Here is a 56,111-nt window from a genome sequence, read left to right as displayed (position 1 = left end):
CTGACCGCCCGCGACGTGAGCCTGCTGAAAAACGCCCAGGCGCAGATCCGCCACCTGGCCTACCACGACCCACTGACCAACCTGCCCAACCGCGCACTGCTGATGGACCGCCTGAGCCAGCAGATCGCCCTGCTCAAGCGCCATAACCTGCGCGGCGCGCTGCTGTTCCTTGACCTCGACCACTTCAAGCACATCAACGATTCCCTAGGCCACCCGGTGGGCGACACCGTGCTGAAAATCGTCACCGCGCGCCTGGAAGCCAGCGTGCGCATGGAAGACACCGTGGCGCGCCTGGGCGGCGACGAATTCGTGGTGCTGCTCAGTGGCCTGGATGGCACCCGCACGGAAGTCGGCGACCAGGTAGAGGAATTGGCCGACACCCTGCGTGAATTGCTCTCACAACCGATGTTTCTCGATGGCCATCGCCTGCAGGTCACGCCCAGCATCGGTATGGCGTTGATTCCCGACCATGGGTCGACCCCGGCGGACCTGCTCAAGCGCGCCGATATCGCCCTTTACCGCGCCAAGGATTCGGGGCGCAACGCCACGCAGATGTTCCACAACAGCATGCAGAAAACCGCCAGCGAGCGGCTGCGCATGGAAACCGACCTGCGCCTGGCCCTGTCACGGGGCGAGTTCAGCGTGCATTACCAACCCCAGGTAGACGCGCGCGGCAACAAGATCGTCGGCGCCGAGGCCCTGGTTCGCTGGCAGCATCCGCAACTGGGCGCGCAGTCACCGGCGGAATTTATCAAGGTGCTCGAAGACAGCGGCCTGATCCTCGAAGTCGGCACCTGGATTCTCGATGAGGCCTGTGCGGCGTTTCAACAATTGATCGCCGAGGGCCTGGTGGACCCACTGAATTTCAGTCTGTGCGTGAATATCAGCCCAAGGCAGTTTCGCCAGAACGACTTTGTCGAACGGGTGGAACGCAGCCTCAAGCAACATCAATTGCCCTTCAGCCTGCTGAAACTGGAAATCACCGAAGGCATCGTGATCCAGAACCTGGAGGACACCATCAGCAAGATGCGTCGCCTGAAAAAACTCGGGGTGAGCTTCGCCATGGACGATTTTGGCACCGGCTATTCGTCGCTGACGTACCTCAAGCGCCTGCCGGTGGATGCACTGAAGATCGACCAGTCCTTTGTGCGCGACGCTACCCATGACCCCAACGACGCAGAAATCATCCGCGCCATCGTCGCCATGGCCCGCAGCTTGAACCTGGAAGTGATCGCCGAAGGCGTGGAAACCCCGGAACAACTGGCGTTCCTGCAAAAGCTGGGATGCCATTTGTTCCAGGGCTATTTGCACAGTCGACCGTTGCCGATCGAAGGGTTCAGGCAGTTGCTGGAATAGCCCAGTGCTCACGCCAGCTTCAACGCGCGCAGCCCGGTGTTCATCCAGCGCGATGACGCCAGCTCGCGCTTTTGGCCATAGAAGTCGAGCGCGCCGTCGATCACCACGACCGAATGATGACTGTCCGCCAGGGTCCCCACCGCCCCCTTGGCCAGTTCGTCGACGCTGCTTTCACGGATATAACCAAACAATCCGAGACGACGAAGCGCCTCACCCGGGTACTCACCATCGTTTAGCGTCTGCAACGCCACCTCATAACTCTGCCGCGCGCGGAAGTCGTTATCCTCCCATTGCGCACGCTTGGTGCTGACGGCAAACAAGAAATTGGCGTAGCTCAGCAACTGCGGATCGTTACCGTGAAAGCCCGACGCGGCCGTCGCCTGGCGCAGTTCTTCATGAGTCAGGTGCACGCGGAAGGAATCACGCATGACGACGTCAAAACCCTCCGGGGTGACCTGGATTTGCCTGTAGATCCCTTGAGGGTCTTGCCCGAACCGAATGATGGCAGCCTTGATCGCCGACACCGTGACGCAATTGCCTTCAACCCCTTGATAAAACCCATCCCAGATCCGTTCGGGCCGCGTGTCGGCGGCCACATGGGAGACCTGCTGGCCATCGACGCGTGGCATTTGTTTGTCGTCGAACAGCACATATCCATAGCCAGAGTCGACCTTGCGCTGCTCACGGTAGTGATGCGCCATACCGTCCATGACCAACGTGGCACCGCGGCTATGGGTGCCCATGAGGCCCATCGTGCCCTTCGCCGCCATGTCACTCGACGGCACAAACTGAGAAAGACCGAACACCCCCATACCCTGCAGACACCGCTGGATCGTCTCGCCCTCGACAGTCTTTGCCAAAGCCGCCTCGAACGTCGGATAACCCCCTACCTGTTGCTTGCGCTTAACAAAAGCGGCAAACACGAAGTTAGCGTCTTTCAGCGCAGCGTGATCCTCTCCCTTGAATCGCGCGGACTGCGTCGCTTGCTCCACCTCTTGGCGAGACAGGTGAACCTTGAAGTCATCCTTCATCGTAATGTCATAGCCATCACCTGAAGGCGTCAGTGCATTGAACATCCCCGCCGGATGTTGACCGAACGTCATCATCATCAACTTGATGACGGCGGCGTGGGTGCTGCAGTCGAAGTTTTCACCAAAGTGTCGTTCCGTCGCGTTGAATGCCCGGCTGATGTCCGCAGGCTTTTCGCCGGCAGGCGTTGAAGAAAGCACTGAAGAGGCTTCGCCCTGCGTGCTCATCTGTAAACCCGAACGGCTGAACATCGAAATATTCATCTAGTGGACTCCTAGAGATTATCGAAAGAACCTGCAGCCAGGGCCGTCGCGGCCACCTGATCGAGTCGCCCCTGACTGCAAGGCTCGCTACACAAGCGCTACCGCGTTGCCTCGGGTCGGCGCGGAGCCTTGGCGGCCCCATAGCTCTTCACGCCCATCGATAACCGCCACCGAGTGCCCGGTTCGATTACACATTCCTAACTGCCCACGCGCGAGGTCACGCACAGACACCCTTTTCATGTGTTTCCTCAACCCCAGTCGTTGCAACCCCTCCCCCGGCCCCGTCTCATCCTCGCCATCGTTGAGACTGCGGATGGCGGCCTGGAAACTTCTGCCCGCCGTACGGTCGTTATTTTCCATCTGCGCGCGCTTGGCACTCACAGCAAACAGAAACTGCGCATCCTTGAGCATCCCTTTGTCAGGACCGGCGAATTGCGAACCCCGCGCGCCTTGCTGCAGTTCCTGATCCGTCAGGCTCAATTGGAAATCATCCCGCATGACCACGCGATAACCGCCGTCGGTCTTGGTCACCGTCTTGAAAATATCCGTAGGACTTTGACCAAATCGGTGCATGGCGACCTTGATGGCCGACACAGTCACGCAGTTGCCATCCGGACCTTGACGAAAGCCGCTCCAGATATTGTCCGCCTTCGCACCATTACGCTTTGCCGAAAGCCCGGGAATAGAGGGGGCGATGTCCGGTTTCGGCGCTGGCAAATCGGGAACTACCTTTGGCGACACTTCAGGTGAGGGCGGAACATCAGGAACAATCGTCGCTTTTTTATCTGAAACCAAGTTAATGAGTTGCGAAAGAAACGACGCAAACAACGTGGAAAGCAGACTAAGTGTATCTACGCTATTCCCGGTACTGTCTTTAACGCCATGATGGGGACAACTATCAGTCGTCGATTGATTTATCGCTGCCGCCGCAGTGTATTGAAGCGTCTCGTTACTGGGCTTCAGCGCGTCAACCTGAATGACCTGACGCACATCGATGACACGCGCAATATTATTAATTGAATGGCATGACATAACGTTCTCCTTGAACAAATTCTTCTCCGAACAACCTCGCTCGGAGAAAAACTTGTTTGATGAAATGATGTTTATGAGTCAGTGATTTTCAAAGTCTGAAGGCAGGTCGATCATTAAGACGCCAGTGCCGACTATCGAATCGTTTGTCGACAGGGCCCGAACTGGTTAAATCCGGCTCAGGCTTGTCTGGTAGTACTTTGGGATCGATACTCGGAGTGACATTGGGTGCCGGCAGCGGCGTCACCTTGGACTTCGGGATGGGCAATGTATCGGGCTGCGGAATGGGCTTCACCTCCGGTTTGACACCTGGTTGAGGGACGGGCTTCACCTCCGGCTTGATACCTGGTTGAGGAATGGGCTTCACCTCCGGCTTGACATCTGGTTGAGGAATGGGCTTCACCTCCGGCTTGACACCTGGTTGAGGAATGGGCTTCACCCCCGAATCCGGCGCCACCCGGTGCCGCCCTTGATCGTCAGGGCAGTGGCAATGATTCAAACTGACACTCACCTGAACATTTGCCTTGGCATCATTGGTTACGGTGACCTCGGGCTTGGGCATGCTCGGCAGCACCGGAGCCGAGTTGTTTTGTACATCCGGCGCTACCAACTTACCGACAGTGCCCGGTGTCACTGGCAACTTCCCGGCGTCCGGTTGCACCAGCAGCTTTTTAGCTTCCGGTTTTATCGCCGGGTCCGTCGTAGACGGCTTAACCGGCAACTTTTCAGTACTGGGCTTCACCTGCATATCAACCTTGTTATCGGGCTTAACATCATTCAGGTTATTGGTCCCAGGCAATACGGCAGGCGACACGTTTTTCCCCAGAAACATCTCCCGCATTGATTTGAAGAACTGCTCAAACATGTCAAATAGTTTGGTGAGCGCCCCCGCGTTGAACATCAGTTCATTTTGCGTCCCCTTGGTATGTTCATTACGTAAGGCCATGGGCTGGACATTGGAAGACGTCGTCGGAACTTCGGATCGCACGTCAGTTTTCGGCGCAACGGGCGACTGCCGCGCCAAGGGCGATGTATCTACGTTGGCAAAGGATGGATGATTGATAGATAGAGACATTCACAAGCTCCTCAATCGGTGCTAACCGACTCTGCTAAATAACCAGGCAAGTAGTAGTTTCATCGAACTGCAAATAACAGCGTTGATTCACAGTCACTACTTTCGTGGAAGTTAGCGCTATCGAGTTCCCGAAATCGCGTTTCATATAAGGAAACCAAACCAATCCTTCAGACTTTGCCCCTGGTTTTTCGGGAAACACCGTGATTTTAAGCGCCCACGCCGGTGACCAGCAGACATACATGCTAATAAACTCAACAACGGGCAACTAACCGACATAATTCCAGGCACCCAGCCGCCGCCGATTCTGATATTTCGCGCGCACGGAAATACCACCCGCTACTGCAGCGAACCCGCGACAGCGAATGAGCAGCGCGAGCAATAAACGCCACATGCAAAAATGCTCCGCCTCTTTCGAAACGGAGCATTTCTTGAAACATGAAGCACATTCAGCGGCGCTGCAATGTCCGGCAACGGACACTCAAGCGTGGTTACTCAGGCAGCGCAATGGACGATGGGTGACTCATACCCAGCAAGCGGCTGACCTGCTCCAACGCGGTTTCGCGACGCAGGGCGGTAAACAATTCCACCGCTTGCGGGTAGTTGCGCGTCAACATGGCCAGCCACTGCTTCAAACGGCCGGGCGCCTGCTTTTCGGTCAGTTGTTCCACCGACTGGCGCCAGAACTCGTGGAGCATGGGCTGCATCTGCTCCCAGGTCATCTCCACCACCTCTTCCCCCGCCCGCGCGGCGGCGATTTGCCGGGCCAGGTCAGGACGTGCGACCAGGCCGCGGCCGAGCATGATGTCTTCCACACCACTGATTTCACGGCAGCGCCGCCAGTCTTCGACGCTCCAGATATCGCCGTTGGCGAATACCGGCACCTTGACCACATCCTGCACGCGTGGAATCCACTCCCAGTGGGCCGGCGGCTTGTAGCCATCAACCTTGGTGCGCGCATGCACCACGATATGCGCCGCGCCGCCTTCGGCCAGGGCCGTGGCGCACACCAGCGCGCCGTCCGGGCTGTCGAAACCCAGGCGCATCTTGGCGGTCACCGGGATATGGGCCGGCACCGCACGGCGCACGTGCTCAACGATGCGGTTGAGCAACTCCGGCTCCTTGAGCAGCACCGCGCCGCCACGGGACTTGTTGACGGTCTTGGCCGGACAGCCGAAGTTCAGGTCGATCACCTCGGAGCCCAACTCGCAGGCCAGGGCCGCGTTCTCCGCCAGGCACACCGGATCAGAGCCGAGCAATTGCACGCGCAACGGTACGCCCGCAGCGGTGTGGGCACCGTGCAGCAGTTCTGGAGCGAGCTTGTGGAAATAGGCCGGGGTGAGCAGGCGGTCGTTGACGCGGATGAACTCGGTCACGCACCAGTCAATACCGCCCACGCGGGTCAGCACGTCCCGCAGGATGTTGTCGACCAACCCCTCCATGGGCGCCAAAGCAATTTGCATGAATCACACTCAACAAAAATCGTGGCGCAGTTTACTGGGTTTCCTACGGCAACCGTTAACCCCCTGTCAGGGCGGAGCCATAACCGTCGAGAAACTCCGCCGGCATGCGCTTGGGCTTACCGCTGGACAGTTCGATGCAGACAAACGTGGTCTGCGCCCGCAGCAGGGTCACCGCGTCGCGGGGCCGGACCAACTGGAAACGGCGGGTCATTTTCAGGCGCTGGTCCCAGTCGACGATCCAGGTGGCCAGTTGTAACTCGTCGCCCTCGTAGCCCGCCGCCAGGTAGTCGATTTCATGGCGCACCACCGCCATGGCGCGGTCCAGGCGACGATACTCGGTCAGATCCAGGCCCAGGCGTTGCGAATGACGCCAGGCGCAGCGCTCCAGCCAGGACACGTACACCGCATTATTGGCGTGCCCCAAGCCGTCGATGTCTTCAGGGGCGACCTGCAGATCGATGATAAACGGCGTTGCCATATCCCAGCCCATACCTTGCTCCCGGTCGATTGATGTCGGCGGGGCGCAGTGTATCAGGCGGTTTGCCGCGCCTGTAGACGACGACCGGCCAACAGCGCCAGCACCCCCTCGATTACCCGAGGGTCGGCCAGCACCTTCTGGTGGCCACCTTGCTCCAGGCGCAGCAGGCGGCTGTCGAACCAGGCCTCGTGGATGGCTTGAGAGGCTTGAACCGGGGCGAAGGTATCGTCTTCGGCGTGCACAACCAGGCCAGGGATATTCATCTGGTAGTGAGCCACGTCCAAGTGCTTGAGCGGCATGCCGAATGTCAGCTCGACCTCCCGGATAAACGCCGAACGGGCCCGCGCTGGCAAACCGACCATCTTGGTAAAACCGCGCAGCACATCCAGGAAGCGTGACGGCGCAGCGATACTCACCAGCGCCTCGGTACGCAATCCCAACTGCACCGCGAGCATCGCACTGGCGCCGCCCATGGAATGACCGATCACCGCGTGCAGCGGTGGCAATTCGGCTGCCGCCTCCAGCATGGCACGGGCGAAGAGCAAGACATGGGCTTCACGCCCCGGCGAACGGCCATGGGCGGGACCATCCAGGGCAATCACTGAATAACCGTTTTCCACCAGCGCAGTGATCAGGCTGGCGAACTGGGTGGGGCGACCTTCCCAGCCGTGCATCAACAACACCGCCGGGCCTTGCCCCCAACGCAGGGCCGACAAACCGAACCGCAAGGTAATGCGCTCCGATTGCGCCAGCAGTGGCAGTTCCCAGTCACGAGGCGGCAGGTCGCGCGGCGTCATGAAGGCACGCCGCATCTTATTGGCCACCGTTTGCGGTGCCAGATGCCCGAGGGTGCCATTGAAACGACGAATCCAGGTTAACGTGCCCATCATCCAAGCCCTCTTCTAGCGCACAGCCGACTTGGCGGCACGCAACACTCGATCCGACAGCTCCCCCGGCCCCAGGGCCCGCGCCAATGCCAACCCGCCGATCATCAGCGCCATGTCCGCCAGGGCCTTGTCGGTATCTTCGGGGCTGGCGGCAAGTTGGGCCGCCATCAGTTCCACATGCTCGCTCAGGGCTTCACGGAAGGCGTCCGGCAGACGAGCCATTTCGCCCAAAGTGGCCGGGATCGGGCACGCTTGCGCGGTTGAGTCGCGATGCTTGCGCGACAGGTAGAACGCCGCCACCAGCGTCCGGCGCTCCTCTCCGGTGAGCTGCGAGTCCAAATCGTCGATGGATGCACGCCGCCGAGCCAGCAACTGTGTAAAGGCCTCCAGCATCAGCGCATCCTTACTGTCGAAATGCGCGTAGAAACCACCAACGGTCAGCCCCGCTGCACCCATGACTTCGCCGACGCTCGGCTCGGCCGGGCCGCGCTGGATCAACGCCGCGCTGGCAGCTTGCAGAATGCGTTCGCGGGTTTGCGCTTTTTTATCGCTCATCGTGTACCTCCAACTCTCATGGGCTAAATATTATTACCATAATAATATTTCGCAAGCGAGTTACATGACCGCTGGTCAGAAGCCATCAAGGGTAAGAGCAAGAGAAAGGAGAATTGGCCAAACGCCAGACAAACAAAAGGGCCATTCAATAATTGAATGACCCTTAAAAATCCCGCAGAGCGGGTAATCGTGGCGTCCCCTAGGGGACTCGAACCCCTGTTACCGCCGTGAAAGGGCGGTGTCCTAGGCCACTAGACGAAGGGGACACAAACCTTCTTACAACCCGATCAAGCTAGGCCTGATCAATTCAAGGACGGTGTGGCCGGAACCTTGAACCTGTAAATTGGTGGAGCTAAACGGGATCGAACCGTTGACCTCTTGCATGCCATGCAAGCGCTCTCCCAGCTGAGCTATAGCCCCGATTTTTCGCCTGGCGGCGCAGCAGACCTTGCGACCTGCTTGTTGAAACTGGCGTCCCCTAGGGGACTCGAACCCCTGTTACCGCCGTGAAAGGGCGGTGTCCTAGGCCACTAGACGAAGGGGACAAAACCTTCTGTACAACCTGATCAAGCTGGGCCTGATCGATTCAAGGACGGTGTGGCCAGACCTTGAACCTGTAAATTGGTGGAGCTAAACGGGATCGAACCGTTGACCTCTTGCATGCCATGCAAGCGCTCTCCCAGCTGAGCTATAGCCCCTCATCGGTGAGGACGGGGCGAATCTTAATGGCGGTTTGGAAACGTGTCAAATTTATTTTCAACAATTTCCAAAATTTTTTGCCGGGATAACAATCACTTACCGGCGAAACCCCGGAAAACCGGGGTTTCGTCGCTGCAACAGCCTACTCAGGCGATAGCGCCCAGCAGTTTTTCCCACTCTTTGTTTTCTTTCTTCGACACACCACCAAGCAAATCAAGGGCTTGGCGCAGACGGAAACGGGTAAGGTCCGGGCCGAGAATTTCCATCGCGTCGAGCACCGACACCGAACTGGCCTGCCCAGTGATGGCGGCAAACATCAGCGGCATGGCATCGCGCAACTTCAGCTCCAGGGATTCGACCACCGCCTGGATCGTCGCGGTGATGGTGTCCTTCTCCCACTGGCGCAGGCTTTCGAGCTTCCACAGGATCAACTGCATCAACTGGCGAACCTGATCGCCGGAGAGTTTCTTGGATTCGAACAGCTTGGCGTCCGGGTTCACGCCACCGGCAAAAAAGAAACTGGCCAGCGGGGCAACCTGGCTGAACGTCTCCACCCTGCCCTGCACCAGCGGTGCAATCTTCATCATGTACTCGGGGTTCAACGCCCACTGCTGCACGCGGCTGGCGAACTCTTCCACCGGTAAATCACGCAGCCACTGGCCGTTGAGCCACGACAGCTTCTCGATATCGAAGATCGGCCCGCCCAGCGACACGCGGGACAGGTCGAAGTTATCGACCATTTCCTGCAGCGAGAACTTCTCGCGCTCGTCCGGCATCGACCAGCCCATGCGGCCCAGGTAGTTGAGCATCGCTTCAGGCATGAAGCCCATGCGCTCGTAGAACGTCACCGAGGTCGGGTTCTTGCGCTTGGACAGCTTGCTCTTGTCCGGATTACGCAGCAGCGGCATGTAGCACAGCTGCGGCTGCTCCCAGCCGAAGTATTCGTAGAGCAGGATCAGCTTCGGCGCCGACGGCAGCCATTCTTCGCCGCGCAGCACGTGGGTGATGCCCATCAGGTGATCGTCGACCACGTTGGCCAGGAAGTACGTCGGCAGGCCGTCGGTCTTCATCAGCACTTGCATGTCCATGCGGTCCCACGGGATCTCGACGTCACCGCGCAGCATGTCCGGCACCACGCACACACCTTCGCTCGGCACCTTCATGCGGATCACATGGGGCTCGCCGGCGGCCAGGCGCGCGGCCACTTCTTCTTTCGACAGCAGCAGCGCGCGACCGTCGTAGCGCGGGGTCTCGCCACGGGCCTGTTGCTCGGCGCGCATCTGATCCAGCTCTTCAGCGGTACAGAAACATGGGAACGCATGACCCATGTCGACCAGTTGCTGGGTGTATTGCTTATAGATGTCGCTGCGCTCGCTCTGGCGATACGGGCCGTGCGGGCCGCCGACGTCCGGGCCTTCCGACCAGGTAATGCCGAGCCAGCGCAGGGCATCGAAAATCTGCTGTTCAGACTCACGGGTCGAACGCAGTTGGTCGGTGTCTTCGATCCGCAGGATGAATTCACCACCGTGCTGCTTGGCAAAGCAGTAGTTGAACAAAGCGATGTAGGCAGTACCGACGTGGGGGTCCCCAGTAGGCGATGGCGCGATGCGCGTGCGGACGGTGGTCATGGCAGGTCTCGAATGGGCGATATAACTAGAATTGAAACAAGGGGCGAATAGTAGCAGCCCCAGGCACCTGCGCTCCAGCACAAGGGCATATAGGCCAAGGTTCGGTCTGCGGGCATACCATGGCTATTTGCTAGATGCTTGGATGGTTATATTCCATTACCTCTTGTTACAGACACCGCCCCCATGCCTGCCCCACTCAAACGCCGCCTGTTTATCTTTGTGTTTATCGTGAGCCTGATCGCCTTGGGGTTCTTCGCCCATTGGTTTTTCAAGGGCCGCTTCTATGAAAGCACCGACAATGCCTACGTGCAGGGCGAAATCACCCGCGTGTCCAGCCAGCTCGGCGCGCGCATCGTCGACGTGCGGGTGGGCGATAACGAGCACGTGCAAAAAGGCCAATTGCTGGTGACGCTCGAAAGCGATGACTTCCACCTGGCCGTGGACCGCGCCAACGCCGCCCTGGCCATGCGCGAAGCCGAACGCACCCAGGCGCAGAGCAAACTCACCCAGCAAGCCAGCCTGATCGCTGCCGGCGAAGCCAAGGTGGCCTCCAGCCAGGCCAGTCTGGGACGTTCGCAAATTGACCTGTCCCGCGCCCAAACCCTGCGCAAACCGGGCTACGTCTCGGAAGAACGGGTAACCACCCTCTCCGCCGACAACCACATCGCCCGCTCCCAAGTGAGCATGGCCCAGGCCGACCTTCAGGGCCAGCGCCAGCAGGTCAACGCCCTGAACGCCGAAATCAAACGCCTCGACGCACTGATCGCCAACGCCCGAACCGACCTGGCCCAAGCCGAGCTGAACCTGACCCGCAGCGAAATCCACGCGCCCATCAGCGGCCTGGTCGGCCAGCGCGCCGCCCGCAACGGCCAGTACGTGCAGGCCGGCGCCTACCTGCTGTCGATCGTTCCCGACCAGGACATCTGGATCCAGGCCAACTTCAAGGAAACCCAGATCGGCCATATGCAGCCTGGGCAAAAAGCCGAGCTGACCTTCGATGCCTACAGCGACACACCAATCGAAGCACGGGTCGACAGCCTGTTCGCGGCCTCCGGTGCGCAGTTCAGCCTGTTGCCGCCGGACAATGCCACCGGCAACTTCACCAAGGTCGTACAGCGTATTCCGGTAAAACTGACGTTTGCGGCGGATAACCCGCTGAAGGGCAAGATCCGCCCCGGCATGTCCGTCACCGTCAAAGTGAACATCAAAGACCAACCCGATGGCCGGTGATCAACTACTGCGCCCGGTCGGCGAACCCTCCCGGCGCGACTGGATCGCGGTGATGAGTGCGATGCTCGGCGCCTTCATGGCGGTGCTCGACATCCAGATCACCAACTCATCGCTCAAGGATATCCAGGGTGCGCTGTCGGCCACCCTGGAAGAAGGCTCGTGGATTTCCACCTCCTACCTTGTGGCCGAAATCATCATGATCCCCCTCACCGCCTGGCTGGTGCAGTTGCTCTCGGCACGGCGCCTGGCGGTGTGGGTGTCGGCGGGGTTCCTGATCGCCTCGCTGATGTGCTCCATGGCCTGGAGCCTGGAAAGCATGATCGTGTTCCGCGCCCTGCAAGGTTTTACCGGCGGCGCGCTGATTCCCCTGGCGTTCACCCTCACCCTGATCAAACTGCCCGAGCACCATCGCGCCAAAGGCATGGCGATGTTTGCCATGACCGCCACCTTCGCCCCGTCCATCGGCCCGACCATCGGTGGCTGGCTCACGGAAAACTGGGGCTGGGAATACATCTTCTATATCAACGTGCCGCCAGGCCTGCTGATGATCGCCGGGCTGCTCTACGGCCTGGAAAAAAAGGCGCCCCATTGGGAACTGCTGAAAAGCACCGACTACATCGGCATCGCCACCCTGGCCATCGGCTTGGGCTGCTTACAGGTGTTTCTGGAAGAAGGCCACCGCAAGGACTGGCTCGAATCAAACCTGATCGTCAGCCTGGGCAGCGTCGCCCTGCTGAGCCTGATCACCTTCGTGATTGTGCAAGTGTCCAAACCCAACCCGCTGATCAACCTCGGCATCCTGGCCAATCGCAATTTCGGCCTGTCGAGCATCTCCAGTCTGGGCATGGGCGTGGGCTTGTATGGCTCGATCTATCTGCTGCCGCTGTACCTGGCGCAGATCCAGAACTACAACGCGCTGCAGATCGGCGAAGTGATCATGTGGATGGGCATTCCCCAACTGTTTCTGATCCCGCTGGTGCCGAAACTGATGAAATACGTGTCACCCAAATGGCTGTGTGCCCTGGGATTCGGCCTGTTCGGCCTGGCGAGTTTTTCCTCGGGGGTGCTCAACCCGGATTTTGCCGGCAGCCAGTTCAACCAGATCCAGATCATCCGCGCCCTCGGCCAGCCGTTGATCATGGTGACCATCTCGCTGATCGCCACCGCCTACATCCTGCCCCAGGACGCGGGGTCGGCGTCGAGCCTGTTCAATATCCTGCGCAACCTCGGCGGTGCCATCGGCATTGCGCTGCTGGCGACCTTGCTGGATGCGCGGACCAAGACCTACTTCGATTATTTGCGCGAGGCGATCGTGCCGACCAACCCGCAGGTGGCGCAGCGCCTGGCGACCTTGACCGAGACGTTCGGCAACGAGACGGCCGCCCTCGGCAAGCTCAGTGAAATTGCCCACCAGCAGGCGCAGATCATGGCCTACAACGATGCGTTTCACTTTGTCGGATTGGCGTTGGGGGTAAGCATGATTGCGGTGTTGTTGACCAAGGCGTTGCCGGCGGGGCTCAAGCCGGGGGAGAGTCATTGAGACCGTGTCGCATCTATCGGGAGCAAGCCCCCTCCCACCTTTGACTGCATTTCAAAGGTGGGAGGGGGCTTAGGCCAGCACAATCACTGCCGATCACACCGCCAACAAGCGCTCACGCAACTTGCCAATCTCATCACGCGTCTGCGCCGCCGCCTCAAACTCCAGATCCCGCGCCAGTTGGTACATTTTCTCTTCCAACTGCCGAATCCGCTTGGTGATCTCACTCGGCGAGCGCAGTTCGTTTTCGTACTTGGCGCTTTCCTCGGCAGCCTTGGCCATGCCCTTGCGCTTCTTGCTGCGCGAGCCGGGCACGGTGGCGCCTTCCATGATGTCGGCGACGTCCTTGAACACACCTTTGGGCGTGATGCCATTTTCCAGGTTGAAGGCAATCTGCTTGTCGCGCCGGCGCTGGGTCTCGCCGATCGCCCGCTCCATGGACCCGGTAATGCGGTCCGCGTAGAGAATCGCCCGGCCATTGAGGTTACGCGCCGCCCGGCCGATGGTCTGGATCAACGAGCGCTCGGAGCGCAGGAAGCCCTCCTTGTCCGCATCGAGGATCGCCACCAGCGAGACTTCCGGCATGTCCAGGCCTTCGCGCAGCAGGTTGATCCCCACCAGCACGTCGAAGGTGCCCAGGCGCAGGTCGCGGATGATTTCCACGCGCTCCACCGTGTCGATGTCCGAGTGCAGGTAGCGCACGCGCACGCCGTGGTCGGCCAGGTAGTCGGTCAAGTCTTCGGACATGCGCTTGGTCAGCGTGGTGACCAGCACCCGCTCGTCCAGGGCCACGCGCTTGCTGATTTCCGAGAGCAAATCGTCGACCTGGGTCAGCGCCGGACGGATTTCGATTTCCGGGTCCACCAGGCCGGTGGGGCGCACCACCTGCTCGATCACGCGGCCGGCATGTTCGGCCTCGTAGTTGCCAGGCGTGGCCGACACGAAGATGGTCTGCGGGCTGATGCGTTCCCATTCGTCGAAGCGCATCGGCCGGTTGTCCAGCGCCGACGGCAAGCGGAAGCCATATTCCACCAGGGTCTCTTTGCGCGAGCGGTCGCCTTTATACATGGCGCCCACTTGCGGCACGCTGACGTGGGATTCGTCGATCACCAGCAGCGCGTCGTCCGGCAGGTAGTCGTAGAGCGTCGGCGGTGGCGCGCCGGATTCGCGACCCGAGAGGTAGCGCGAGTAGTTTTCGATGCCGTTGCAGTAGCCCAGTTCCAGGATCATCTCCAGGTCGAAGCGGGTGCGTTGCTCCAGGCGCTGGGCTTCCACCAGCTTGTTGTTGGCGCGCAGGTATTCGAGGCGTTCGGCCAGTTCCACCTTGATGCCTTCGATGGCGCCCATCAGGGTTTCGCGCGGGGTCACGTAGTGGCTTTTCGGGTAGAAGGTGAAGCGCGGCAGTTTGCGGATCACCTCGCCGGTCAACGGGTCGAAGGCCGACAGGCTCTCGACTTCATCGTCGAACAGTTCGATGCGGATCGCTTCCAGGTCGGACTCGGCCGGGTAGATGTCGATCACATCGCCGCGCACGCGGAAGGTGGCGCGGGCGAAGTCCATGTCGTTGCGCGTGTATTGCAGGCTCGTCAGGCGACGTAGCAGTTCGCGCTGGTCGAGTTTGTCGCCACGGTCGACGTGCAACACCATCTTCAAATAGGTTTCCGGGCTGCCCAGGCCGTAGATGCACGACACCGTGGTGACGATGATTGCATCCTTGCGCTCCAGCAGCGCCTTGGTCGCCGACAGCCGCATCTGCTCGATATGGTCGTTGATCGACGCATCCTTCTCGATAAAGGTATCGGAGGACGGCACATAGGCTTCGGGCTGGTAGTAGTCGTAATAGGAAACAAAGTACTCCACCGCGTTGTTCGGGAAGAACGCCTTGAACTCACCGTACAACTGCGCGGCCAGGGTCTTGTTCGGCGCCAGCACCAGGGTGGGACGGTTGATCTGCGCGATCACGTTGGCGATGCTGAACGTCTTGCCCGAACCGGTCACTCCGAGCAGGGTCTGGTGCGACAGGCCCGCCTCGATGCCTTCGACCATCTGGCGGATCGCTTCGGGTTGATCGCCGGCGGGTTCAAAGCGGGTGACGAGCTGGAAATCCGACATAACGTACCTCTTTCAAGTCACCCTCGGCTGACAACCGCCAAGGACGAAAAAAGCTCAGCGACCCGCGAATTTTCATCGCAGGTTGCAGGAAAAAACCATGATAGCTGTAGAAGTGGTGGTGAATGTGACGGGTTTCAAGGCAATCGTCCTACACGCCGTTTACGATCAAGGTTGCAATATGACTAACGGTCGGCAAATAAACCGAAAAACTTGGCCGAAAAGCCATTTCGGTTGTCGCCCTCCGCGGTTAGGGCCTCTATACTAGCTCCCCGTTTGTGCACCGCTCTAGTGCATTCGGCTGGAGCGCGACACGTCCCTCCTTTCCCCCAAAGAGCTGCCGCAAAAATGAGCCTGTTCTCCGCTGTCGAAATGGCACCACGCGATCCAATCCTGGGCCTCAACGAAGCATTCAACGCCGACACACGAACCACCAAGGTCAACCTTGGCGTGGGCGTTTACTGCAACGAGGAGGGGAAGATTCCACTCTTGCGTGCCGTTGCCGAAGCGGAAGCCATTCGCGTGGCGCAACACGCCGCCCGTGGCTACTTGCCGATCGACGGTATCGTCGCCTACGACCAAGCGGTGCAGAAGCTGTTGTTCGGCGCTGAATCGCCCCTGCTGAGCGCCGGCCGCGTGATCACCGCGCAAGCCGTCGGCGGCACCGGCGCGCTGAAGATCGGCGCGGACTTCCTCAAGCAACTGCTGCCCAATGCCGTCGTTGCCATCAGCGACCCAAGTTGGGAAAACCACCAGGCACTGTTTGAAAAAGCCGGCTTCCCGGTGCAGACCTACCGCTACTACGACGCCGCCACCCACGACGTCAACCGCGCCGGCCTGCTCGAAGACCTCAACGCCCTGCCGCCGCAGTCCATCGTGGTGCTGCACGCCTGCTGCCACAACCCGACCGGCGTCGACCTGAGCCCGGCCGACTGGCAACAAGTGCTCGACGTGGTCAAGGCGAAAAACCTGGTGCCGTTCCTCGACATGGCCTACCAGGGCTTTGGCGATGGCATCCACGAAGACGCCGCTGCCGTACGCCTGTTCGCGGAATCGGGCCTGACGTTCTTTGTCTCGAGCTCGTTCTCCAAGTCGTTCTCGCTGTATGGCGAACGGGTGGGCGCGTTGTCGATCGTCAGCGAATCCAAGGAAGAAAGCGCGCGCATCCTGTCCCAGGTCAAGCGCGTGATCCGCACCAACTACTCCAACCCGCCAACCCATGGCGCGGCGATCGTGGCAGCGGTCCTCAACAACCCTGAACTGCGCGCCCAATGGGAAGCCGAACTGGCTGAGATGCGCCTGCGCATCCGTGGCATGCGTGAGCAGATGGTCGCTGAACTGGCCAAGGCTGCACCGGGCCACGACTTCAGCTTTGTCGGTCGCCAACGTGGGATGTTCTCCTACTCCGGCCTGACCGTTGAGCAAGTCACCCGCTTGCGCACCGAGTTTGGCATCTACGCCCTCGACACCGGCCGCATCTGCGTGGCCGCGTTGAACCAGTCGAACATTGGTGCGGTAACCAAGGCAATCGTTCAGGTTCTATAAACCTGGCGGCGCGGTACGAAGGGAAGCCACGGCTTCCCTTTTTAATGCCTGTCGGAAAACGCCCTGCTCCCCTAGACTGAGCACCGATTGCCCTTTTGCTGTGAGAGCCTTATGAGAAACGACGACCTGAACCTGCACGCCGATCCCGACGACCAGGAGCACTTCACCCCACGCGCACCGCAAGCCAAGCGCCAGAAAAGCCTGGTGCTGCAAGTGGCGCTGGGTGTGTTTATCGGTGGGTTGGCATTGTGGCTGGTGCAATTGGGCGCGACGGCCTTGATGGCAAAACTGGCCATGGGCACCCTCCAATTCGGCGGCTAACCCTCGCTCCGACAGAGGCCGTTTTCTTCCAACAGGGTTACGAAACTGTTGAGGCTCTGCGACACGGTGCCCCGCCGCCAGATCAGCCAGGTGTGCAGGATGCGGAAACTGTCCATCAGCGGCCACACACTCACCGCCGCAAACCCCGGCATGCTTTCCAGCATGCTGCGTGGCATCAGCGCCAGGCCGGCGCCGGCGCTGACACACGCCAACATGCCGTGGTAGGACTCGATCTCGAAGATCTTGCCCGGCATCGCACCGTCCTGCGAAAACCAGCGCTCGAAGTGATGCCGGTACGAGCAATTCGAACGGAATGTATAAATGTTCTGCCCATTCACATCCTGCCCTCGCGTGATCGGTGCGTGGTGCAGTGGCGCAATCACCACCATCTCCTCCTCGAACACCGCCACGCCCTCCAGGGTCGAGTGCAACACCGGCCCATCGACAAACGCCGCCGCCAGTCGTCCCGACAACACACCCTCGATCATCGTGCCTGAAGGCCCGGTGCTCAGGTCCAGCTCGACCCTGGTGTGTTTCTGGTTGTAGGCCGCCAGCAACGCGGGGATGCGCACCGCCGCCGTACTCTCCAGCGAACCGAGGGCAAACGCGCCCTGGGGCTCTTCCCCCGCCACCGTGGCGCGGGCTTCCTGCACCAGGTCGAGGATGCGCCGCGCGTAGCCGAGGAAATTCCACCCGGCCGGCGACAGGCGCAGGCGGCTTTTCTCGCGGATAAACAGCTCCACGCCCAAGTCCTGCTCCAGTTGCTTGATGCGCGTGGTCAGGTTCGACGGCACGCGATGAATCAACTGGGCGGCGGCGCTGATGCTGCCTTGCTCGGCAACGGCCTTGAAGATTTCCAGCTGCACCAGATCCAAATCATTCTCCAATCGTGAACGTATTGCTCAATATTATTCAGTTTCCAGAAAAGATGCAGCCCCGTAGGCTGACCCCATCCCCCCATTCAGCCGGACGGTGTCATGAACGCGATCACTCACCAGACCCACGCCTTGTCGATCAACCCCGCCAATGGCGAAACGGTCGGCAGCTACCCTTACGAAACCGCCGCCCAACTGAACGCCGCTCTCGACCGCGCCACCGCCGCCTTCCGCACCTGGCGCCGCCAGCCGGTGAGCCAGCGTGCCGAGTTGCTGCAGGCCCTGGCTGGCGCCTTACGCGATCAAGCCGAAGCGATGGCGCAGATGATCACCCTGGAAATGGGCAAACCCATCGCCCAGGCCCGTGCCGAAATCGAGAAATGCGCACAACTGAGCGAATGGTACGCCGCCCACGGACCGGCCATGCTCGCCCCGGAACCGACCCTGGTGGACAACGGCAGCGCGCAAATCGAATACCGCCCGCTGGGCCCGATCCTCGCCGTGATGCCGTGGAACTTCCCGGTGTGGCAAGTGCTGCGCGGCGCCGTGCCGACCCTGCTCGCCGGCAACACCTACGTGCTCAAACATGCGCCGAACGTGATGGGCAGCGCCTACCTGATGAAAGCCGCGTTCCAAAAAGCCGGTTTCCCTGAAGGCCTGTTCGAAGTGATCAACGTGACCACCGACGGCGTGTCCAGCGCCATCGCCGACTCTCGCATCGCCGCCGTCACCCTCACCGGCAGCGTGCGCGCCGGCATGGCCATCGGCTCCCAGGCCGGTGCCGCGCTGAAAAAATGCGTGCTGGAACTGGGCGGCTCCGACCCGTTCATCGTGCTCAACGACGCCAACCTCGACGCCGCCGTGCAAGCTGCCGTCATTGGGCGCTTCCAGAACAGCGGCCAAGTCTGCGCCGCCGCCAAGCGCCTGATCATCGAGGAAGGCGTGGTGCAAGCCTTCACCGCCAAATTCGTCGAAGCCAGCCGCGCCCTGGTGATGGGTGACCCGACCTCGACCGGTACTTACGTCGGCCCGATGGCGCGCTTCGACCTGCGCGACGAACTGCACGGCCAGGTCCAGGCCACCCTGGCAGAAGGCGCGACCCTGCTGCTGGGCGGCGACAAAGTGCCCGGTGCCGGCAACTACTACGCGCCGACCGTTCTGGCAGACGTCACCGACCAGATGACCTCGTTCAAACAGGAACTGTTCGGCCCTGTGGCCTCGATCATCACCGCCCGCGACGCCGACCACGCCGTGGCCCTGGCCAACGACAGCGAATTCGGCCTCACCGCGAGCATCTTCACCACCGACCCGGCCAAGGCACGCGAGATTGCCGACCAGTTGGAAACCGGCGGGATCTTCGTCAACGCCTTCAGCGTGTCCGACCCTCGGGTCGCGTTCGGTGGCGTGAAGAAAAGCGGGTTCGGCCGCGAGTTGTCACACTTTGGCGTGCGCGAATTCTGCAATGCACAAACGGTGTGGCTCGACCGTCAGTAAATAAGGTGCAGGCGCGAGCACGCTCGCGCCCTGCAACCGCATCGACTACCATACCGCGCCGGTTCCCAAACGGGACTAATAGGGAATCCGAAGCGCGGTACCCCCGCGTCAATCGGAACTGCCCCCGCAACTGTAGATGCCGAGCCTGCTCCTCGATGCCACTGGACCCTGTCCGGGAAGGTTGGAGCGTGGCGACGACGCATCAGTCAGGAGACCTGCCGGCCCAGCAACATCACTGACCGGCGGGGTGTCCGGGAAGGACATCCTTGCCTGCCTGAGCGGCAGCGTTCGAGGGTGGATTTCCGAACCGTACCTCCCCTGTTTCCCAGTACGGTCCCCACGGAGATTGCCCCATGCTGCTACGCACCACCGCCCTGCTCGCCGGCCTGGGCTTCTGTGCCCTGGCCCAAGCGTCCTCCACCCAGTACCCGCTGACCCTCGAAAACTGCGGCAGCACCCTGACCTTCCAGCAGGCGCCCACACGCAGCGTGACCATCGGCCAGGCCGCCACCGAAATGCTCTATGCCTTGGGCGTGGGCAATACCGTGGTCGGCACCTCGCTGTGGTTCAACAACGTGTTGCCGTCGTTCAAGACGCAGAACGACAAGATCCCGCGCCTGGCCAACAACGAACCCAGCTTCGAAGCCGTCATCGCCAAGCGCCCGCAACTGGTGGCCGCCGAACTGGAATGGGTGGTCGGCCCGCAAGGCGTGGTCGGTACCCGCGAGCAGTTTCACGAGTTGAAAATCCCCACCTACCTGCTGCCTTCCGATTGCGAAGCCAAGGACAACCGGGTGGGCGCCGACGGCACGCGACTGGCGCCGTTTCGCGTCGAGACGATCTATAAAGGCATCAGCCAGTTAGCCGAGATTTTCGACGTGCCGGATCGCGGCCAGCAACTCAACGCCGAACTGCAGGCGCGCCTGGCCCAATCCGTGGCCACCGCGCAGGGCAAGGGCCTCAAGCACGCCAGTGCGCTGGTGTGGTTCTCCAGCGCCGAGATGGCCAGCGACCCGTACGTGGCCGGTCACAAGGGCGTCCCCGAATTCATGCTCGACACCCTGGGCCTGCACAACGTGGTGCAGTCCGATGAAGAGTGGCCCGCCGTGGGCTGGGAAACCCTCGCCAAAGCCAACCCGACCTTCCTGGTGATCGCCCGCATGGACCGCCGCCGCTACCCCGCCGACGACCACGAACAGAAACTCGCCTTCCTGCGCAGCGACCCGGTGACCCGCAACATGGACGCGGTCAAACACAACCGCATCATCATCCTCGACGCCATGGCCCTGCAGGCCAGCGTGCGCACCTTCGATGGCCTGGAACAACTGGCGCACGCCATCGACGGCTACGACCTGCCGAAATGACACGCACCCTGCTCGCCCTCGCCCTGCTGCTGATTGCCCTCCTCGCCGGCGTGGCCATCGGCGAAACCGCCATCGCGCCAAAGGTGGTGTTGCAGGTGCTCGCCAACAAACTGTGGCACGCCGGCTATGTGCTCGACCCCATCGACGAAGGCGTGGTGTGGAACTACCGCCTCACCCGTGCCCTGGTCGCCGCCGCCTGCGGTGCCGGCCTGGCCACCTGCGGGGTGGTCCTGCAGTCGTTGCTGCGTAACCCGCTGGCCGACCCCTACCTGCTGGGCATCAGCGCCGGCGCCTCGACCGGCGCGGTGCTGGTGGTGTTGATGGGCGTGGGCGGCGGATTGGTGTCGTTGTCGGCGGGCGCCTTCGTCGGCGCGATGGCGGCGTTTGCGCTGGTGATTCTGCTCGCGCGGGCCAGCGGCGCGTCCAGCGGCACCGGGCAGATCATCCTCGCGGGCATCGCCGGTTCGCAGTTGTTCAATGCGCTGACCGCGTTCCTGATCACCCAGTCGGCCAGTTCCGAACAGGCGCGCGGCATCCTGTTCTGGCTGCTGGGCAACCTCAGCGGCGTGCGCTGGCCGTCGGTGTGGCTGGCGGTGCCGGTGGCGGTCGTGGGGCTGGCGGTGTGCCTGTGGCACCGGCGGGCGCTGGATGCGTTCACCTTTGGCAGCGACTCGGCGGCGTCCCTGGGTATTCCGGTGCGCCGCGTGCAAGTGGTGTTGGTGGCCTGCGCGGCACTGGTCACCGCGGTGATGGTGTCGATTGTCGGCGCCATCGGCTTTGTCGGCCTGGTGATTCCCCACGCCGCGCGCCTGCTGCTGGGCACCGGACACTCGCGCCTGTTGCCGGCGAGTGCGTTGGGCGGTGCATTGTTTTTGATTGCGGCGGATGTGCTGTCGCGCACCCTGGTCAAGGGCCAGGTGATTCCGGTGGGGGTGGTAACGGCATTGGTCGGCGCGCCGGTGTTTGCGCTGATCCTGATCGGCCGAAGGAATGCGCGATGACGGTGCTCAGTTGTACGGGGCTGGGATTCAAGGTGCGCGAGGCCGAGTTGCTGCGCGATATTCACCTGCAGGTTCGATCCGGTGAAACCCTGGGGATCGTCGGCCCGAACGGCTCGGGTAAATCCACCCTACTCAAGTTACTCGCCGGCTTGCGCACACCGGGCAGCGGCGAAGTGCGCCTGGGCGGCGAGCGGCTGAGCGGCCTCTCCCGACGCACCATCGCGCAACAACTGGCGGTGGTGGAACAACAGGCCGACACCGACGACGCCATCCGCGTCTTCGATGCCGTGGCGCTGGGGCGCACGCCGTGGCTGTCGGCGCTCAGCCCCTGGTCCGATGAAGACCAGCGCATCGTCCACCAGGCCCTGCACGACGTGGACGCCAGCCACCTGAGCCAACGCGCCTGGCGCAGCCTCTCCGGCGGCGAACGCCAACGCGTGCACATCGCCCGCGCCCTGGCGCAACGGCCGCAGATCCTACTGCTGGATGAGCCGACCAATCACCTGGACATCCAGCATCAACTGGCGATCCTCAAGGGCGTGCAACGCTTGCCGGTGACCACCTTGATTGCCCTGCATGATCTCAACCAGGCGCTGACCTGCGACCGCCTGGCCGTACTGGATCACGGACGCTTGGTGGCGCTGGGCAAGCCGCTGGAGGTGCTGACACCGCAACGCTTGCACGAAACGTTCGGCGTGCAGGCGCATTACCTGACCGACCCGTTCGACGGCGCGCAAATCCTGCGCCTGCGCCCGATTTAAAAATGAATGCCCCCCACCTGTGCCTGAACCTGAACCCGTAGGAGCGGCCGTGTTCTTTCAGCCGTGTCACAGCTATCAGCGGTTATTGCGCAAGATCGAAAAATTCAACGCCGCCGCCACGCACAGCCACGCCAGGTAAGGGAACAGGATCAGGCCGGTGATCAGGTCCAGGCGCACGGCCAACGCCACCATCGCCGCCACGGTGATCCACAGCAGCACGATGATCACCATTGCCGCGAGCAACCGGTGCGCGCCGAAGAACACCGGGGTCCACAGTGTGTTCAAGGCGATTTGCGCGGCCCACAGCGCCAGCACCGTTTGGCTGCCAGGGATCAGGCTCAAGCGATAACCGGCCCAGGCCAACAGCAGGTAGATGATCGTCCAGGCCAGCGGGAACACCCAGTTGGGCGGGGTGAAGCCGGGTTTGACCAGGGACGCGTACCAGGCGCCGGGTTTGAAGAGCATGCCGGTGCTGGCGGCGGCGGCGCAGGCCAGGAGGAAAATAAAGAAGGTCATCGTGCGTCCTTGGCTGAGGGTCAGCGGTGTGGGGTGGGGTGGGAAAGCGTTGTTCCGTGTCTCTTTCAATGACTCGAACCGGCACACAAAAATTCAATCGACCATGGCCATCCGCGCAAGCGGGTGCCTCTTCTTCCAGTCATCAAAATTCGCTAAGGTGCCCCACACCTTAGTCCGAGTTCATCCTCTTGGCCCACGCCTCCACTCGCCCCTGGTCGGTGTTCCTGATCTTCCTGCGCCTGGGCCTGACCTCCTTCGGCGGCCCGATCGCGCACCTGGGGTATTTTCGCGACGAGTTCGTCACCCGGCGGCGTTGGCTGAGCGAGCGCAGTTACGCCGAACTGGTCGCCTTGTGCCAATTCCTCCCCGGCCCGGCCAGCAGCCAGGTCGGCATCGCCCTGGGCCTGTCCCGCGCGGGCTATGCCGGGGCGGTCGCCGCCTGGATTGGGTTCACGTTGCCGTCGGCCATCGCCTTGATCCTGTTTGCCCTGGGCCTCGCCCACTATGGCGCCGCGATACCTGGCGGCGCGCTGCATGGGCTTAAAGTCGTCGCCGTGGCCGTGGTGGCGCAGGCCGTGTGGGGCATGGCGCGCAACCTGTGCCGGGGCGTGGCGCGGGTCACGCTGATGCTGATCGCCGCGTGCCTGGTGCTGCTGGAACCGTCCGCCTGGGCCCAGGTCGGGGTGATCGCCGCTGCGGGCCTGGCTGGCCTGCTGCTGTTCAAGCCCGCGGCGAATACCGAGCCCGACACACTGCCCATTCCCATCAGCCGCCGCACCGGCGCGCTGTGGCTGGGGCTGTTCCTGCTGTTGCTGGCGGGCCTGCCGATCCTGGCCGACGGGTGGCCCAGCCCGACCTTGACCCTGGTCGATGCGTTCTACCGCACCGGCTCCCTGGTGTTCGGCGGCGGCCATGTGGTGCTGCCGCTGCTGCAAGCCCAAGTGGTGCCGCCACAGTGGGTGAGCAATGACGTGTTCCTCGCCGGCTACGGCGCTACTCAAGCGGTCCCCGGCCCGCTATTCACCTTCGCCGCCTTCCTCGGCGCCTCGATGCACCAGGCCCCGAACGGCTGGCTCGGCGGCGTGATCGGCCTGCTGGCGATCTTCGCGCCGTCGTTTCTACTGATATTCGGCGCCTTGCCCTTCTGGGCCAGCCTGCGCCACAGCCCCCACACCCAGGCGGCGCTGGCCGGGGTGAACGCGGGGGTGGTGGGCCTGTTGTTGGCGGCGCTGTATCAGCCGGTGTGGACCAGCGCGATTCTGAGCGCGTACGACTTCGCCCTGGCGTTGCTCGCACTGGTCGCCCTGATAGCCTGGAAGCTACCGCCGTGGCTGGTGGTGATCGGCTGCGGCGTGCTGGGCGGGTTACTCGGCTGAACCCGCCCCCCCCCCAACCCCAACGATAACGCAGCGCCCCGAGGCAAAATCCGAATCCCTCAACACACCTTGCCCCATTGCCTACGCCTGCGTCAGAATCTGCCGGCTTGTGCGTTGAGGTGGCCGTCTCTAAGGTGGCTCGGTCGCCGACATCTCGGTGATCGGGTTTAGTAGCCCACGGTTTAACCTAACAAGTGCATAAGCTTCATCTGTCAGGCATTCCTGTCTGTGCTTGATGGTGGCTGTGCGCAGGGCGCCTTCGGGTGCGCCGGTTTTGTTAGGTTCCACCGGTCTACTAACCTGCGTACAGCTACCGCCTTATTGTTTAGTAGCGATCAGGTGGTGGCCTCAAGCAAGGAACTTAACAATGGTTAACGATTCAACCACCCTCTTCACCGTCGCCCCCCAACGCCAGCGATGAAACCCTCATCGCCAACAGCCACGAAACCTTCAACAGCGTCAGCACCCTGCTGCTCGACCTGTCCGAAGACCTGTCCGGCAAACACCGCGACATCGCCCTGGCCATTCATCAACTGAGCGAACTGGGCGTGCTCCTCACCGCCCGACTCCTCGACCGCGCAGCACCCTGCTGCGCTTAACGCCTAGCCCTTCAACTCACCCGCCCGATTGCTCGCCGCATCGTCATAAGCCACATACAGCGACTCGGCAATTTGGCTTTTGATGGCTTTGGTGGACTCCAGGCCCAGCACAAAACCTTCGGCCTTACCGCCCGCACGGTTGAGTTCTTCAGGAGTGGACGCGCCGGTGATGGCGTCGAGGAGCTTGGCGGCGTGAGGGCCGACGCCTTTGGGAAGGGAGATTTGGTCGATGGTCATTGCGATACCTTTGAGAAAAATGATCGGTAGCGCGTGCAACCACTGCCGGTGGCGCATGGTAGACCTGTTCGTCGATAAAAGGGCTGTTATCTATCGGCCCAGGGTGTGTAAAAACAGACCAGCCAACGGCACTGAACCAAGGATCTCCTTGCTGGATCTGCTAGAAGTTTCCCTGAGTGAAGCTGAGGTTTTTAAGTGGCACCGGCCGAAGGTTCGAATTCAGTTTTGCGCAAGTCACAGATGTCAATCTCAGGCGCATGGGGTGTATCCGTATTCTTATGAGCTACCGGCGCGGCGCTGTGGCCGCAGCCGTCACACCCTGCGCAGCGAGGACGATATCTGCTGCTCGTTCGGCGATGACCACGCACGGCGCCATCGTGTTGCCAATGGTAATTCGCGGCATGATCGAAGCATCAGCGATGCGCAGTTTATCGATGCCGTACACGCGCAGTTGATGGTCGACCACCGACATCGCATCTCGGCCCATTTTTGCGGTGCAGGACTGGTGCCAGTAAGTCACGGCTGAGTTGCGGATGAACTGCTCCATAGCGCGATGTTCTTTCGGCCCGGGTACAACTTCGCGTTTGACCAGCCCGTTGAAGGCTTCGCTGTTACCGAGCGCCCTGCACAGGTCAATCGACGCATACGCCGCGGCCATATCCTCGGGCGCGCTCAGCGAGTTCGGCTCAATGAATGGGACATCCAGTGGCCCGGCACCCGACAGGCGCAAGCGTCCTCGACTGGCAGGCCTGGCCAGCCCAGCGAACATAGTCCAGCCATGTTGTGGCGGCTCAATCGCGACCTCAGGCGGCGAGGGTACCGCAAACGCCAGTTGACACTGCAACAGGTCCGGGACATCCAGGCGACTGTCGCTTTTCCAGTACAAGGTGGTTTCGCACCCGCCGCTACCGACTGCCTGGGGGCGTAGGTACTCCCACGTACAGCCAAAGGCGAGATGGTCCTGAAGATTCTGACCCACGCCGGGAAGATGATGGGTCGGTGCGATGCCGTGGTTTCGCAGTTCATCTTCCGGGCCGATTCCCGATTGCATGAGCACCTTGGGTGTCTGCACCGCGCCCATGGACAGGATGACCTCGGCTGCGGCATAGAAGCACTGCCGTTCGCCGGCAATCATCACTTCGACACCGATAACCCGCGTACCGATAAGCAATAGGCGAGTCACCAATGCCCCTGTCAGAACCGTCAAGTTCGGATAGTGCAACCGTGGCCGGATGTAGGAGTCGTAAACAGATTCGCGCTTACCCTGGTTAATGCGCAGGTCGGTGATAGCGATCCCGCCCGGGCCTTCCATCATCTCGCCATTGGGACTGTCGAATCGGGGGATACCCAGACGGCTGGCCGCCTCCAACGTTGCCCACGCGAGGGGTTCAGGCGTGACCGGCTGTTCGACATGCACGGGGCCACCTGAACCACGCCGAGTGGCATCAGGGCTGCCTTGCCAGTTCTCGATCCTGCGGTAGTAATTGAGTACCGAATCGTAGCCCCAGGCCGGGTCGCCGGACTCGGCAGCGAAATGGTCCCAATCGGAGCGGTGCCCGCGCGACCAGACCATCACATTGATGCTGGAGCCACCGCCGAGTCCCTTACCCATGCTCAGGGATAGCCGTCGACCATTGAGGTGCCGATTGGCTTGCCCCACGAATGCCCAGTCGCGCTTTGAACCGAGGTTCATCGGCCATTGCGCCGGTTCGACAACCTCAGGGCCCCAGTACCCCTCGCCTGCTTCAATCAGCAAGACACGTGCGCTGTTCTGATCGGCGAGTCGGGCTGCGACCACGCAGCCCGACGTACCAGCGCCGCACACAATAAAGTCATAGTGTTGATCACGCAGATGATTCATGCGCACGCTCCGTACCGATGCAGCGATTGAGTTTGCGGTTATCAGTGGCGTCATTTCCCTGCGATCATTTCTCGCCAACGCTGTGCACTGCCTTGAGAATCACTGCGGCGACCTCGGCCGGCTGTGACTGCTGGGGAACATGGCTGGTGTGCACCTCTGCAAGGGTGGCACCGATACGCTTGGCGGCAGAGCGCTGGACGTCCGGGTGGATCATCCGGTCTTCTGTGGCTAGCAGATACCAGGACGGTTTGGCCTTCCAGGACGACACGGTGGTTTTATCGTCAAAGGCAGATGCCTTGATGGGACCTTGCGTGGCGGTCATGACGGCGGTCTGCGCTGCTGGGAGATCCTGGGCGAAGTCCTTGGCCATGCCTTCCGGCGTCAAATAGAGAAAGCCGTTGCCGTCTGCCTTGATCTGACTGATGCCAGGGGGCGTGGGCGCGCCTTTACCCTGTTCGCCGCTGGTTTGCCCGGCCTCCGGCGCGAAGGCGGCGACATACACCAGCGCGCGGACCTTCGGGTCGCTACCGGCCTCGGTAATCACGGTGCCGCCCCAAGAGTGCCCGACTAGAACCACCTTGCCCTGCTGGTTGCTCAACACGCGGCGCGTAGCGGCAACATCGTCGGCCAGTGAGGTGAGCGGGTTCTGCACAACCGTAACGGCCACCCCTTGGGCTTGGAGCAATGGCACCACTTTGGCCCAATCGGAGCCGTCGGCGAACGCGCCGTGTACGATCACCACGGAGGGCGTTGTATCCTGCGCATGACTGGCGCTTGCGATGAAGGCGCCGGCCAGGGCAAAGGCGGCGGTAGCGATTTTCGATTTGAATGTTTTCATTGGATGAGCTCCTGTTCGGGAGTTCAAATTCTGCTGACTGGCCTGCGGTGTGGGCATCGGTCAATTATCCGACCCTGGGACATTTTTCATGGATGGTGTGTTGCAACTGGACATCTCCCTGGGCGGGGCGCTGGCGACGATCGCCCAGATCGGTGACCTCAGCATGGGACAACCCCTCGGTCATTCCCGACGTGTTGCCGCACTGGCGCGGATGCTGGCGCAGGCCCGGCACGGCGACGGTGAGCATCTCAAGGTAGCGGAACAGGTTGCCTTGCTGCGCTGGTCCGGTTGCACCGCCAATGCCGAAGGCTTTGCGGATCTGCTGGGCGACGACGTCGACGGCCGCCGCGCGATGCTCGATTTGACGCTGGGCAATGAGCAAATGAACGCGGTGCATCAGGCAACCCCGCTTGCCGTCGTGCACTGTGAGGTGTCTGGAGCAATCGCCAAAACCCTCCAGCTCGGTGCCGCCGTCGAGGCAGGCTTGTGTCGCGTGTTCGAAACCTACGACGGCACTGGCCGGCCACTGGGCCTGACCCATGAGCACATTCCGGAGGTCGCCTATCAGGTAGTACTTGCAGGTGACCTGGATATTCTCAGTCGTGCGCACGGCCTGGACGCAGCGCTACGCTGGATCAGAGAGCAGTCGGATCGGCGCTATCCCGCGTCACTGGTATCGTTGCTTCTGGGCAACGCAAAGGACTGGCTGGCGGATTTGGAAACGCTTTCGAAAACGGTTGACCACGCGCATGAGCAGCGTTGTGTCTCACTGACGTTGGTGGGAGACATCATCGACTTGAAGCTCCCGTGGTTGGCAGGGCATTCGCGGCAGGTCGCGCAGGTCGCCGTGGAGGCTGCACGCCTGTGGGGGCTGCGGGAGTCCACTTTGATAGAAATTGGCAAGTCCGCGCTCATCTACGGCCTCGGCCGGGCCGCCGTTTCGAACCACCTTTGGAATACCGCCGGGTCGCTGCCATACGGCGCTGCGGAGCGGGTGCGCCTTGTCCCTTACTGGACGCAACAGGCGCTTAGACCTATCACTGAACTGGCCGTGCCCGCAGAGATTGCATCCCATGCCTATGAACGGCTCAACGGCAGTGGCTATTTTCGAGGCGTGGCGGGTGATGCGCTGTGTGCCGAGCATCGCCTGTTCGCCACATCGGTCGCCTGGGTCGCGCTAAGGGAAGCCAGGCCATGGCGGTCGGCCCACGGCGAAGCGGATGCCGCCAGGTTACTCAAACAGGATGCTGGCAGTGGCCTGTTCGACAACGATATTTGCGAAGCAGTAATTGCCGCCGCCGGTGGTAAGCGTCGGATGCGTCAACCGAAGGCTTCGATACTCACGACTCGCGAGTGCCGCATCCTGCTGGAGATCAGCCGTGGCGCCAGCAACAAGCAGGTGGCGCGGCTGCTGGACATCAGTCCGAGCACGGTTCGCACGCACATGGAAAGCATCTTTCGCAAACTGGAATGCTCGACCCGGGCAGCCGCTACCTTGAAGGGACTGACACTGGGATTGATCGCCTGAGCCTGGTCCGGGTCAAGCCTGGATCATGCGAGCCCGTCCTGGACGGCTTGACTGGCGCGTGCCAGGTCGATGAATGCCTTGGCTGCCGCGCAGGGGTTGCGGCGGTTCGGGTAGTACAGGCACAGCTTGTCTCTGGGCGGTGTCCAGTCTTCCAGCGTCCGCACGAACTGTCCGGCACGGATTTCATCGTGAACGTCCTGCTCCATGAAAAAGCCGAGCCCCATGCCTTCCTGCACCGCAAGCTTGACCACGCTGGATTCATCCAGCGTAAGCGGCCCGCTCACGTCGAGACGAATCACTTCTGCGTCCCGCTCGAAATGCCACGGGAAAATCGCCCCATTCGGCAGTCGAACGCGGATGCATCGATGCTGGAGCAGCTCGGAGGGCGTTCGCGGTTTGCCGTGTTTTTCGAAGTACGCCGGCGAACCGACCACAGCGTACCGTTGCGGCTGGCCGAGAGGGATCACAATCATGTCATTCGGAACGAGGCTGGCTGAGCGCACGCCGAAATCGAAGCCGTCAGCAACGATATCGACCAGACGGCCTTCGGTCACGAGGTCGATGTGTACTTTCGGATGATGCTGCAGGAACTCCATCACCAGTGGCAGGAGCGCCGATCGGGCAGCGCTGGCGAACGCATTGATACGCAGCGTGCCCGAAGGCCCGGCGTTATGTGATCGCACTGCATCGAGTGCAGCACGCAAATCCTGCAAGGCTGGCCCCACCTGCTCCAGAAAGATCCTGCCCGCTTCGGTGATGGCCACGCTACGGGTAGTGCGATTGAACAGCCGCGATTCGAGGCGGGCTTCCAGTTGGGCAATGGTGTTGCTCAACGCGGTGGCGGAGACGCCGAGATCGAGAGCGGCTTGCCGAAACGAGCCCCTGCGTGCGACCGCTATAACAGCGTCCAGCTCACTGAGGCCTAAACGATCTTGTGGCATTTATTGTCCTGAATTTCGGGATTGGTCATAAAGGTTTGTCCCAGTTGAGCAAACTATCCGTCAGGCAGCAAGATCGCTCCAGGAAATCCATCCAGGAGATCAGCAAATGAGCTTTCAGCGTGGCAGCGTTGTTGAGACGGACTTTGACATCGGCAGTGGAGGCGGCCTGGTTGCTGCCGAATGCTCGCCACCTCAAGCATGTGATGCATGGCTGAGGCTGGCCGCACGCGGCGAGCACCCGGTTCAACCGCCGGGTGGGCTATTACTCACCGGGCGAGAGTGTCGCATCCTCAGGGAGATCAGCGCTGGCGCCAACAACAAACAAGTGGCGAGGTTACTGGAAATAAGCCCGAGCACCGTTCGCACGCACGTGGAAAGCATCTTCCGGAAGCTGGAATGCTCGACTCGAGCGGCCGCCACCTTCAAGGCCGCGAAACTGGGGTTGATCTCCTGATGCTCGGCACGGATGGATGCCTCATTGCATCAGGCTCACGCACAACAGTGCACAAGATCGCTTCATACAACCCGATTCTGGAGAACGAAAACATGACACCTCAACTTCCCGACGTCGTGCAGACGTACTTCGCGGTCAGCAATGGTGGCGATGCAGCGCAACTTGCGAGCTGCTTCCACTCTGACGCCACGGTTTGCGATGAGAGAAAAACATACGAAGGAATAGCTGCCATCGAAGCCTGGCAACGGGAGGCACGCAGCGCTTTTATCTACCACGCCCAACCACTGCAAGCCCTGCAAGGGCAGGGCAAACTGACAGTCATTGCGAACCTTGTTGGGAATTTCCCCGGTAGCCCGGTTCAACTGAGTTACGTCTTCACGCTGGAGGGCGGTCGAATCCGCTCCCTGGAGATCACGCCATGCTGAATCTGGGTTTGGCTGGCAAGCGGGTCCTGGTCACCGGTGGCACCAAAGGCATCGGCAAGGCTGTCGTCGAGTTGTTACTGGCCGAAGGCTCGAAGGTCATTACCTCGGCCCGGCAGGTGGACGTTGAAATGCCGGGCGCTCTTCTGATTGCGGCAGACCTTTCGACCCGGGAAGGTTGTGACGTGCTGATCGCCGCGATCCAACAACGGCTGGGGGGCGTGGACATAATGATCCATGTCCTGGGTGGTTCGTCGGCACCCGGCGGCGGTTTTGCTGCGCTGGACGAGGAACAGTGGCAACGAGAGCTCAGCCTGAACCTGTTGCCGGCGGTGCGCCTCGATCGCGCCTTGCTCCCGGGTATGCTGGAGCGCAAGGAGGGGGTCGTCATCCACGTCACCTCCATCCAGAGTCGGCTGCCACTGCCGGAAGCTACAACCGCTTACGCGGCGGCCAAGGCTGCGCTTTCGACGTACAGCAAAAGCTTATCGAAAGAGGTTTCGCCCAGAGGCATCCGTGTGGTTCGGGTTTCGCCGGGCTGGGTTGAAACCGAAGCGTCGGTCGCATTCGCCGAGCGACTCGCGCAGGAGGCAGGTACTGATTATCAAGGTGGTAAACAGATCATCATGAAAGCACTTGGAGGTATCCCGCTCGGCCGCCCGTCGACGCCTTCCGAAGTGGCTGACCTGATCGGTTTCCTGGCTTCGCCGCGAGCGGCATCTATCACGGGCAGTGAGTTTGTGATCGACGGCGGGACAGTACCAACGGTTTAGCCGCCCGTGCGCCCAGGTTCTCCTGTGGTGAATCCACCGGTCATACGCCCGCCGCTGAACTCGCTGTAAGTGGCGCCGTAATCGACGAAAGTCCAACCAAATACACGGCCGTAAAAGGCCTTGCTTCGGGCGATGTCGACAACATTGAACTCGATGTTGTCGATCTGACGGTCTCTTCCTTGAATGCCCATTGAGGTTTCCTTGGCTGATGGGGAGAACGCGAGTCTAGGACATTCGACCCTGCCTATGTGCATGCGCTTGGCGACTACGGCGTTTGGGCGGACAACGTCCAAGACGGCCTGGCTTCGCACCACGCGCAGGCTCCGAGCAACCTCCTCCCCCTGATCGGTAACCCGCCGGTCACAAATCAGACCGAATACGAACGGCAGTCCTAAAGTTGCGGCGTACGGGGCCGATAGCGTCTTTATCGTTTACCTCCGTAACAACGTTCAAGGAACGAACCCATGACTTCGCGCCCATCCAGCCCGCTTCCCCTTACCGGTCACCCGCGTTTTCGTTGGTTCGCTTTTATCCCGGTCGTACCTGCCGTCGTGTGGATACTGCTGCAATCAACCTCCCCGGCCAATCTGGCGGTCTGCGCGGGGTTGGTGCTGATCGGCCTGGGGGCCTGCGCCTGGAGCGCGGGTTCCCAGCGTGAGGCGGTGCAGCGCGCGGCCGCACGGGCGCTGGCGGATCAGTCGGACGCCGACGTGGCGCAGCACCGCATGGCTTCGCGGGCACAGCTCGATGAGGTGCTGCTGGGCGCCATGCCGATCTGGGCCAAGCAGGTGGAAAGTTCGCGCCAGCAGACCGAAGAAGCGATTGTGAGCCTGGCCAACCGTTTCACCGGGATCTCCGCGCGCTTGCAGGAAACCGTACAAGCTTCGCAACACGCGGCCGGCGAACTGGATGGGCAGGCCGCCGACGGCGCGCTCAAGGTGCTGGCGCGCAGCGACAGTGAGCTGAGCCAGGTGATCGACTCACTCAAGGCCACTCAAACCAGCCGCGACCAGACCCTGGTGCAAGTGCGCAGCCTTACCGCCTATACCGGCGAACTGCGCACCATGGCCGCCGACGTGGCGGCGATTGCCGCGCAAACCAACCTGCTGGCGCTCAATGCGGCCATCGAAGCGGCGCGTGCCGGTGAAGCCGGTCGCGGCTTCGCCGTGGTGGCCGACGCGGTGCGCAGCCTGTCGAGCAAATCCAGCGAAACCGGCCAGCAGATGTCGGCCAAGGTCGACATCATCAACAACGCCATTACCCAACTGGTGCAGGCCGCGTCCAACAGCGCCGACCAGGACAGCAACTCGGTGGCCGCCTCCGAAAACAGTATTCAAACGGTGCTCGAACGCTTTCAGAACATCACCGGGCGCCTGGCCGAATCCGCCGACCTGCTCAAGCAGGAAAGCTACGGCATTCGCGATGAGATGACCGAGGTGCTGGTCAACCTGCAATTCCAGGATCGGGTCAGCCAGATCCTCAGCCACGTGCGCGACAACATGCACGCCCTGCATGACCACCTCCTGCAGGCCAACCAGGCGCCGGACCAGGCAGTGACCGTCGACGCGCGGCAATGGCTGGCGCAGATGGAAGCCACCTACGCCACCGAAGAGCAACGGCGCACCCACCATGGCGAGGCGGCCGTGCAGCAGAATTCTCAAGACATTACCTTTTTTTAGGAGCCCATCATGGCGAAGAACGTATTAGTGGTCGACGACTCCAGCAGCGTGCGGCAAGTGGTCGGCATTGCCTTGAAGAGCGCCGGTTATGACGTGATCGAGGCCGTCGACGGCAAAGATGCCCTGAGCAAGCTCACCGGGCAGAAAGTGCACCTGATCATCAGCGACGTGAACATGCCCAACATGGACGGCATCACCTTCGTCAAGGAGGTCAAGAAGCTGGCCAACTACAAGTTCACGCCGATCATCATGCTGACCACCGAGTCCCAGGAATCGAAGAAAGCCGAAGGCCAGGCCGCAGGCGCCAAGGCCTGGGTGGTCAAGCCGTTCCAGCCGGCGCAGATGCTGGCGGCGGTGTCCAAGCTGATTCTGCCCTGACACTCACCCCCCAGGAGCTCGCCATGCCGATCACCTTCGACACCTTCGACGGCACCACTCACGTGAGTATCGACGGCGAACTGACCATCTACACCGTGGCCGAACTGGCCGCCGCCCTGCTGCCCCAGGTGGGGGCGGCGCCGCGCCTGGCACTGGACCTGTCGCAGGTCACGGAAATCGACGGCGCCGGCGTGCAATGGCTCGCGGTCATCCGGCGTGAAGCCGCCAACAACGGTACGGCGCTGAGCCTGGCCGCGCAGAGTCCGGCGGTCACGCAAACGTTGCAATTGTGTGGCGACGCGATTTTCTAGCGCGCCCCACCTCCGTTCAACGAACAAGGAATGTCCAGGTGAGCATTAATCTCGATCAGGCACAGCAGACTTTCATCATCGAGGCGCGCGAACTGTTGCAGGCCATGGAGCAATCCTTGTTGCAACTGGAGAACGACCCGGGCGATGAGGATGCCATTGGCGCGGTGTTTCGCGCCGCGCACACCATCAAGGGCTCCGCCGGGCTGTTCGGCCTGGCGTCGATTGTCAGTTTCACGCATATCGTCGAAGACGTGCTCGACCGCCTGCGCGATGGCCACGTGGCGGTGGATGCCGCACTGATCGCGGTGCTGCTGCAGTCCGGCGATCACATGCTCGAGCTGATCGAGGTGGTCGCCAGCCGCGGCGAGGCACTGCCGTCCGCGGCGCTGGAGCGCGAAGCTGCCTTGCGCGAGGCGCTGGGGGCCTATCAAGAGACGCCGTCGCCCAGCGCCGACGTCGGCACCGTGGCGGTGGACGACGACGCACCGACCGAAGTGCTCTGGCACCTGTCCCTGCGCTTTGGCGCGGACGTGTTCCGCAACGGCATGGACCCGTTGTCGTTCCTGCGCTACCTGGAAACCCTGGGCCAGTTGCTGCACGTCACTACCCTCACCGACAGCATCCCGGCCGTGGACGGTTGGGACCCGGAAAGCTGCTACCTGGGTTTCGAGATCGACCTGCGCTCAAGCGCCAGCCATGCCGCCCTCAATGAAGTCTTCGACTTTGTGCGCGATGACTGTGAAGTCCAGATCAGCGTCGCCGATGAGCCAGGCGACAGCAGCGCCGCGGTCGACTCCGAAGGGGTCGCCGAGGCCGAGCAAGGCCCAACGGCAGCGGTGCAGCAACGCACGGCAACGAGCGGCGACACGAAACTGCGGGACGGCAACTACGTCCGGGTCAATGCCGACAAGCTTGACGAGCTGATCAACCTGGTCGGCGAGCTGGTCATCGCCAGCGCGGGCGCGAGCCTGCTGGCCCGCTCCTGCAACAACGATCCGCTGCAGGAAGCCACCTCGACGGTATCGGGGCTGGTGGAAGAGATTCTCGATGGCGCCCTGCACCTGCGCATGATCCCCATCGGCGACACCTTCAACCGCTTCCGCCGCGTGGTGCGCGATGTCAGCCAGGAACTGGGCAAGGACATCGACCTGATCATCAACGGCGCGGAAACCGAACTGGACAAAACGGTGGTCGAGAAAATCGGCGACCCACTGATGCATTTGCTGCGCAACGCCATGGATCACGGCATCGAAAGCGCCGACGCCCGACGTGCGGCAGGCAAGCCGACCAAGGGCCACCTGAGCCTGAATGCGTACCACGACTCGGGCAGCATCGTCCTCGAAATCGCCGACGACGGCGCCGGGCTCAACCGCGAACGCATCCTGGCCAAAGCCCAGGAACGCGGGCTGGTCGCCGGTGGTGCGGTGCTCACCGACCAGGAAATCTACAACCTGATCTTCGAGCCGGGGTTCTCCACCGCCGAAGCGGTCACCAACCTGTCCGGGCGTGGCGTGGGCATGGACGTGGTCAAGCGCAACATCACCCTGTTACGCGGCACCGTGGACCTGGACAGCCGTCCCGGCGAGGGCACCGTGGTGCGCATACGCCTGCCGCTGACCCTGGCGATCATCAACGGGTTCCTGGTGGGCATCGATCATTGCACCTACGTGATTCCCCTGGACATGGTCCAGGAATGCATCGAGCTGGACGAACGCCAGCGTCAGTCCAGCCGCGAACAGGGCTACCTGGACCTGCGCGGCGAGGTGCTGCCGCTGGTGGACCTGCGCGATCACTTCAGCCACGAAGGCCCGCCCGCTCGCCGCCAGAATGTGGTGGTAGTGCGTTACGCCGAGCACAAGGCCGGGCTGGTGGTGGATGACCTGCTCGGCGAGTTCCAGACCGTGATCAAACCCCTGGGCAAGTTGTTCGGCGCACTGCGCGGCATCAGCGGCTCGACCATTTTGGGCAGCGGCGCGGTCGCCCTGATCCTGGATATACCGGCACTGCTCAACCAAATCGTACACCTGGAAGCCCGCACGACCCAGGCGCCTCAGTCGCCACCGGTCGTCGCTCGCTGACGTTTTTGCAACTCCATGGAGGTTTCCCGATGAAATGGTTCTACGATCTTAAAATTTCCACCAAGTTGATCAGCTCATTCCTGGTGGTCCTGGCGCTCACCGCGGCCATGGGCGGTTTCGCCATCGTCCAGCTCGGGGCTGTCAACCAGGCGGCCCAGGACATCCGGGGCAACTGGATGCCGTCCCTGCGCGCAGCGGCCGCCATGCGGTTCTTCGCCGCCAACTATCGCTTGAAAGAAAACCGCCATGTCGGCACCGACGTTGCCGAGAAAAAGGCCCTGGCCGAGCGTGAAGCCGCCGACGCGCGCGAGCAGTTCGAAACCCGCATGGGCACCTACGAGCAGTTGCTGTCCAACGATGAAGATCGTCAGCTCCTGGCCAGCGTGAAAAGCGCCTGGGCCTCGTACCTGGCGAGCAGCAAACAGTTGCTCGACCTGTCGCGGCGCAACCAGGAAGACCAGGCGCGCAGCTTGCTGACGGGTGAGTCCAAGGAGCATTTCGATCAAGTGGCCGACCGCCTGCAAAAGATGGTCGAACTCAATGACGCCGGCGCGACCCTCGCCGGTGACAAAGGCTCGGCGCTGTACGAAAGCGCGCGCCTGTCGATCATCGTGGCGCTGATCGCGGCCCTGTTGATCGGCCTGGGCCTGGCGGTGTTCATCGCAGGGATCATTTCCCGCCCGCTGCGACAAGCCGCCAGCGCCGCCGAGCAATTGGCCGAAGGCAACCTCAATGCCCACATCGAGCCGGGTGCAAAAGATGAAACCGGCATGGTGCTCAACGCCATGCGCAACATGGTCGGCAAGCTGGCGCATATCATCGGCGAAGTACGCAACGCCGCCGATAACCTGGCCAGCGCCTCCGAGCAAGTCAGTGCCACCGCGCAATCGATGAGCCAGGCCACCAGCGAACAAGCGGCCAGCGTCGAGGAAACCAGTGCGTCGGTCGAGCAGATGAGCGCCAGCATCAACCAGAACACCGAAAACGCCAAGGTCACCGATGGCATGGCCAGCAAGGCCGCCAAGGAAGCCACCGAGGGCGGCGAATCGGTGCAACAGACCGTGGTGGCGATGAAGAAAATCGCCCAGCGCATCAGCATCATCGACGACATCGCCTACCAGACCAATCTGCTCGCCCTCAATGCCGCCATTGAGGCCGCTCGGGCCGGCGAACACGGCAAAGGGTTCGCGGTGGTGGCCGCCGAAGTGCGCAAGCTGGCCGAACGCAGCCAGGTCGCGGCCCAGGAAATCGGCGAACTGTCCTCCAGCAGCGTGGACATGGCGGAAAAAGCCGGCAAGTTGCTCGACGAAATGGTGCCGTCGATCAACAAGACCTCCGATCTGGTGCAGGAAATCAGCGCCGCGTCCGAAGAACAGGCGGCCGGTGTCGCGCAGATCAATACGGCGATGACCCAGCTCAACCAAGTGACCCAGCAGAACGCCTCGAGCAGCGAGGAACTGGCGGCCACGGCCGAAGAAATGAGCAGCCAGGCCGAACAACTGCAACAGGCCATGAGCTTCTTCGTGCTGGATTCAACCCCCAAGGCCGCGGTTCACAGCAGCAGCGTGGACGGTCCCGGCAGCAAACCCGGCCGGCCGTTGCAACGCCCCCAACAGCCGGCACCGCGCAAGGCCTTCGCCTACAGCATGGCCAGCGCCCCGGACGAATCGGAATTCACCCGTTTCTGATCGCCAGTATCGACGCGGGTTTACAGGGAGAATGACATGGGCGCAGTGACGACAACTCGGCACACCGCGGTGGCGGTGGACGAGGATGCGCAATACCTGACCTTCATGCTCGGCGGCGAAATGTTCGCCATCGGCATTCTGGGGATCAAGGAAATTATCGAATACGGCAGCCTGACCGTGGTGCCGATGATGCCCGCCTTCGTGCGCGGGGTGATCAACCTGCGCGGTGCGGTGGTGCCGGTGGTCGACTTGTCGGCGCGCTTTGGCCGCGCCAACTCGGCGATCACCCGGCGCTCCTGCGTGGTCATCATCGAGGCGAGCACTGACGATGGCCAGCCCCAGGACATCGGGCTGCTGGTCGATACGGTGTCTGCCGTGCAGGAAATCGCAGCCGCGCAGATCGAGCCGCCGCCCAACTTCGGCGCACGCATCCGTGCCGATTTCATCAGCGGCATGGCCAAGGTCGACGGCAAGTTCGTGATCGTGCTGGCGGTGAGTAAAGTGCTGTCCATCGACGAGATGTCCAGCCTCGCCGAGGCCGGCCAGGGGCCGACCCTCGACGTCGACCCGCGTTGAGCCCCGGCCATGTCTGACACCGTCTCCATCGACGATCGTGAATTCGGTCAGTTCCAAACCTGGCTATACCGCGCGGCCGGCATCAGCCTGTCGCCGGCCAAGAAAGCCCTGGTGGCCGGGCGCCTGTTCAAGCGCCTCAAGCACTATGAGCTGCAGAGCTACGGCGAGTATTTCAAGCTGATCATGAGTGACCCGCGCAAGAGCGAGTTGCAGGTCGCCCTGGATTTGCTGACCACCAACGAAACGTATTTTTTCCGCGAGCCCAAGCACTTCGACTTCCTGCGTCAGCACGTACTGCCCAAGGCCGCGCCGGGCAAGGTGTTTCGCGTATGGAGCGCGGCCAGTTCCTCGGGCGAAGAACCCTACAGCCTGGCGATGACCCTGGCCGAGTGCCTGGGCACGACGCCCTGGGAAATCGTCGGTTCGGACATCAGCACCCAAGTGCTGGCCAAGGCGCGCACCGGCCATTACGCCATGGAACGCACCGAGACTCTGCCCCAGCCGCTGCTGACCAAGTACTGCCTCAAGGGCATCGGCCGCCAGGAAGGCACGTTCCTGATCGACAAGGCCTTGCGTGACCGCGTCAATTTTGTCCAGGTCAACCTCAACGAAGCGCTGCCGGCCCTTGGCGAGTTCGAGGTGATCTTCCTGCGCAACGTGATGATCTATTTCGACCAGCCGACCAAGATCCAGGTGGTCGCGCGTCTGCTGCCGCTGCTCAAACCCGGCGGCTACTTGATCATCAGCCACTCGGAAAGCCTGCACGGCGTCAATGACAGCCTGAAGTTGGTGGTGCCCTCGATCTACCGCAAGCCATGAAAAAGCCTGTCGACGCCACCGAAGTGGTCTTGGCGCCCGGCCAGGTCTGCTTTGCGACGCAGCCCATGCGCTTGCGCACCTTGCTCGGCTCCTGCGTGGCGATCACGTTCTGGCACCCGCAACGGCTGATCGGCGGCATGTGCCACTTCATGCTGCCGGGGCGCTTGCGCAACGATCAGCCCCTGGACGGCCGGTATGCCGATGAGGCCCTGGAACTGCTGCTGCGCCATGCCCACGTCAACGGCACGCAAGCACGGGATTACCAGGTCAAGCTGTTCGGCGGCGGCAAGATGTTCCCCGAGCGCCAGCGCCGGGTGTCGACGCAGGACGTGGCCAGCCTGAATATCCGCGCCGCCCTGGCCCTGGTCGAGCGCCATCAACTGCAGTTGATGGCCCAGGACATGGGCAGTACCGGTTACCGCACAATCATGTTCGACCTATGGAACGGCGACGTCTGGGTTCGGCATCAACCAATGGGAACACCACAACAAAATGCCTACCAAAAAAATCAGCGTGCTGTTGGTCGATGACTCAGCCGTGGTGCGCCAGGTACTGCTGGCGATTCTCAGCGACACCCCGGATATCCACGTCATGGGCGCCGCCTCCGACCCGATTTTCGCCATGGACAAACTCGCCCGCGAATGGCCGGATGTGATCGTGCTGGACGTGGAAATGCCGCGCATGGACGGCATCACCTTTCTCAAGAAAATCATGAGTGAGCGGCCGACGCCGGTGGTGATCTGTTCCTCGTTGACCCAGAAAGGCGCGGAAACCTCCCTGCAAGCGCTGTCGGCCGGTGCGGTGGAAATCATCACCAAACCCACGACCGGGCTGAAGAACTTCCTGATCGAGTCGGCAGCCGAGTTGGTGGCGGCGATCCGCGCCGCCGCGAACTCCAACGTCAGGAACCTGGGAAAGCGCAGCGCCAACCCGACACCGTCCCCCGCCCCAGCCAGCAAGCTCACGGCGGACGCGATCCTGCCCGCCGCCAATGGCCATGCCATGGCGCAGACCACCGAACGCATCGTCGCCATCGGCACCTCCACCGGCGGCACCCAGGCGCTGGAGGCGGTGCTGACGGCACTGCCGAGGGTGTGCCCCGGCATGGTGATCGTGCAGCACATGCCCGAGAAATTCACCGCCTCGTTCGCCGAGCGCCTCAACAGCGTGTGCCAGATCGAAGTGCGCGAAGCGCGCAACAACGACCGCATCCTCCCCGGCCTGGCGCTGATCGCCCCTGGCGGCAAGCACCTGATGGTCACCCGCAGCGGCGCCTACTATCACGCCCAGGTGATCGACGGGCCGCTGGTCAATCGGCATCGGCCGTCGGTGGATGTGCTGTTTCGCTCGGTGGCCAAGTTCGCCGGCAAGAATGCCACCGGCATCATCATGACCGGCATGGGCGACGACGGCGCGCGCGGCCTCAAGGAGATGCTCGACGCCGGCGCCGCCACGGTGGCCCAGGACGAAGCCAGTTGCGTGGTGTTCGGCATGCCCAAGGAGGCCATCAAACTCAACGCCGCCCAGCGCATCATGGCGCTGGAGGATATTCATCAGGCGATTTTGTATAAGTGACGGGTAGGCCCGGCCAGCGGGCGCTGACGATTGTTGATCAGCGCTAGAGCCCGGGCCTCAATCTCTGGATAATGCCGGGCTCCCGCCACGATACGGAAATTCAGCTCAATGAAGTTGTCCGCTGCCGCCCTCGTCCTCTCCTCAGCCTTGCTCCTGCCTTCACTGGCCCACGCCGACGACGCGGCCCTGGTCGATACGCTCAAGGCTTTTACCCGTTGCGATGCGAGTTTCTTCAGCAGCCTGAACACCCACCGTGACGCGTGGAAGGCCTACGCGCCGCTCAAGCAGGACCAGGACTTTGCCTGGATCGCGGTGCAGGATCGCGCCAGCCGCAACGGCAACTCGGTACCGGTCAGCGCGCCGCCGATCGCCGGTTTGAAGTTGGTGTCGTACGCCGACGAGGTCACCGACCTGGGCGAGTTGGGCCTCTACTACTACTGGAGCTTTATCGTGCAAGGCGGTGTCGACGACGTCGCCCGACACCTCGCCCCGCTGCTGGAGCAACCCGCGCTGCTGCACAAAGGCGATGGCGAATACACCCGCAGCGAACTCAAGGTCGGCGACCACTGGCAGGCGATCAAACCCCAACCGGGCAAGGCGCCGGGGACGCGGCACGTGGAACGCGTGCTGATCGTGGAACCGGAAGGCAAGCAGGGCACACAATCGCGCGTCAGCTGTTCGGTACAAGGCGGCGTAAACGCGGCACTGCTGGCACAACTGCGCCCGGACATCGCGCCAGTCGATTACCCACGCACCTTGGTGGAGCCAGGCATCAACGATGTCGAGGTGCCCGCCAGCGTACTCCAGCACCTCAACGCGCCGCTGTTGCAGCCCAAGTTCAAAACCTTGACCTACACCTATCGGGCCAAGAAGGACGATGGCAGCCTGGACAGCCCGACGTCCGTGACCTTCAGCGCCGACGGTGGCCTGCTGAACAAGAACGAGGTCTACAACGACACCTTCCACGTGGAGCGCCAGACCAAGGCGGACCTGATCCAGTTGAAGTCGAAGATGAATGGCGTGGGCGATGGCCGTGTGCTGCAAACCCGTGAACTGGAACTGAATCTGCCGACGAACTGGACTCCAGGCCAGACGCTGAGCGCGCGCCTGCGCATGGCGAACATGCCGGAAAAACCGACCGACAGGCCCGTCCAGACCATCATGACCTGCAAGATCGGCGAGCGCTTCCCGGCCAAGCAGGTGTTTGCCTCGTTGAAAGGCGATGCGATCAAGCTCGAATGCGACCAGGGAGACTATCAGACCGCGCGCGCGTTTATCGAGGACCTGGGGGTCGCGCTGACGCTGGAGTCGACATCGAGCCAGACGCACTATGTGAATGAATTTACGGCGCTGGACGTGGTGCGCTAGGGAACATGCCGTCATCGCCGTCTGGTCGGGGCTACGATGACGGCGGCACTGCCGGCTGAAAGGTATTCAAGGGCACTCCACGGCAACGGTGTAGTCTGCATACAGACCCCCTCGCCCAGCGGAGCCCGACATGATCACTGTCCACCACCTCAACAACTCCCGCTCGCAGCGCATTCTGTGGCTGCTCGAAGAGCTCGGCCTGCCCTACGACATCAAGCGCTACCAGCGCGACCCGAAGACCAACCTCGCCCCGCCCGAGCTCAAGGCGATCAACGCGCTGGGCAAATCCCCGGTGATTGAAGACGATGGGAATGTGGTGATCGAGTCCGCCGCCATCATCGACTACCTGATCCGCCGCCATGGCGCCGGCCGCCTACAACCGGACCCGACCACCGCCGACTACGACCGCTACGTGCAATGGCTGCACTTCGCCGAAGGCTCGGCCATGCTGCCGCTGATGCTCAACCTGTACGTAGGGCGCCTGGGTGATGCGGGCGCTCCGTTGCATCCGCGTATCGAATCGGAAGTGGCCAATTACCTGGGTTACCTCAACGCGGCCCTGGGACAAACGCCGTACCTGCTGGGTGACGAGCTGAGCGGTGCGGATATCCAGATGAGCTTCATCGGCGAAATCGCCAAGGCCCAGGGCAAGTTGCAGGCGTACCCGCACCTGGCGGCATGGGTGCAGCGGTTCCAGGCGCGGCCGGCGTATCGCCAGGCGCTGGAACGGGGCGGGCCGTATGCGTTTGCCTGAACAGGCGGTGAAGCAATAGCCTTGTGGCGCCCCCCCCCTGTGGCAAGCGGGCTTGCCACAGAAAGTCCACTGGCCACAGGGCGGCTCAGCCCAGGCGGAATCGCGCGGTGTTATCGCTCAACGCCCGGCTGCCCTTGCTCAACGTATCGGCCGCGCGGTTCACGGCGCGCGCGCCGTCGAGCAGGCGCCCGGCGGCCTGGTCCACTTGCTGGATGTTGCCGCTCACCTCATCGGCCGTCGCCGCCTGTTCTTCCACCGCCGTGGCGATCTGCGCCAGGGTGTCGGTGACGCTCTGCACGGCTCCCGCGATTTCGCCCAGGCGTGTCCCCAACCCGGTGACGGATTCGGCATCCCTCAGCGCCTGCTCGCACGCAGCGCCCATCAGGTTGACCGCCTGGCTCACCGTCGCGCGCAGGCTGTCCACTGTGCCGGCAATCTGCGCAGTGGAGGCCTGGGTGCGCTGCGACAGGCTGCGCACTTCATCGGCCACCACGGCAAAACCACGCCCCTGATCACCGGCGCGTGCCGCTTCGATGGCGGCGTTGAGGGCCAGCAGATTGGTCTGCTCGGCGATGCCGCGGATGGTGTCGACCACCGATTGAATCTGCTGGCCCTGCTGGCTGACTTGCTCCAGGGCGTTGGCGGTGTCGGTCAGCCGCTGGTTGAGCTCTTGGATGCTGGCGGTGGTGCGCTGGCTGTCGCGGCTGCTGTCTTCGGCGATACGCCGGGTGTGCTGGGCGCTGCCGGAGGCTTGTTCACAACTTTTGGCCACGCCCATGGAGGTGGCGGCCAACTGGGTCGCCGCGGCGGCGATCTGGCTGATCTGGTGTTGCTGATCTTCGACTTCCGTGAGGGTGCTACCCGATTGCGAATTGAGGGTGAGCACCGCTGAGCCGAGCTGCTGGGTCTCGTGATTGACGCCGAGCAGGCTGGTGCGCAATTGCATCACCGCGACGTTGAGCGCGGTGCTGATGACGGCCAGTTCGTCACGTCCTTGCACCGCCACTTCCACGCACAGGTTGCCGTCGCGCAGAGACTCGGCCAAGGTGGTGATACCACTGGCGCTGCGGCGGATGGACGCTTGCAGGCACATGAACAGGTACAGCGCCGCCAGGGTCAGCAGGCTGAACGTCAGCGCCAACGGGATAAACTGCCGGTTCGCGGATTGGCGATAGTAGTCCAGGCGCGCATCCATGGACGTCAACGACTGAACGCGCAGCGCGCCGAACGATTCAAGCATCGCATCGACACTGCGCTCGAAACCGGCGGTGTCGAGCTTGATGCTGCCGCCGAACACGCCGTCGTCGAGGACCTTGAGTTCTTTATCCAACAGTTGCAGGCTGGCGTCGTACTGCGCGGTCCAGGGCTCCATCCCGGCGTATGGCTTGGCTTTGAGCGACGCCGCGGCCTTGGCCAACTGGTCTCGCGCATCACTGATGCGGCTGCGCAGATCGCGCATCTGCAAACGGCTCTGCAAGGTGAACTGCCCCGAAGCGATGGACGACTGCCCGACACTCGCCATCCGGCCAATACGCTCGATCAGGTCAGGGGTCTGCAGAGTGCCCATCTGCATGAGCATGTAAGTTTCCAGCCAGGGGTCGAGGATCAGGCCGGCGTCCAGGGCAATTTGTTCGCGCAGGGTTTGCATGGCGCTGAGGGCCGAGGTGAAGTGCTCGTAACCATCCGGCCACCAACCCACGATGCGCAGGGACTGTGCGTCCATGCCCTTGACCGTCGCTTGCAATGCATCGAAGCGGGCCAAGGTGTCGGCACTCGCGCCCTGGGTTTTCAGCGACTCGCCCAGGGTTTGCAGGCTGCGCAGGATGAGCGGGTATTGGCTATCGACCTTGTCCATCGCTGCCTTCGCCGCCGGCGTGGGCGCATGCAGGATATCCGCGGCCTTCCAGCGCGCGGCCAGGTTGCGCTGGGTCGTCAACTGGCGATCCAGCGCGTCCAGGACCAGCAACTGGCTCAGCCCGGACTGCTCGCTGGAAATCACGTTTAATTTCTCGCGATAGTCCGCCCCGATCATCCACAGGCTGCCGGCCAGGGGCAGGATAAAAAGGAAGAACAGCAGCTGGAATTTGCGGGCGAAACCAAAACGTCCGAGCAAGCGGATACCGGGTGACAAAAGGCTGTGCATATCCGACCACTCCCCAAAAAAGCCCAAGCGATACAACGTTGGGCGAAACCCTGAAATGAATAACGGCAAAGTGCCATGTCATTGATTGGAAAGGCTCAAGCAAGATACGGGCCGCGACCCGTGAGCCCCTAAATAGAAGGGGCGGCGAGCCAGGGTCGATGGCGCGTGCGCGAAAATGGGGCAAAAGCACTCAACCGCGACAATGAGACTGTCACCGCGGCAGACGCGTGCCGAGGTGTGTTTCCTGTGGCGAGCGGGCTTGCCACAGTTACAGTGTTCCTCCTTAACTGAATGGCATTAGGGCTTGGCCCCACTCACCTACCACACGGGTCTGCTCAAGCCAGCAGCGCGCTGATCCAGCCGATCTCTTGGGTGAGTGCCTGCACCTTCGCCGGCGGTGCCTGTTCGAGCCCGGCCAGGGTCTTCTGCTTCAGCCCCAACAATCGCTGCCACTTGGCCAGGAACACCGGACTGCGCGCCTGCATCTGCAGCGGGCCGAAGTACAGTTGTTCAGGGGTGTAACGCACCGGGGCAGCCCGTTCGGCGACGATGATTTCGTAGTAGAACCGGTTCTCGTGCAGCAGTTCTTCATGAAGGATGCTGTAGCCGTTATCCATCAACCACTGCCGCAAGGGCTGCTCGCCGCCGTTGGGTTGCAGGATCAGGCGTTCCTCACCGCTCAGATGGGCTTTGCCGCTGTCGAAGATGTCGCGGATCGTCTCGCCGCCCATGCCGCAGACGCTGATCGCGGTGATCCCGTCTTGCGCCGTGATCGCCGCCAGACCGTCGGCCAGGCGCACGGCGATGTGCTGCTCCAGGCCGTTGTCCCGCACGCTGCGCCGCGCCGCGTGAAACGGTGTGGTCGCCACCTCCCCCGCCACCGCCGCTGCGATCAGGCCACGGCGCATCAAGGCCACGGGCAGGTAGCCGTGGTCGGAGCCGATATCGGCCAGCCGCGCGCCGACGGGCACGTTCGCCGCCACGCGCTCCAGGCGCATGGATAAGGTGTGTTCGTTCAATGACTATTCCTTTCGCTGCAAAGACTTTACGCGCCCGAAAAACGGTCCCGACTGTTGCTCAGGTGCAGCACCATCGCGGCGCGGGCCGCGTCCGGGTCCTGGCGCTTGATCGCGTTGAAAATCGCCTCATGCTCCAGGTGCGCCAATTGCCCCAGTTGGGAAAAGTCGGCGCCGCCGCGTTCGTCACCCTTGACCTGGGTACGCGGGATCATCGCATTGCCCAGGTGCAGCATGATCTCGGTAAAAAAGGTATTGCCGGTGGCCTCGGCGATCAGTTGGTGAAACCGTTTGTCCTCTTCCACGCAGCTATCGTGGTTGACCAGCGAGGCCTGGTAGTCGGTGAGCGCCGCGCGCATGCGGGCGAGCTGCTCGTCGCTGCGGCGCACGGCGGCCAGCGCCACGGCCTGCACCTCCAGGCCCAGGCGCAACTCCAGCATGCTGCGCACACTGGCGACCGTGTCCACATGCAGGCGCAGCCCGGACGAGGGCTGCTGCGCCAGCACAAAGGTGCCGATGCCGTGACGCGTCTCCACCAGCCCCGACGCCTGCAACTTGGAAATCGCTTCGCGCACCACGGTACGGCTCACGCCATGCTCGAGCACGATGGTGGATTCCGACGGCAGTTTTTCACCGGGCTTCAATTGCCCAAGCAGGATGCGCTGGGTCAGCGCGTCGACCACGCCTTGGGCCAGGTTGTTGGAGCGTCTACGCACAGGGGTTCCACTTTCAATGGGCATCGTTGCGGGTCCACGGGGTTGGGCTGGGCGGAGCTTAACATCCCGTTCAAAGGCGAGGCGGTGTTGATTGAAAAAGCCATCAACTTGTATGACAACCAACCTCACACAGTGTTTTAGAGCGACTCACCTTTACGCTTGACCCTCCCGAAACCCCGCTTGCAAAACACCCACAAACCCCAGCAAATACACGACAAATAACCAAACAAACTGATCATCCCATCGCCTTATGCACACAAAAATATCGTCAGCACATTGCGAACCACAGAAACCGACTTGTATGATGTCTATCAACAACCCGTACAAACCCACATAAAAATAAATCAGGGGGCGTTTTTAAATGGTGAATCCTTCAAGCCATACAGTGGCCACACCCGAACATGATTCGGCCCTCGCGCGCGCCGTGAGCAAAGTGAAGAGCCATGTGCTCCCACTGTTCGTGATCATGTTCATCCTCAACTACATCGACCGGGTCAACATCGGCTTCGTGCGCACGCACATGGAGCATGACCTGGGCATCGGCGCCGCGGCCTACGGCTTTGGCGCCGGGTTGTTCTTCATCGGCTACGCCCTTTTCGAAGTGCCCTCCAACCTGCTGCTGCAAAAGGTCGGCGCGCGTATCTGGCTGACCCGCATCATGTTCACCTGGGGCATCGTCGCCACGCTGATGGCGTTCATCCAGAACGAAACCCACTTCTACATCCTGCGCTTTCTGCTGGGTGTGGCCGAGGCGGGCTTCTTTCCCGGCGTGATCTATTACTTCACCCGCTGGCTGCCGGGCATGGAGCGAGGTAAAGCCATCGCGATTTTCCTCAGCGGTTCGGCCGTGGCCTCGTTGATCTCCGGCCCGCTGTCGGGGGCGCTGTTGCAGATCGAAGGGTTTGGCTTGCATGGCTGGCAATGGATGTTCGCCGTCGAAGGCCTGGCCTCCGTGGCGCTGGGTTTCTTCGTGTGGTTCTGGCTCGACTCCAAGCCCCACGACGCCAAATGGATGACCCGCGAAGAGCAAGATGCACTGGTCGGCGCAATCGATCAGGAACAACGCGACCGCGAAGCCCTGACCAGCGTCAAACCCACCCTCGGCAAGCTGCTCAAGGACCGTCAGATCCTGCTGTTCTGTGCGCTGTACTTCTGCATCCAACTGACGATCTACGCGGCGACGTTCTGGCTGCCGAGCATCATCAAGAAGATGGGGGACTTGAGCGATATGCAGGTCGGTTTCTTCAACTCGATCCCGTGGCTGATCTCGATCATTGCCATGTACGCCTTCGCGTCGTTGTCGGGCAGGTTCAAGTTCCAGCAGGCCTGGGTCGCGGCTGCGCTGTTGATTGCCGCCGCGGGCATGTTCATGTCCACCACCGGCGGGCCGATCTTCGCCTTCGTGGCGATCTGCTTCGCGGCCATCGGCTTCAAGTCGGCGTCGTCGCTGTTCTGGCCGATCCCCCAGGGCTACCTGGATGTGCGCATCGCCGCCGCCGTGATCGCGCTGATCAACTCCATCGGCAATCTCGGCGGCTTCGTCGCGCCGACCACCTTCGGCTTCCTGGAGCAGAGCACCGGCTCGATCCAGGGCGGCCTGTATGGCCTGGCCGGCACTTCGGTACTCGCGGCGATCCTGGTGTTCTTTGCCAAGACCTCGCCCTCGGCAGCCTTGACCGCGCCAAGCGCGGCGCCCACGGGCGCTGCCATCAGCAAACCTCTTTGAGCCTCTTTAGGAACTTGCCATGACTCCCGTAGTGACCCATTTCCAAGTCATCCCCGTGGCCGGCCACGACAGCATGCTGCTCAACCTCAGCGGCGCCCATGGGCCTTATTTCACGCGCAATATCGTCATCCTCAAGGACAGCAGCGGCCACACCGGCGTGGGCGAAGTACCCGGTGGCGAACGCATCCGCGAAACCCTGGAAGACGCGCGCAGCCTGGTGATCGGCCAACCGATCGGCCAGTACCAGCGCATCCTCAACCAGATGCGCAGCGCCTTTGCCTCCAGGGACGCCGCCGGCCGCGGCCTGCAGACCTTTGACCTGCGCATCGCCGTGCATGCCGTCACCGCCATGGAAGCCGCGCTGCTCGACCTGCTGGGGCAGTTCCTCGACGTGCCGGTGGCGGCGTTGCTCGGCGAAGGCCAACAGCGCGACGCGGTGAAAATGCTCGGGTATCTGTTCTACGTCGGCGACCGCAGCGCGACCGACCTGGCCTACCGCAACGAAGCCGACAGCGACGACGACTGGTTCCGCCTGCGCCATGAACACGCCCTGACCAGCGACGCCGTGGTGCGCCTGGCCGAAGCCGCCAAGGCCAAATACGGCTTCAATGACTTCAAGCTCAAGGGTGGTGTGTTGAGCGGTGATGCAGAAATCGAAGCGGTCACCGCCCTGGCCGAACGCTTCCCCGATGCGCGCATCACCCTCGACCCGAATGGCGCCTGGTCATTGAAAGAAGCCATCCGCCTGTGCCGCGACCAGCATGCCGTGCTCGCCTACGCCGAAGACCCATGCGGTGCCGAAAACGGCTACTCGGGCCGCGAAGTCATGGCCGAATTCCGCCGCGCCACGGGCTTGAAAACCGCCACCAACATGATCGCCACCGACTGGTGCGAGATGGGCCATGCGATCCAGCTGCAATCGGTGGACATCCCCCTGGCCGACCCGCACTTCTGGACGATGCAGGGCTCGGTACGCGTCGCGCAGATGTGTCACGACTGGGGCCTGACCTGGGGCTCGCACTCCAACAACCACTTCGATATTTCCCTGGCGATGTTCACCCAGGTCGCCGCCGCCGCACCGGGTGACATTACCGCCATCGACACCCACTGGATCTGGCAGGACGGCCAGCACCTGACCAAAACGCCGCTGACCATCGAAGGGGGTTATGTGAAGGTGCCCGCCAAGCCGGGCCTGGGGGTGGAGATCGACATGGACGCGGTGGCCAAGGCCCACGAGCTGTACAAAGGCATGGGCCTCGGCGCGCGGGATGACAGCGTGGCGATGCAGTTCCTGATTCCGGGCTGGCGCTTCAACAACAAGCAGCCTTGCCTGGTGCGCTGAGCCCGTAAGGCAAGGCGGTCGCTTATTTGCTGGCAGCACTCGGTTTTACGCTTGCCGCTTTCTTGCTTGAAAGCGGCTGCACCGTCAGCTCGACCCCCAACGCCTGCATCAACTTCTGGTCGGTTTTATCACTGCCTCACAACATCAGGTAAGCGGTGATCCCCGTGCGCACAAAGTAAATCCTGTAGCCGGGCCCGACAAAAACACGCATTTCACTCAGGCCGTCGCCTGCAGGTTCGCAATCACCAAAATTGTTTTCCTCGGCTCGGTCCAATCGGGTCAGAACAGCCGCTTTCCCACAAATATCCCGCATACCATCGAGCCATGTATCGAACTCTGGCGTCCTGCCTATCCAATTGATCATCGTGCCACTTGTAGCCTATTGGCTACTCCTTGTAGATGCCCGTGAATTGTTCATTCCGGAGGGGCGGTCTGGTTGGCCTTGGACCGGGCCTCGGCGTACTCATCCACGTGGGTGTTGCTCCACACCCTGGCGCGGGTCAGGCGGGCGATGAAGTCCTTGATCATCGCGCTTTTCTGCGCCAGTGCCGGCTCGTACGCAACGATGTAGGTCGGCGCGCTCATCAGGCCCACAATCCGCGGGTGTACAAGTCGCGGATCGTCGGCAATTACCTGGTCAACGGCGTGTTGCCGCTGGCGCAGTGGCGGGTGGGTGTGGCAAAGGCCTGAACGCCTTGCGCGCCGGATGTGTGCTGCCGGGGGTTACTGGCGTACAAACGCGAGCACCCTTTCCAGCATCCGATCACACGCCGCCAACTGTGCAACGCTGATGAACTCATCGGGCTTGTGGCCCTGCTCCATGCTGCCCGGCCCGCACACCACCGTGGGAATGCCGGCCTGGTCGAACAGGCCACCTTCGGTGCCGAACGCAACGGTGCCGAAGTCCCGCGAGCCACAAAACTGCGCGGCCCATTCAGCGGCCTGGCTGTCCAGGGCCGTTGCCAACCCAGGGTAGCTGGATAACTCGCTGATACTGATCGCGCAGTCCGCGCTCACCGCCCGCATCGCGGGCAGCAGGGTGCGCTCGGCGTAATCGCGTAACTGCTGCGCCACCCGCCACGGATCCTGGCCCGGCAGCGAGCGCACTTCAAAATCAAACGCACAGTGCTGCGGCACGATGTTCAACGCCTTGCCGCCGTTGATCACGCCGGTCTGCACCGTGGAAAACGGCGGATCGAAACGCGGATCCAACTGTTGCGGCGCCTTGAGGGTTTCACCGAGGCGCACCAGTTCACTGATCAGGCGCGCGGCGTACTCGATGGCATTCACCCCCGAAGGCGCATAGGCCGAATGGCACGCCAGGCCGTGCACGTCGCAGCGCACCGCGAGCTTGCCCTTGTGGCCGAGCACCGGCTTGAGTTCGGTGGGTTCGCCGATCACACAGAGCAGCGGCTTGACCGCTTGCCCGTGGAAGCGCTCGATCAGCGCACGCACGCCCAGGCAGCCGACCTCTTCGTCATAGGACAGGGCGATGTGCACCGGCATGCGCAACGGCGCCTGCATCAGCGCCGGCACGCTGGCCAACACGCAGGCGATGTAGCCTTTCATGTCGGCGGTGCCGCGCCCGTACAAGTGGCCGTCTTTCTCCGTCAACTCAAACGGCGCCACCGTCCAGCGCTGGCCGTCCACCGGCACCACATCGGTATGCCCGGACAACACGATGCCGGGCACGCCGGCCGGGCCGATGGTCGCCAGCAGGTTGGCCTTGCTCTTGTGTTCGTTGTACACCAGCTCGCAGGCCACGCCGTGGTCCTGCAAATAGGTGCGCACAAAGTCGATCAACGCCAGGTTGGATTCACGGCTGGTGGTGTCGAAGCGCACCAGGTGCGCCAGCAGATCGCGGCTGGTGTTCACCGGTCATCCCCCGGCACGGCATAGCCCGGTGCGATGTGCGGGTTGAGGGCGCGGTCGATGTAGTCCTGCAGTTGTGGGTGATAGGCCTGCCAGAGTCGCTCGAGCGCACCGATCGGGTCTTCGTCGGCCCAGTCCACCCGCAGGTTGACGATGGGCCAGAGCACGTCGTCGACCACCAGCAACGCCGCCGAATGCACCGGCCCCGCCTCGCCGCCCCGGGCCTGGCCGGCGTGCATCGCCGCCAGCAAGCGGTCGGCCAGATGCCCCGGCGCCTGCTCGAAGGCGCGCACCATGGCGTCGATCACCCCAGGGTCAGCGAGCATATTCCCCGCCGCCACGCACTGCTCACCGCTCAATGCCCCATGCACACCGAGGGTGTGCGCGCCGCTGAAATGCGCGGTGCGGCCCAGGTGATCAATCACCGTGACCTGGCGGTAGTCGCCATGCTCTTGACCGGCAAACACCGAGGCCAATGCCTCGGCAGGCGCCAGGCCCTGCTCCAGCAAGTCGAGCACCTGCGGGCCCAGGCTCGGCAAGGTGATGTTCTGCGAGGCCACCGCGCCCACGCCCGGACGCAGCCATGGGCAACGGGCGCCCACGGCGATGCTCGACGAGCTGATCGCAATACCCAACTGGCCGGTCTCGGCACACCGGGCGACAACGGAAAAGGTCATGGAACGCTCCTCAATCGAGTACCGAAGGGTCGGCGTCGATCATCAACTGCTTCATTTCTGCAAAGTGCTGGCGCGAAAAGTCGGTGATGCCTTCCCAGGCCCGCGCGGTCTTTTCCGCCACTTCATCGGATAACACCCGCAACGGCTGCCCGGTGGACCAGGCCGTCACCAGGATCTGGCAGGCGCGCTCCAGGGTCCAGATATCGTCAAAGGCTTCGCCGATGGACGCGGCAGTCACCATCACCCCATGGTTGCCCATCAGCAGGCGGCTCTTGCCGTCGAGCAGGCCGGCCAGGCGTGCGCCTTCGGCCTCGGTGTCGGCCATGCCGCCGTAGAGTTCATCCACCGCCACGCGGTTGAAGTAACGCGCGGTGTTCTGGTCGATCGGCGGGATGTGCGGCTTGGCCAGGCACGCCACCGCCGTGGTGTACACCGGATGCAGGTGCAACACCGCACGGGTCTGCGGCAGCAGGCGGTGGATCTGGCCGTGGATCGACCAGGCAGTGGCGTCCACGTTGGGGTTGTCGCCACAGGATGAGTCGTCGGCGTTCAGCAGCAGCAGGTCGCTGGCACGGATACGCGAGAAGTGCTTCCACTTCGGGTTGAGCAAGAACTGTTTGCCGTCGGCCGACACTGCCGCGCTGAAATGGTTGGCCACCGCTTCGTGCATGCCCAGGTGGGCAATGATCCGAAAGGTCGCCGCCAGGTCAATGCGCGTCTGTTCTTCGAGGGATAACGCCATGGATCGTTCTCCGCAGGGCGCGACCGCACAACGGCGGCCGCGCAATTGGCTTACTTGGGCATCAGCGCCGCGAGGTCGGCTTCGGTCGGTGCCTCGAAGTTGTACTTCTTGAGCAAGGCTGCGTACTCAGGCGTGACGCGGTATTTTTCCAGGCCGTCGAGCAGGGCTTTTTTCACCGTGTCGTTGCCCTTCTTCACACCGAAGCCGTTCAGCACCGGGTAGATCAACGTGTCGGAGGAAATCACCACCCGCGCGCCGAGCTTGTCGACCACGCCACGGGCCACGGCCGCGTCGGTGATCTGCGCTTCCACCGCGTGGGCCAGCAGGGCCTGGGTGGTTTGCGGGTCGGTGCTGTACTCGCTGATCTGGATCGGCTTCAAGCCCTTGGCCACGCAGTACTCCGCCGAGAGTTTGTTCATCTGCGCCAGCCACGAGGTGGCGCCCATGGAACCGATCTTGTGGCCGCAGAATTCTTCCGGGGTCTTGGGCTGGAAGGCGCTGTCCTTGAGGGTCAGGATCGACTCGCCGCTTTTCAGGTAGGGGATCATGTCGATGACCTTGACCCGCTCGGCGGTGATGTACATCGACGAGTTGGTCACATCGAAACGCCCGGCCTGCAAACCGGTGATCAGGTTGGGGAAGCGCGTGTCGAGGGTCTCGACCTTGCGGCCCATGACTTTGCCCAGTCCGTCCATGAACTCGATATCGAAGCCGGCGGGCTTGTTGTTATCCATGTATTCGTAGGGGAAGAACGTCACATCGGAACCGGCGATGATCTTGCCATCCTGCTGGAAAGCCGAAGCCGCCAACGAAGTCATCGCAACCGCTGCGCCCAGCAGGCACACGGCAAGGGGGCGAACACTTTTACGAAACGCTGTCATGGTCAATACCTGCAAGGGGGTTGGGAGATTAGGCAGTGGCTGAATCTTGTCCGGCCTGTTGCACGAAGAAAGACGCACCACGGGGCTTCTGCGGCAAGCGCAGTTGGTTGTCCGTGGAACGTATCAAGCCACTTTCTTCACCGGCCACCAGCAGGCCGGCATGTGCGCTGGGCAGAGGGTTTTCGCCGAATGGCAGCGCGTCTTCAGCGGCATACACGCCGATGAACAGGGTGCGCGGCAGCTCGGTCTCGTTAGGGCTGGAGGCATGCAACAGGCGGGTGTGCATGAAGCACACGGAACCGGGCGGGCCGTAGCAGGCCACCGGCTGCTGGCAGTGTTGTTCCACCACGCTGTCGTCCACCGCGCCGGTGAAACGCTGGTGCTGCCAGTGCGACCACAGCGGGCCTTTGTGGCTGCCGGGGATCACATTCAGCGGGCCGTTCTGCGGGGTGACTTCGCTGACCATCAGCAGGGCGGTGACGATGTCGTCGTTGCTGTGGGGCGTGAACAGAAAGTCCTGGTGCCACTTCACCTGGGTCGCGGTGTGGGGCAGTTTCGAGTTGATCTTGCTGTGGTGAAAGCGCGCGCCGCTGGAGCCGACCAACTGCGCGGCAATCGCCGCCATGCGCGAGTGCAATGCCACGCGCTCATAGGCCGGGGAAATCTCGGTGGGCGAACTCACGCGGCGCAGCGACGGGTGATCGGGGCGGTGGTCGCCTTCCAGGTCGAAGCGCGCGCGGCCATCCACGGTGCTGCCCCAGCCCTGGTCGTGGCTGCGGCTCTCTTCGACCCACTGGTCGAAGTCATGCTGCAGCGCGGCCACTTCGTCCAGCGACAACACGTCTTCCACCAACAGGAAGCCGTCGCGCTGGAACTGTTCGATTTGTGCTTGTTCAATCATGGTGTTGTTTCCTGAACGTTAAACGGATCACGCCAGCGAGACGTCCTTGAGGAACGCCTCCACGCGTGGGTTGTGGCCGCTGCGCAAGGCGCCCGGCGTGTCGTCGCAGACCACGCGCCCTTTCTCCATGAACACGATGCGGTCGGAGACCTTGAAGGCGAAGTTCATCTCGTGAGTGACGATCACCATGGTGATGCCCTCCTCGGCCAAGGCTTCGATCACTTGCAGCACTTCGTTGACTTTCTCCGGGTCGAGCGCCGAGGTGGGCTCGTCGAACAGCATGATCTGCGGGCGCATCATCAAGGCGCGGGCGATGGCCACGCGTTGCTGCTGGCCGCCGGAGAGTTGGTGCGGGTACTTCCAGGCGTGGTCGAGCATGCCCACCTTGTGCAACAGCGCGTAGGCCTGTTGCTTGAGCGCGTCGGTGCGGCCCAGGCGGTGGTATTTCGGCGCCATCAACAGGTTGTCGAGCACGCTCAAGTGCGGGAACAGGTTGAAGCTCTGGAACACCATGCCGATGTTCAGGCGGTGCTCGGTGTGCTCGATGTAGCGCGGCTTTTGCGCGTCGGTTTTATTCAGGTGAATGAACGGCAGGCCGTTGATGTGGATCTCGCCATTGTCCAGTTGC

50 protein-coding genes, 4 tRNA genes, 6 pseudogenes and 1 riboswitch (2 of these 61 cut by a window edge) are annotated in these 56,111 nt (G+C 62.3%); of the genes and pseudogenes, 29 read left to right on the top strand and 31 right to left on the bottom strand.

Translation table 11 applies throughout. The annotated features are described in order from the left end of the window. Nucleotides 1-1,356, top strand: partial view of an EAL domain-containing protein gene (locus tag ACLH0J_RS14220; RefSeq protein WP_411392468.1) — the 3' portion only. The gene continues 1,923 nt to the left of window position 1, outside the view; 1,356 of the gene's 3,279 nt are visible here — the last part of the coding sequence; its start codon lies off the left edge, out of view; the stop codon is at nucleotides 1,354-1,356. An 8-nt stretch (nucleotides 1,357-1,364) separates the two neighbouring features. Here ACLH0J_RS14220 and ACLH0J_RS14215 read toward each other — a convergent pair whose 3' ends face one another. From ACLH0J_RS14215 to gltX, 12 genes are all read right to left on the bottom strand, one after another. After that, nucleotides 1,365-2,648 (bottom strand): hypothetical protein, encoded by a 1,284-nt coding sequence (locus ACLH0J_RS14215; RefSeq protein ID WP_411392467.1) that lies wholly within the window; start codon nucleotides 2,646-2,648, stop codon nucleotides 1,365-1,367. Nucleotides 2,649-2,735: 87 nt separating this feature from the next. After that, entirely contained in the window at nucleotides 2,736-3,680 is a 945-nt protein-coding gene (locus ACLH0J_RS14210; RefSeq protein WP_411392466.1) for a hypothetical protein, read from the bottom strand. A gap of 88 nt (nucleotides 3,681-3,768) precedes the next feature. Next, the gene (locus ACLH0J_RS14205; protein WP_411392465.1) at nucleotides 3,769-4,752 is read right to left on the bottom strand and encodes a hypothetical protein; all 984 of its coding nucleotides are present in this window, start codon (nucleotides 4,750-4,752) and stop codon (nucleotides 3,769-3,771) included. A gap of 488 nt (nucleotides 4,753-5,240) precedes the next feature. Next, entirely contained in the window at nucleotides 5,241-6,212 is a 972-nt protein-coding gene (locus ACLH0J_RS14200; RefSeq protein ID WP_411392464.1) for a tRNA dihydrouridine synthase, read from the bottom strand. Nucleotides 6,213-6,267: 55 nt separating this feature from the next. After that, entirely contained in the window at nucleotides 6,268-6,702 is a 435-nt protein-coding gene (locus tag ACLH0J_RS14195) for an acyl-CoA thioesterase (RefSeq protein WP_411392463.1), read from the bottom strand. Between the two features lie 41 nt (nucleotides 6,703-6,743). After that, nucleotides 6,744-7,577 carry an alpha/beta hydrolase gene (locus tag ACLH0J_RS14190; protein WP_411392824.1) on the bottom strand — a complete coding sequence of 278 codons (834 nt, stop codon included), beginning with the start codon at nucleotides 7,575-7,577 and terminating at the stop codon, nucleotides 6,744-6,746. Nucleotides 7,578-7,592: 15 nt separating this feature from the next. Continuing rightward, nucleotides 7,593-8,132 (bottom strand): TetR/AcrR family transcriptional regulator, encoded by a 540-nt coding sequence (locus tag ACLH0J_RS14185; protein ID WP_411392462.1) that lies wholly within the window; start codon nucleotides 8,130-8,132, stop codon nucleotides 7,593-7,595. Nucleotides 8,133-8,322: 190 nt separating this feature from the next. Continuing rightward, nucleotides 8,323-8,398, bottom strand: a tRNA-Glu gene (locus tag ACLH0J_RS14180). 78 nt (nucleotides 8,399-8,476) lie between these two features. After that, nucleotides 8,477-8,552, bottom strand: a tRNA-Ala gene (locus tag ACLH0J_RS14175). A gap of 49 nt (nucleotides 8,553-8,601) precedes the next feature. Beyond that, nucleotides 8,602-8,677, bottom strand: a tRNA-Glu gene (locus ACLH0J_RS14170). 77 nt (nucleotides 8,678-8,754) lie between these two features. Next, nucleotides 8,755-8,830 (bottom strand) — tRNA-Ala (locus tag ACLH0J_RS14165). A gap of 147 nt (nucleotides 8,831-8,977) precedes the next feature. Then, nucleotides 8,978-10,459, bottom strand: coding sequence for a glutamate--tRNA ligase (gene gltX / locus ACLH0J_RS14160; protein ID WP_411392461.1), 1,482 nt, complete (start codon nucleotides 10,457-10,459; stop codon nucleotides 8,978-8,980). Between the two features lie 183 nt (nucleotides 10,460-10,642). Here gltX and ACLH0J_RS14155 point away from each other — a divergent pair, with 183 nt between their 5' ends. Further along, nucleotides 10,643-11,689, top strand: a complete 1,047-nt coding sequence (locus tag ACLH0J_RS14155; RefSeq protein ID WP_411392460.1) for an HlyD family secretion protein — start codon at nucleotides 10,643-10,645, stop codon at nucleotides 11,687-11,689. Between the two features lie 49 nt (nucleotides 11,690-11,738). Then, entirely contained in the window at nucleotides 11,739-13,229 is a 1,491-nt protein-coding gene (locus tag ACLH0J_RS14150; RefSeq protein WP_411392823.1) for an MDR family MFS transporter, read from the top strand. Nucleotides 13,230-13,322: 93 nt separating this feature from the next. Here ACLH0J_RS14150 and uvrB read toward each other — a convergent pair whose 3' ends face one another. Then, nucleotides 13,323-15,338 carry an excinuclease ABC subunit UvrB gene (uvrB, locus tag ACLH0J_RS14145; RefSeq protein WP_078834035.1) on the bottom strand — a complete coding sequence of 672 codons (2,016 nt, stop codon included), beginning with the start codon at nucleotides 15,336-15,338 and terminating at the stop codon, nucleotides 13,323-13,325. 345 nt (nucleotides 15,339-15,683) lie between these two features. Between uvrB and ACLH0J_RS14140 the strand changes: the two genes are divergently transcribed. Both ACLH0J_RS14140 and ACLH0J_RS14135 read left to right on the top strand, forming a co-directional pair. Further along, entirely contained in the window at nucleotides 15,684-16,880 is a 1,197-nt protein-coding gene (locus ACLH0J_RS14140) for an amino acid aminotransferase (protein WP_411392459.1), read from the top strand. A gap of 111 nt (nucleotides 16,881-16,991) precedes the next feature. Further along, on the top strand, nucleotides 16,992-17,201 hold the full coding sequence (locus tag ACLH0J_RS14135; RefSeq protein ID WP_010568038.1) for a hypothetical protein: 210 nt from the start codon (nucleotides 16,992-16,994) through the stop codon (nucleotides 17,199-17,201). On the opposite strand, the gene ptrR is transcribed toward ACLH0J_RS14135, so the two are convergent. Then, on the bottom strand, nucleotides 17,198-18,076 hold the full coding sequence (gene ptrR, locus ACLH0J_RS14130) for a putrescine utilization regulator PtrR (RefSeq protein WP_411392458.1): 879 nt from the start codon (nucleotides 18,074-18,076) through the stop codon (nucleotides 17,198-17,200). The two genes, ACLH0J_RS14135 and ptrR, sit on opposite strands and share 4 nt — an antisense overlap. A 102-nt stretch (nucleotides 18,077-18,178) precedes the next feature. Here ptrR and ACLH0J_RS14125 point away from each other — a divergent pair, with 102 nt between their 5' ends. The 4 genes from ACLH0J_RS14125 to ACLH0J_RS14110 all read left to right on the top strand — a co-directional run bounded on the left by ACLH0J_RS14125 (nucleotide 18,179) and on the right by ACLH0J_RS14110 (nucleotide 22,696). Continuing rightward, on the top strand, nucleotides 18,179-19,570 hold the full coding sequence (locus ACLH0J_RS14125; protein ID WP_411392457.1) for an aldehyde dehydrogenase family protein: 1,392 nt from the start codon (nucleotides 18,179-18,181) through the stop codon (nucleotides 19,568-19,570). Between the two features lie 42 nt (nucleotides 19,571-19,612). Then, a riboswitch (cobalamin riboswitch) is annotated at nucleotides 19,613-19,808 on the top strand. Between the two features lie 115 nt (nucleotides 19,809-19,923). Beyond that, the gene (locus tag ACLH0J_RS14120; RefSeq protein WP_411392456.1) at nucleotides 19,924-20,934 is read left to right on the top strand and encodes an ABC transporter substrate-binding protein; all 1,011 of its coding nucleotides are present in this window, start codon (nucleotides 19,924-19,926) and stop codon (nucleotides 20,932-20,934) included. Next, nucleotides 20,931-21,935: a FecCD family ABC transporter permease gene (locus tag ACLH0J_RS14115; protein ID WP_411392455.1), complete on the top strand. Its 1,005-nt coding sequence runs from the start codon at nucleotides 20,931-20,933 to the stop codon at nucleotides 21,933-21,935. Before ACLH0J_RS14120 ends, ACLH0J_RS14115 begins: the two co-directional genes overlap by 4 nt. Beyond that, nucleotides 21,932-22,696: an ABC transporter ATP-binding protein gene (locus tag ACLH0J_RS14110; protein WP_411392454.1), complete on the top strand. Its 765-nt coding sequence runs from the start codon at nucleotides 21,932-21,934 to the stop codon at nucleotides 22,694-22,696. The genes ACLH0J_RS14115 and ACLH0J_RS14110 overlap by 4 nt, the downstream gene beginning before the upstream one ends. A gap of 75 nt (nucleotides 22,697-22,771) precedes the next feature. On the opposite strand, the gene tspO is transcribed toward ACLH0J_RS14110, so the two are convergent. Further along, nucleotides 22,772-23,212, bottom strand: coding sequence for a tryptophan-rich sensory protein TspO (tspO, locus tag ACLH0J_RS14105; protein ID WP_411392453.1), 441 nt, complete (start codon nucleotides 23,210-23,212; stop codon nucleotides 22,772-22,774). Between the two features lie 188 nt (nucleotides 23,213-23,400). On the opposite strand from tspO, the gene chrA reads away from it, so the two are divergent. Continuing rightward, nucleotides 23,401-24,588, top strand: a complete 1,188-nt coding sequence (gene chrA / locus ACLH0J_RS14100) for a chromate efflux transporter (protein WP_411392452.1) — start codon at nucleotides 23,401-23,403, stop codon at nucleotides 24,586-24,588. Between the two features lie 367 nt (nucleotides 24,589-24,955). Then, nucleotides 24,956-25,187: pseudogene (locus ACLH0J_RS14095) on the top strand (DUF6124 family protein). Between the two features lie 3 nt (nucleotides 25,188-25,190). On the opposite strand, the gene ACLH0J_RS14090 reads toward ACLH0J_RS14095, so the two are convergent. From ACLH0J_RS14090 to ACLH0J_RS14080, 3 genes are all read right to left on the bottom strand, one after another. Next, nucleotides 25,191-25,424 (bottom strand): hypothetical protein, encoded by a 234-nt coding sequence (locus ACLH0J_RS14090; protein ID WP_411392451.1) that lies wholly within the window; start codon nucleotides 25,422-25,424, stop codon nucleotides 25,191-25,193. 283 nt (nucleotides 25,425-25,707) lie between these two features. Next, a complete protein-coding gene (locus ACLH0J_RS14085) occupies nucleotides 25,708-27,285 on the bottom strand; it encodes a GMC family oxidoreductase (RefSeq protein ID WP_411392450.1) in 1,578 nt (525 codons plus the stop codon). Between the two features lie 64 nt (nucleotides 27,286-27,349). Beyond that, the gene (locus tag ACLH0J_RS14080; RefSeq protein ID WP_411392449.1) at nucleotides 27,350-28,123 is read right to left on the bottom strand and encodes an alpha/beta hydrolase; all 774 of its coding nucleotides are present in this window, start codon (nucleotides 28,121-28,123) and stop codon (nucleotides 27,350-27,352) included. An 88-nt stretch (nucleotides 28,124-28,211) separates the two neighbouring features. On the opposite strand from ACLH0J_RS14080, the gene ACLH0J_RS14075 reads away from it, so the two are divergent. Further along, on the top strand, nucleotides 28,212-29,651 hold the full coding sequence (locus ACLH0J_RS14075) for an HD domain-containing phosphohydrolase (RefSeq protein WP_411392448.1): 1,440 nt from the start codon (nucleotides 28,212-28,214) through the stop codon (nucleotides 29,649-29,651). Nucleotides 29,652-29,674: 23 nt separating this feature from the next. Here the strand turns inward: ACLH0J_RS14075 and ACLH0J_RS14070 are convergent, their stop codons facing one another. Then, nucleotides 29,675-30,592: a LysR substrate-binding domain-containing protein gene (locus ACLH0J_RS14070; protein WP_411392447.1), complete on the bottom strand. Its 918-nt coding sequence runs from the start codon at nucleotides 30,590-30,592 to the stop codon at nucleotides 29,675-29,677. Nucleotides 30,593-30,785: 193 nt separating this feature from the next. On the opposite strand from ACLH0J_RS14070, the pseudogene ACLH0J_RS14065 reads away from it, so the two are divergent. The 3 genes and pseudogenes from ACLH0J_RS14065 to ACLH0J_RS14055 form a co-directional block, all read left to right on the top strand. Beyond that, nucleotides 30,786-31,046 (top strand): annotated as a pseudogene (locus tag ACLH0J_RS14065) (response regulator transcription factor); the annotation flags it as partial. Then, nucleotides 30,989-31,471, top strand: coding sequence for a nuclear transport factor 2 family protein (locus tag ACLH0J_RS14060; protein ID WP_411392446.1), 483 nt, complete (start codon nucleotides 30,989-30,991; stop codon nucleotides 31,469-31,471). The pseudogene ACLH0J_RS14065 and the gene ACLH0J_RS14060, both read left to right, overlap by 58 nt. Then, nucleotides 31,465-32,241, top strand: a complete 777-nt coding sequence (locus tag ACLH0J_RS14055) for an SDR family oxidoreductase (protein WP_411392445.1) — start codon at nucleotides 31,465-31,467, stop codon at nucleotides 32,239-32,241. The genes ACLH0J_RS14060 and ACLH0J_RS14055 overlap by 7 nt, the downstream gene beginning before the upstream one ends. Here the strand turns inward: ACLH0J_RS14055 and ACLH0J_RS14050 are convergent. Next, nucleotides 32,241-32,432, bottom strand: a pseudogene (locus ACLH0J_RS14050) (VOC family protein); the annotation flags it as partial. The gene ACLH0J_RS14055 and the pseudogene ACLH0J_RS14050 overlap by 1 nt on opposite strands. A gap of 273 nt (nucleotides 32,433-32,705) precedes the next feature. Between ACLH0J_RS14050 and ACLH0J_RS14045 the strand changes: the two are divergent. The 11 genes from ACLH0J_RS14045 (at nucleotide 32,706) to ACLH0J_RS13995 (ending at nucleotide 43,467) form a co-directional block, all read left to right on the top strand. Next, nucleotides 32,706-33,920 (top strand): methyl-accepting chemotaxis protein, encoded by a 1,215-nt coding sequence (locus tag ACLH0J_RS14045; RefSeq protein WP_411392444.1) that lies wholly within the window; start codon nucleotides 32,706-32,708, stop codon nucleotides 33,918-33,920. Between the two features lie 9 nt (nucleotides 33,921-33,929). Further along, nucleotides 33,930-34,298 (top strand): response regulator, encoded by a 369-nt coding sequence (locus tag ACLH0J_RS14040; protein WP_010567247.1) that lies wholly within the window; start codon nucleotides 33,930-33,932, stop codon nucleotides 34,296-34,298. A 23-nt stretch (nucleotides 34,299-34,321) separates the two neighbouring features. Further along, the gene (locus tag ACLH0J_RS14035) at nucleotides 34,322-34,609 is read left to right on the top strand and encodes a lipid asymmetry maintenance protein MlaB (RefSeq protein WP_411392443.1); all 288 of its coding nucleotides are present in this window, start codon (nucleotides 34,322-34,324) and stop codon (nucleotides 34,607-34,609) included. 38 nt (nucleotides 34,610-34,647) lie between these two features. Further along, entirely contained in the window at nucleotides 34,648-36,687 is a 2,040-nt protein-coding gene (locus tag ACLH0J_RS14030) for a chemotaxis protein CheA (RefSeq protein ID WP_411392442.1), read from the top strand. 29 nt (nucleotides 36,688-36,716) lie between these two features. Continuing rightward, entirely contained in the window at nucleotides 36,717-38,375 is a 1,659-nt protein-coding gene (locus ACLH0J_RS14025; RefSeq protein ID WP_411392441.1) for a methyl-accepting chemotaxis protein, read from the top strand. 36 nt (nucleotides 38,376-38,411) lie between these two features. Then, a complete protein-coding gene (locus ACLH0J_RS14020) occupies nucleotides 38,412-38,951 on the top strand; it encodes a chemotaxis protein CheW (RefSeq protein ID WP_411392440.1) in 540 nt (179 codons plus the stop codon). Nucleotides 38,952-38,960: 9 nt separating this feature from the next. Next, on the top strand, nucleotides 38,961-39,770 hold the full coding sequence (locus ACLH0J_RS14015) for a CheR family methyltransferase (RefSeq protein WP_411392439.1): 810 nt from the start codon (nucleotides 38,961-38,963) through the stop codon (nucleotides 39,768-39,770). Beyond that, complete coding sequence (gene cheD / locus ACLH0J_RS14010) at nucleotides 39,767-40,300, top strand: chemoreceptor glutamine deamidase CheD (protein WP_411392438.1); 534 nt, start codon at nucleotides 39,767-39,769, stop codon at nucleotides 40,298-40,300. Before ACLH0J_RS14015 ends, cheD begins: the two co-directional genes overlap by 4 nt. Next, on the top strand, nucleotides 40,263-41,345 hold the full coding sequence (locus ACLH0J_RS14005; RefSeq protein WP_411392437.1) for a protein-glutamate methylesterase/protein-glutamine glutaminase: 1,083 nt from the start codon (nucleotides 40,263-40,265) through the stop codon (nucleotides 41,343-41,345). The genes cheD and ACLH0J_RS14005 overlap by 38 nt, the downstream gene beginning before the upstream one ends. A gap of 108 nt (nucleotides 41,346-41,453) precedes the next feature. Continuing rightward, complete coding sequence (locus ACLH0J_RS14000) at nucleotides 41,454-42,713, top strand: hypothetical protein (protein WP_411392436.1); 1,260 nt, start codon at nucleotides 41,454-41,456, stop codon at nucleotides 42,711-42,713. A gap of 130 nt (nucleotides 42,714-42,843) precedes the next feature. Then, the gene (locus ACLH0J_RS13995) at nucleotides 42,844-43,467 is read left to right on the top strand and encodes a glutathione S-transferase family protein (RefSeq protein WP_411392435.1); all 624 of its coding nucleotides are present in this window, start codon (nucleotides 42,844-42,846) and stop codon (nucleotides 43,465-43,467) included. A gap of 85 nt (nucleotides 43,468-43,552) precedes the next feature. Here ACLH0J_RS13995 and ACLH0J_RS13990 read toward each other — a convergent pair whose 3' ends face one another. The 3 genes from ACLH0J_RS13990 to ACLH0J_RS13980 all read right to left on the bottom strand — a co-directional run bounded on the left by ACLH0J_RS13990 (nucleotide 43,553) and on the right by ACLH0J_RS13980 (nucleotide 47,366). Further along, the gene (locus ACLH0J_RS13990; RefSeq protein ID WP_411392434.1) at nucleotides 43,553-45,610 is read right to left on the bottom strand and encodes a methyl-accepting chemotaxis protein; all 2,058 of its coding nucleotides are present in this window, start codon (nucleotides 45,608-45,610) and stop codon (nucleotides 43,553-43,555) included. Nucleotides 45,611-45,945: 335 nt separating this feature from the next. Then, nucleotides 45,946-46,629, bottom strand: coding sequence for a tRNA (adenine(22)-N(1))-methyltransferase (locus ACLH0J_RS13985; protein ID WP_411392433.1), 684 nt, complete (start codon nucleotides 46,627-46,629; stop codon nucleotides 45,946-45,948). 26 nt (nucleotides 46,630-46,655) lie between these two features. Beyond that, on the bottom strand, nucleotides 46,656-47,366 hold the full coding sequence (locus tag ACLH0J_RS13980; RefSeq protein ID WP_411392432.1) for a FadR/GntR family transcriptional regulator: 711 nt from the start codon (nucleotides 47,364-47,366) through the stop codon (nucleotides 46,656-46,658). A gap of 337 nt (nucleotides 47,367-47,703) precedes the next feature. Between ACLH0J_RS13980 and ACLH0J_RS13975 the strand changes: the two genes are divergently transcribed. Both ACLH0J_RS13975 and gudD read left to right on the top strand, forming a co-directional pair. Beyond that, nucleotides 47,704-49,068, top strand: a complete 1,365-nt coding sequence (locus tag ACLH0J_RS13975) for an MFS transporter (RefSeq protein ID WP_411392431.1) — start codon at nucleotides 47,704-47,706, stop codon at nucleotides 49,066-49,068. 19 nt (nucleotides 49,069-49,087) lie between these two features. Then, nucleotides 49,088-50,410, top strand: coding sequence for a glucarate dehydratase (gene gudD / locus ACLH0J_RS13970; RefSeq protein WP_411392430.1), 1,323 nt, complete (start codon nucleotides 49,088-49,090; stop codon nucleotides 50,408-50,410). A 139-nt stretch (nucleotides 50,411-50,549) separates the two neighbouring features. Here the strand turns inward: gudD and ACLH0J_RS13965 are convergent. Further along, nucleotides 50,550-50,774 (bottom strand): annotated as a pseudogene (locus ACLH0J_RS13965) (type II toxin-antitoxin system RelE/ParE family toxin); the annotation flags it as partial. Between the two features lie 59 nt (nucleotides 50,775-50,833). Then, nucleotides 50,834-51,001 (bottom strand): annotated as a pseudogene (locus ACLH0J_RS13960) (aliphatic sulfonates ABC transporter substrate-binding protein); the annotation flags it as partial. Between ACLH0J_RS13960 and ACLH0J_RS13955 the strand changes: the two are divergent. Continuing rightward, nucleotides 50,960-51,100: pseudogene (locus ACLH0J_RS13955) on the top strand (acyl-CoA dehydrogenase); the annotation flags it as partial. The pseudogenes ACLH0J_RS13960 and ACLH0J_RS13955 overlap by 42 nt on opposite strands. Before the next feature lie 33 nt (nucleotides 51,101-51,133). On the opposite strand, the gene argE reads toward ACLH0J_RS13955, so the two are convergent. The 6 genes in view from argE to ACLH0J_RS13925 are tightly spaced (at most 50 nt apart) and all read right to left on the bottom strand, a layout consistent with a single transcriptional unit that may run on beyond the window. Continuing rightward, entirely contained in the window at nucleotides 51,134-52,285 is a 1,152-nt protein-coding gene (argE, locus tag ACLH0J_RS13950; RefSeq protein ID WP_411392429.1) for an acetylornithine deacetylase, read from the bottom strand. After that, entirely contained in the window at nucleotides 52,282-52,959 is a 678-nt protein-coding gene (locus ACLH0J_RS13945) for a DUF1028 domain-containing protein (protein ID WP_411392428.1), read from the bottom strand. Before ACLH0J_RS13945 ends, argE begins: the two co-directional genes overlap by 4 nt. A 10-nt stretch (nucleotides 52,960-52,969) precedes the next feature. Continuing rightward, nucleotides 52,970-53,701 (bottom strand): class II aldolase and adducin N-terminal domain-containing protein, encoded by a 732-nt coding sequence (locus ACLH0J_RS13940; protein WP_411392427.1) that lies wholly within the window; start codon nucleotides 53,699-53,701, stop codon nucleotides 52,970-52,972. Nucleotides 53,702-53,751: 50 nt separating this feature from the next. Then, on the bottom strand, nucleotides 53,752-54,582 hold the full coding sequence (locus tag ACLH0J_RS13935; RefSeq protein WP_411392426.1) for an ABC transporter substrate-binding protein: 831 nt from the start codon (nucleotides 54,580-54,582) through the stop codon (nucleotides 53,752-53,754). A 28-nt stretch (nucleotides 54,583-54,610) separates the two neighbouring features. After that, nucleotides 54,611-55,483 (bottom strand): phytanoyl-CoA dioxygenase family protein, encoded by an 873-nt coding sequence (locus ACLH0J_RS13930; protein WP_411392425.1) that lies wholly within the window; start codon nucleotides 55,481-55,483, stop codon nucleotides 54,611-54,613. A gap of 27 nt (nucleotides 55,484-55,510) precedes the next feature. Next, nucleotides 55,511-56,111, bottom strand: partial view of an amino acid ABC transporter permease/ATP-binding protein gene (locus ACLH0J_RS13925; RefSeq protein ID WP_411392424.1) — the 3' portion only. 917 nt of this gene lie beyond the right edge of the window; 601 of the gene's 1,518 nt are visible here — the last part of the coding sequence; its start codon lies off the right edge, out of view; its stop codon occupies nucleotides 55,511-55,513.

The sequence above is a fragment of the Pseudomonas sp. MPB23 genome (assembly GCF_046605395.1).
In the GTDB taxonomy this organism is placed as follows: domain Bacteria; phylum Pseudomonadota; class Gammaproteobacteria; order Pseudomonadales; family Pseudomonadaceae; genus Aquipseudomonas.
The sequence above is the reverse complement of the archived record's forward strand: the minus strand, read 5'-3'. Positions and strand labels throughout refer to the sequence as shown.

Coding starts and splice junctions, on each gene's coding strand:
- ACLH0J_RS13980 (WP_411392432.1), bottom strand. CDS start 47,366: ATGCCCATTGAAAGTGGAACCCCTGTGCGTAGACGCTCCAACAACCTG.
- ACLH0J_RS14210 (WP_411392466.1), bottom strand. CDS start 3,680: ATGTCATGCCATTCAATTAATAATATTGCGCGTGTCATCGATGTGCGT.
- ACLH0J_RS14080 (WP_411392449.1), bottom strand. CDS start 28,123: ATGAAAACATTCAAATCGAAAATCGCTACCGCCGCCTTTGCCCTGGCC.
- ACLH0J_RS14205 (WP_411392465.1), bottom strand. CDS start 4,752: ATGTCTCTATCTATCAATCATCCATCCTTTGCCAACGTAGATACATCG.
- ACLH0J_RS13930 (WP_411392425.1), bottom strand. CDS start 55,483: ATGATTGAACAAGCACAAATCGAACAGTTCCAGCGCGACGGCTTCCTG.
- ACLH0J_RS14195 (WP_411392463.1), bottom strand. CDS start 6,702: ATGGGCTGGGATATGGCAACGCCGTTTATCATCGATCTGCAGGTCGCC.
- ACLH0J_RS14140 (WP_411392459.1), top strand. CDS start 15,684: ATGAGCCTGTTCTCCGCTGTCGAAATGGCACCACGCGATCCAATCCTG.
- ACLH0J_RS14115 (WP_411392455.1), top strand. CDS start 20,931: ATGACACGCACCCTGCTCGCCCTCGCCCTGCTGCTGATTGCCCTCCTC.
- ACLH0J_RS14015 (WP_411392439.1), top strand. CDS start 38,961: ATGTCTGACACCGTCTCCATCGACGATCGTGAATTCGGTCAGTTCCAA.
- ACLH0J_RS14085 (WP_411392450.1), bottom strand. CDS start 27,285: ATGAATCATCTGCGTGATCAACACTATGACTTTATTGTGTGCGGCGCT.
- ACLH0J_RS13995 (WP_411392435.1), top strand. CDS start 42,844: ATGATCACTGTCCACCACCTCAACAACTCCCGCTCGCAGCGCATTCTG.
- ACLH0J_RS14005 (WP_411392437.1), top strand. CDS start 40,263: ATGCCTACCAAAAAAATCAGCGTGCTGTTGGTCGATGACTCAGCCGTG.
- ACLH0J_RS14120 (WP_411392456.1), top strand. CDS start 19,924: ATGCTGCTACGCACCACCGCCCTGCTCGCCGGCCTGGGCTTCTGTGCC.
- ACLH0J_RS14035 (WP_411392443.1), top strand. CDS start 34,322: ATGCCGATCACCTTCGACACCTTCGACGGCACCACTCACGTGAGTATC.
- gudD (WP_411392430.1), top strand. CDS start 49,088: ATGACTCCCGTAGTGACCCATTTCCAAGTCATCCCCGTGGCCGGCCAC.
- ACLH0J_RS14185 (WP_411392462.1), bottom strand. CDS start 8,132: ATGAGCGATAAAAAAGCGCAAACCCGCGAACGCATTCTGCAAGCTGCC.
- ACLH0J_RS14125 (WP_411392457.1), top strand. CDS start 18,179: ATGAACGCGATCACTCACCAGACCCACGCCTTGTCGATCAACCCCGCC.
- ACLH0J_RS13975 (WP_411392431.1), top strand. CDS start 47,704: ATGGTGAATCCTTCAAGCCATACAGTGGCCACACCCGAACATGATTCG.
- ACLH0J_RS14070 (WP_411392447.1), bottom strand. CDS start 30,592: ATGCCACAAGATCGTTTAGGCCTCAGTGAGCTGGACGCTGTTATAGCG.
- gltX (WP_411392461.1), bottom strand. CDS start 10,459: ATGACCACCGTCCGCACGCGCATCGCGCCATCGCCTACTGGGGACCCC.
- ACLH0J_RS14075 (WP_411392448.1), top strand. CDS start 28,212: ATGGATGGTGTGTTGCAACTGGACATCTCCCTGGGCGGGGCGCTGGCG.
- ACLH0J_RS14135 (WP_010568038.1), top strand. CDS start 16,992: ATGAGAAACGACGACCTGAACCTGCACGCCGATCCCGACGACCAGGAG.
- cheD (WP_411392438.1), top strand. CDS start 39,767: ATGAAAAAGCCTGTCGACGCCACCGAAGTGGTCTTGGCGCCCGGCCAG.
- ACLH0J_RS14215 (WP_411392467.1), bottom strand. CDS start 2,648: ATGAATATTTCGATGTTCAGCCGTTCGGGTTTACAGATGAGCACGCAG.
- ACLH0J_RS14025 (WP_411392441.1), top strand. CDS start 36,717: ATGAAATGGTTCTACGATCTTAAAATTTCCACCAAGTTGATCAGCTCA.
- ACLH0J_RS14000 (WP_411392436.1), top strand. CDS start 41,454: ATGAAGTTGTCCGCTGCCGCCCTCGTCCTCTCCTCAGCCTTGCTCCTG.
- ACLH0J_RS13935 (WP_411392426.1), bottom strand. CDS start 54,582: ATGACAGCGTTTCGTAAAAGTGTTCGCCCCCTTGCCGTGTGCCTGCTG.
- ACLH0J_RS14045 (WP_411392444.1), top strand. CDS start 32,706: ATGACTTCGCGCCCATCCAGCCCGCTTCCCCTTACCGGTCACCCGCGT.
- tspO (WP_411392453.1), bottom strand. CDS start 23,212: ATGACCTTCTTTATTTTCCTCCTGGCCTGCGCCGCCGCCGCCAGCACC.
- ACLH0J_RS14020 (WP_411392440.1), top strand. CDS start 38,412: ATGGGCGCAGTGACGACAACTCGGCACACCGCGGTGGCGGTGGACGAG.
- ACLH0J_RS14155 (WP_411392460.1), top strand. CDS start 10,643: ATGCCTGCCCCACTCAAACGCCGCCTGTTTATCTTTGTGTTTATCGTG.
- ACLH0J_RS14200 (WP_411392464.1), bottom strand. CDS start 6,212: ATGCAAATTGCTTTGGCGCCCATGGAGGGGTTGGTCGACAACATCCTG.
- uvrB (WP_078834035.1), bottom strand. CDS start 15,338: ATGTCGGATTTCCAGCTCGTCACCCGCTTTGAACCCGCCGGCGATCAA.
- ACLH0J_RS14090 (WP_411392451.1), bottom strand. CDS start 25,424: ATGACCATCGACCAAATCTCCCTTCCCAAAGGCGTCGGCCCTCACGCC.
- ACLH0J_RS14040 (WP_010567247.1), top strand. CDS start 33,930: ATGGCGAAGAACGTATTAGTGGTCGACGACTCCAGCAGCGTGCGGCAA.
- ACLH0J_RS14110 (WP_411392454.1), top strand. CDS start 21,932: ATGACGGTGCTCAGTTGTACGGGGCTGGGATTCAAGGTGCGCGAGGCC.
- ACLH0J_RS14190 (WP_411392824.1), bottom strand. CDS start 7,577: ATGGGCACGTTAACCTGGATTCGTCGTTTCAATGGCACCCTCGGGCAT.
- ACLH0J_RS14060 (WP_411392446.1), top strand. CDS start 30,989: ATGCTCGACTCGAGCGGCCGCCACCTTCAAGGCCGCGAAACTGGGGTT.
- ACLH0J_RS14055 (WP_411392445.1), top strand. CDS start 31,465: ATGCTGAATCTGGGTTTGGCTGGCAAGCGGGTCCTGGTCACCGGTGGC.
- ACLH0J_RS13945 (WP_411392428.1), bottom strand. CDS start 52,959: ATGACCTTTTCCGTTGTCGCCCGGTGTGCCGAGACCGGCCAGTTGGGT.
- ACLH0J_RS13940 (WP_411392427.1), bottom strand. CDS start 53,701: ATGGCGTTATCCCTCGAAGAACAGACGCGCATTGACCTGGCGGCGACC.
- ACLH0J_RS13990 (WP_411392434.1), bottom strand. CDS start 45,610: ATGCACAGCCTTTTGTCACCCGGTATCCGCTTGCTCGGACGTTTTGGT.